The sequence below is a fragment of the Kitasatospora sp. NPDC032150 genome, assembly GCF_055579945.1.
This window is the reverse complement of record NZ_JBVIMH010000009.1, coordinates 120,761-177,036: the sequence shown is the minus strand read 5'-3', so window position 1 is coordinate 177,036 and position 56,276 is coordinate 120,761. Positions and strand designations below refer to the sequence as shown.

General features: G+C 72.3%; 49 protein-coding genes (1 of these 49 cut by a window edge). 16 read left to right on the top strand and 33 right to left on the bottom strand.

Translation table 11 applies throughout. The features are described 5' to 3' along the window. Both ACZ5ON_RS13815 and ACZ5ON_RS13810 read left to right on the top strand, forming a co-directional pair. Positions 1-94 carry the 3' end of a TetR-like C-terminal domain-containing protein gene (locus ACZ5ON_RS13815; RefSeq protein ID WP_465590535.1) on the top strand. The gene continues 545 nt to the left of window position 1, outside the view, so the window shows 94 of its 639 coding nt (coding positions 546-639); its start codon lies off the left edge, out of view; its stop codon occupies positions 92-94. A gap of 96 nt (positions 95-190) precedes the next feature. After that, a complete protein-coding gene (locus tag ACZ5ON_RS13810; RefSeq protein ID WP_465590532.1) occupies positions 191-856 on the top strand; it encodes a peptidylprolyl isomerase in 666 nt (221 codons plus the stop codon). A 114-nt stretch (positions 857-970) separates the two neighbouring features. Here the strand turns inward: ACZ5ON_RS13810 and ACZ5ON_RS13805 are convergent, their stop codons facing one another. The 6 genes from ACZ5ON_RS13805 to ACZ5ON_RS13780 form a co-directional block, all read right to left on the bottom strand. After that, positions 971-2,254, bottom strand: coding sequence for a geranylgeranyl reductase family protein (locus tag ACZ5ON_RS13805; RefSeq protein ID WP_465590694.1), 1,284 nt, complete (start codon positions 2,252-2,254; stop codon positions 971-973). Positions 2,255-2,407: 153 nt separating this feature from the next. Next, complete coding sequence (locus ACZ5ON_RS13800) at positions 2,408-3,100, bottom strand: demethylmenaquinone methyltransferase (RefSeq protein WP_465590529.1); 693 nt, start codon at positions 3,098-3,100, stop codon at positions 2,408-2,410. Between the two features lie 146 nt (positions 3,101-3,246). Further along, entirely contained in the window at positions 3,247-3,864 is a 618-nt protein-coding gene (locus tag ACZ5ON_RS13795) for a hypothetical protein (protein WP_465590525.1), read from the bottom strand. Between the two features lie 233 nt (positions 3,865-4,097). Then, positions 4,098-4,727 (bottom strand): hypothetical protein, encoded by a 630-nt coding sequence (locus ACZ5ON_RS13790; protein ID WP_465590522.1) that lies wholly within the window; start codon positions 4,725-4,727, stop codon positions 4,098-4,100. Then, the gene (gene mqnC / locus ACZ5ON_RS13785; RefSeq protein ID WP_465590691.1) at positions 4,727-5,905 is read right to left on the bottom strand and encodes a cyclic dehypoxanthinyl futalosine synthase; all 1,179 of its coding nucleotides are present in this window, start codon (positions 5,903-5,905) and stop codon (positions 4,727-4,729) included. Before mqnC ends, ACZ5ON_RS13790 begins: the two co-directional genes overlap by 1 nt. Positions 5,906-6,262: 357 nt before the next feature. Then, entirely contained in the window at positions 6,263-7,147 is an 885-nt protein-coding gene (locus ACZ5ON_RS13780; protein WP_465590519.1) for a menaquinone biosynthetic enzyme MqnA/MqnD family protein, read from the bottom strand. Between the two features lie 391 nt (positions 7,148-7,538). Here ACZ5ON_RS13780 and ACZ5ON_RS13775 point away from each other — a divergent pair, with 391 nt between their 5' ends. Next, positions 7,539-7,742, top strand: a complete 204-nt coding sequence (locus ACZ5ON_RS13775) for a cold-shock protein (protein ID WP_344637859.1) — start codon at positions 7,539-7,541, stop codon at positions 7,740-7,742. Positions 7,743-8,114: 372 nt separating this feature from the next. Here the strand turns inward: ACZ5ON_RS13775 and ACZ5ON_RS13770 are convergent, their stop codons facing one another. From ACZ5ON_RS13770 to ACZ5ON_RS13760, 3 genes are all read right to left on the bottom strand, one after another. Next, entirely contained in the window at positions 8,115-8,237 is a 123-nt protein-coding gene (locus ACZ5ON_RS13770; protein ID WP_465590516.1) for a hypothetical protein, read from the bottom strand. Positions 8,238-8,602: 365 nt separating this feature from the next. Next, on the bottom strand, positions 8,603-9,925 hold the full coding sequence (locus ACZ5ON_RS13765; protein ID WP_465590513.1) for a dicarboxylate/amino acid:cation symporter: 1,323 nt from the start codon (positions 9,923-9,925) through the stop codon (positions 8,603-8,605). Positions 9,926-10,244: 319 nt separating this feature from the next. Next, on the bottom strand, positions 10,245-11,696 hold the full coding sequence (locus ACZ5ON_RS13760) for a peptidoglycan D,D-transpeptidase FtsI family protein (protein WP_465590688.1): 1,452 nt from the start codon (positions 11,694-11,696) through the stop codon (positions 10,245-10,247). Between the two features lie 359 nt (positions 11,697-12,055). Here ACZ5ON_RS13760 and ACZ5ON_RS13755 point away from each other — a divergent pair, with 359 nt between their 5' ends. After that, positions 12,056-13,273, top strand: a complete 1,218-nt coding sequence (locus ACZ5ON_RS13755; protein WP_465590510.1) for an MFS transporter — start codon at positions 12,056-12,058, stop codon at positions 13,271-13,273. Positions 13,274-13,338: 65 nt separating this feature from the next. Here ACZ5ON_RS13755 and ACZ5ON_RS13750 read toward each other — a convergent pair whose 3' ends face one another. From ACZ5ON_RS13750 to ACZ5ON_RS13740, 3 genes are all read right to left on the bottom strand, one after another. Continuing rightward, the gene (locus ACZ5ON_RS13750; protein WP_465590507.1) at positions 13,339-14,406 is read right to left on the bottom strand and encodes a LacI family DNA-binding transcriptional regulator; all 1,068 of its coding nucleotides are present in this window, start codon (positions 14,404-14,406) and stop codon (positions 13,339-13,341) included. A 27-nt stretch (positions 14,407-14,433) separates the two neighbouring features. Further along, positions 14,434-14,775 carry a DUF4229 domain-containing protein gene (locus ACZ5ON_RS13745; RefSeq protein ID WP_465590504.1) on the bottom strand — a complete coding sequence of 114 codons (342 nt, stop codon included), beginning with the start codon at positions 14,773-14,775 and terminating at the stop codon, positions 14,434-14,436. A gap of 893 nt (positions 14,776-15,668) precedes the next feature. Continuing rightward, on the bottom strand, positions 15,669-16,208 hold the full coding sequence (locus ACZ5ON_RS13740; RefSeq protein ID WP_465590501.1) for an ATP-binding protein: 540 nt from the start codon (positions 16,206-16,208) through the stop codon (positions 15,669-15,671). A gap of 584 nt (positions 16,209-16,792) precedes the next feature. On the opposite strand from ACZ5ON_RS13740, the gene ACZ5ON_RS13735 reads away from it, so the two are divergent. Together ACZ5ON_RS13735 and ACZ5ON_RS13730 are read left to right on the top strand one after the other, a co-directional pair. Beyond that, on the top strand, positions 16,793-17,647 hold the full coding sequence (locus tag ACZ5ON_RS13735; protein ID WP_465590498.1) for a sigma-70 family RNA polymerase sigma factor: 855 nt from the start codon (positions 16,793-16,795) through the stop codon (positions 17,645-17,647). After that, the gene (locus ACZ5ON_RS13730; protein WP_465590494.1) at positions 17,644-18,807 is read left to right on the top strand and encodes a maleylpyruvate isomerase N-terminal domain-containing protein; all 1,164 of its coding nucleotides are present in this window, start codon (positions 17,644-17,646) and stop codon (positions 18,805-18,807) included. Before ACZ5ON_RS13735 ends, ACZ5ON_RS13730 begins: the two co-directional genes overlap by 4 nt. A gap of 44 nt (positions 18,808-18,851) precedes the next feature. On the opposite strand, the gene purU is transcribed toward ACZ5ON_RS13730, so the two are convergent. Beyond that, on the bottom strand, positions 18,852-19,718 hold the full coding sequence (purU, locus tag ACZ5ON_RS13725; RefSeq protein ID WP_465590490.1) for a formyltetrahydrofolate deformylase: 867 nt from the start codon (positions 19,716-19,718) through the stop codon (positions 18,852-18,854). A 220-nt stretch (positions 19,719-19,938) separates the two neighbouring features. Continuing rightward, positions 19,939-20,457 (bottom strand): SCO4402 family protein, encoded by a 519-nt coding sequence (locus tag ACZ5ON_RS13720; protein WP_465590487.1) that lies wholly within the window; start codon positions 20,455-20,457, stop codon positions 19,939-19,941. A 185-nt stretch (positions 20,458-20,642) separates the two neighbouring features. Between ACZ5ON_RS13720 and ACZ5ON_RS13715 the strand changes: the two genes are divergently transcribed. Beyond that, positions 20,643-21,956 (top strand): ABC transporter substrate-binding protein, encoded by a 1,314-nt coding sequence (locus ACZ5ON_RS13715; protein WP_465590483.1) that lies wholly within the window; start codon positions 20,643-20,645, stop codon positions 21,954-21,956. 125 nt (positions 21,957-22,081) lie between these two features. Here ACZ5ON_RS13715 and ACZ5ON_RS13710 read toward each other — a convergent pair whose 3' ends face one another. Both ACZ5ON_RS13710 and ACZ5ON_RS13705 read right to left on the bottom strand, forming a co-directional pair. Next, the gene (locus ACZ5ON_RS13710) at positions 22,082-23,287 is read right to left on the bottom strand and encodes a hypothetical protein (RefSeq protein WP_465590480.1); all 1,206 of its coding nucleotides are present in this window, start codon (positions 23,285-23,287) and stop codon (positions 22,082-22,084) included. A gap of 247 nt (positions 23,288-23,534) precedes the next feature. After that, positions 23,535-24,911: a transcriptional regulator gene (locus ACZ5ON_RS13705; RefSeq protein WP_465590477.1), complete on the bottom strand. Its 1,377-nt coding sequence runs from the start codon at positions 24,909-24,911 to the stop codon at positions 23,535-23,537. A gap of 328 nt (positions 24,912-25,239) precedes the next feature. Here ACZ5ON_RS13705 and ACZ5ON_RS13700 point away from each other — a divergent pair, with 328 nt between their 5' ends. Next, a complete protein-coding gene (locus ACZ5ON_RS13700; protein WP_465590474.1) occupies positions 25,240-25,938 on the top strand; it encodes a bifunctional DNA primase/polymerase in 699 nt (232 codons plus the stop codon). 679 nt (positions 25,939-26,617) lie between these two features. Here ACZ5ON_RS13700 and ACZ5ON_RS13695 read toward each other — a convergent pair. Beyond that, positions 26,618-27,310 (bottom strand): metal-dependent transcriptional regulator, encoded by a 693-nt coding sequence (locus ACZ5ON_RS13695; protein WP_465590471.1) that lies wholly within the window; start codon positions 27,308-27,310, stop codon positions 26,618-26,620. 211 nt (positions 27,311-27,521) lie between these two features. Between ACZ5ON_RS13695 and ACZ5ON_RS13690 the strand changes: the two genes are divergently transcribed. The 3 genes from ACZ5ON_RS13690 (at position 27,522) to ACZ5ON_RS13680 (ending at position 30,431) form a co-directional block, all read left to right on the top strand. After that, positions 27,522-28,298 (top strand): sugar isomerase domain-containing protein, encoded by a 777-nt coding sequence (locus ACZ5ON_RS13690; protein ID WP_465590468.1) that lies wholly within the window; start codon positions 27,522-27,524, stop codon positions 28,296-28,298. Between the two features lie 107 nt (positions 28,299-28,405). Beyond that, positions 28,406-29,392, top strand: coding sequence for a DUF4231 domain-containing protein (locus ACZ5ON_RS13685; protein ID WP_465590465.1), 987 nt, complete (start codon positions 28,406-28,408; stop codon positions 29,390-29,392). 163 nt (positions 29,393-29,555) lie between these two features. After that, on the top strand, positions 29,556-30,431 hold the full coding sequence (locus ACZ5ON_RS13680; RefSeq protein ID WP_465590462.1) for an alpha/beta fold hydrolase: 876 nt from the start codon (positions 29,556-29,558) through the stop codon (positions 30,429-30,431). 11 nt (positions 30,432-30,442) lie between these two features. Here the strand turns inward: ACZ5ON_RS13680 and ACZ5ON_RS13675 are convergent, their stop codons facing one another. The 7 genes from ACZ5ON_RS13675 to pdxH form a co-directional block, all read right to left on the bottom strand. Then, positions 30,443-31,420 (bottom strand): 2-hydroxyacid dehydrogenase, encoded by a 978-nt coding sequence (locus ACZ5ON_RS13675; protein WP_465590458.1) that lies wholly within the window; start codon positions 31,418-31,420, stop codon positions 30,443-30,445. A gap of 82 nt (positions 31,421-31,502) precedes the next feature. Then, the gene (gene fxsT, locus ACZ5ON_RS13670; protein WP_465590455.1) at positions 31,503-35,525 is read right to left on the bottom strand and encodes an FxSxx-COOH system tetratricopeptide repeat protein; all 4,023 of its coding nucleotides are present in this window, start codon (positions 35,523-35,525) and stop codon (positions 31,503-31,505) included. After that, complete coding sequence (locus ACZ5ON_RS13665; protein WP_465590452.1) at positions 35,522-36,886, bottom strand: TIR-like protein FxsC; 1,365 nt, start codon at positions 36,884-36,886, stop codon at positions 35,522-35,524. The genes fxsT and ACZ5ON_RS13665 overlap by 4 nt, the downstream gene beginning before the upstream one ends. Positions 36,887-37,086: 200 nt before the next feature. Next, positions 37,087-37,875, bottom strand: a complete 789-nt coding sequence (locus ACZ5ON_RS13660) for an AAC(3) family N-acetyltransferase (protein ID WP_465590447.1) — start codon at positions 37,873-37,875, stop codon at positions 37,087-37,089. A 26-nt stretch (positions 37,876-37,901) separates the two neighbouring features. Then, positions 37,902-40,301, bottom strand: a complete 2,400-nt coding sequence (locus tag ACZ5ON_RS13655) for an FxsB family cyclophane-forming radical SAM/SPASM peptide maturase (RefSeq protein ID WP_465590444.1) — start codon at positions 40,299-40,301, stop codon at positions 37,902-37,904. 26 nt (positions 40,302-40,327) lie between these two features. Continuing rightward, positions 40,328-40,510, bottom strand: coding sequence for an FxSxx-COOH cyclophane-containing RiPP peptide (gene fxsA, locus ACZ5ON_RS13650; protein ID WP_344637836.1), 183 nt, complete (start codon positions 40,508-40,510; stop codon positions 40,328-40,330). A 334-nt stretch (positions 40,511-40,844) separates the two neighbouring features. Next, complete coding sequence (gene pdxH, locus ACZ5ON_RS13645; protein WP_465590685.1) at positions 40,845-41,468, bottom strand: pyridoxamine 5'-phosphate oxidase; 624 nt, start codon at positions 41,466-41,468, stop codon at positions 40,845-40,847. Between the two features lie 400 nt (positions 41,469-41,868). On the opposite strand from pdxH, the gene ACZ5ON_RS13640 reads away from it, so the two are divergent. Continuing rightward, complete coding sequence (locus tag ACZ5ON_RS13640) at positions 41,869-42,969, top strand: citrate synthase 2 (protein WP_465590439.1); 1,101 nt, start codon at positions 41,869-41,871, stop codon at positions 42,967-42,969. Positions 42,970-43,111: 142 nt separating this feature from the next. Continuing rightward, the gene (gene serC / locus ACZ5ON_RS13635; protein WP_465590436.1) at positions 43,112-44,230 is read left to right on the top strand and encodes a phosphoserine transaminase; all 1,119 of its coding nucleotides are present in this window, start codon (positions 43,112-43,114) and stop codon (positions 44,228-44,230) included. Positions 44,231-44,297: 67 nt separating this feature from the next. On the opposite strand, the gene ACZ5ON_RS13630 is transcribed toward serC, so the two are convergent. Beyond that, positions 44,298-44,462 (bottom strand): hypothetical protein, encoded by a 165-nt coding sequence (locus ACZ5ON_RS13630; RefSeq protein ID WP_465590433.1) that lies wholly within the window; start codon positions 44,460-44,462, stop codon positions 44,298-44,300. A 53-nt stretch (positions 44,463-44,515) separates the two neighbouring features. Between ACZ5ON_RS13630 and ACZ5ON_RS13625 the strand changes: the two genes are divergently transcribed. Next, positions 44,516-46,288 carry a glycoside hydrolase family 35 protein gene (locus ACZ5ON_RS13625; RefSeq protein ID WP_465590430.1) on the top strand — a complete coding sequence of 591 codons (1,773 nt, stop codon included), beginning with the start codon at positions 44,516-44,518 and terminating at the stop codon, positions 46,286-46,288. A gap of 184 nt (positions 46,289-46,472) precedes the next feature. Here ACZ5ON_RS13625 and thpR read toward each other — a convergent pair whose 3' ends face one another. Then, positions 46,473-47,069, bottom strand: a complete 597-nt coding sequence (gene thpR, locus ACZ5ON_RS13620) for an RNA 2',3'-cyclic phosphodiesterase (RefSeq protein WP_465590427.1) — start codon at positions 47,067-47,069, stop codon at positions 46,473-46,475. 110 nt (positions 47,070-47,179) lie between these two features. Here thpR and ACZ5ON_RS13615 point away from each other — a divergent pair, with 110 nt between their 5' ends. Further along, positions 47,180-47,704 (top strand): GNAT family N-acetyltransferase, encoded by a 525-nt coding sequence (locus ACZ5ON_RS13615; protein ID WP_465590423.1) that lies wholly within the window; start codon positions 47,180-47,182, stop codon positions 47,702-47,704. A gap of 33 nt (positions 47,705-47,737) precedes the next feature. Here ACZ5ON_RS13615 and ACZ5ON_RS13610 read toward each other — a convergent pair whose 3' ends face one another. From ACZ5ON_RS13610 to ACZ5ON_RS13580, 7 genes are all read right to left on the bottom strand, one after another. Continuing rightward, positions 47,738-49,075, bottom strand: coding sequence for an MFS transporter (locus ACZ5ON_RS13610; RefSeq protein WP_465590682.1), 1,338 nt, complete (start codon positions 49,073-49,075; stop codon positions 47,738-47,740). 311 nt (positions 49,076-49,386) lie between these two features. Continuing rightward, positions 49,387-49,821, bottom strand: a complete 435-nt coding sequence (locus ACZ5ON_RS13605) for a MarR family winged helix-turn-helix transcriptional regulator (RefSeq protein WP_465590420.1) — start codon at positions 49,819-49,821, stop codon at positions 49,387-49,389. A 101-nt stretch (positions 49,822-49,922) separates the two neighbouring features. After that, positions 49,923-51,743 (bottom strand): serine/threonine-protein kinase, encoded by a 1,821-nt coding sequence (locus ACZ5ON_RS13600; protein WP_465590417.1) that lies wholly within the window; start codon positions 51,741-51,743, stop codon positions 49,923-49,925. Between the two features lie 33 nt (positions 51,744-51,776). Further along, entirely contained in the window at positions 51,777-52,613 is an 837-nt protein-coding gene (locus tag ACZ5ON_RS13595; RefSeq protein WP_465590415.1) for a nucleic acid/nucleotide deaminase domain-containing protein, read from the bottom strand. A gap of 131 nt (positions 52,614-52,744) precedes the next feature. Further along, positions 52,745-53,305, bottom strand: coding sequence for an SUKH-4 family immunity protein (locus ACZ5ON_RS13590; RefSeq protein ID WP_465590412.1), 561 nt, complete (start codon positions 53,303-53,305; stop codon positions 52,745-52,747). Positions 53,306-53,336: 31 nt separating this feature from the next. Next, positions 53,337-54,338, bottom strand: coding sequence for a nucleic acid/nucleotide deaminase domain-containing protein (locus ACZ5ON_RS13585; RefSeq protein WP_465590409.1), 1,002 nt, complete (start codon positions 54,336-54,338; stop codon positions 53,337-53,339). Beyond that, entirely contained in the window at positions 54,335-55,060 is a 726-nt protein-coding gene (locus ACZ5ON_RS13580; RefSeq protein WP_465590406.1) for a WXG100-like domain-containing protein, read from the bottom strand. The genes ACZ5ON_RS13585 and ACZ5ON_RS13580 overlap by 4 nt, the downstream gene beginning before the upstream one ends. A gap of 308 nt (positions 55,061-55,368) precedes the next feature. On the opposite strand from ACZ5ON_RS13580, the gene ACZ5ON_RS13575 reads away from it, so the two are divergent. Next, positions 55,369-56,142 carry an MHYT domain-containing protein gene (locus tag ACZ5ON_RS13575; RefSeq protein ID WP_465590403.1) on the top strand — a complete coding sequence of 258 codons (774 nt, stop codon included), beginning with the start codon at positions 55,369-55,371 and terminating at the stop codon, positions 56,140-56,142. Positions 56,143-56,276: the final 134 nt, after the last annotated feature.

Here is a 56,276-nt window from a genome sequence, read left to right as displayed (position 1 = left end):
CACCCGCGCCGCGGCCGCCGCCCTGCTCGCCGCCCGCGCGGGCCTCTTCTCCCCCGAGCCGCAGGACAACTCCCCTTCTCCGCAGCCCCGCTAACACCAAACCGCCCCACGCATAGCAGGTTCACCCCGGGGGCATCAGTGAGTACGCCATGCCAACTGCCGTGGCACACACCCCGGGAGGGAACCCCGCATGAAGCGCAAGCACTGGGCACTGCCACTCGCCGCCGCCGCCCTGCCCCTCGGCCTCGCCACCACCGAAGCCGAGGCGGCGACCCCGGCCCCCACCCCCGCGCCCGCCGCCTGCACCTACACGCCGGCCGTACCGGCCGACAACTTCAAGGGCATACCGGTCTTCGACCCGGTCAAGGCCGCCAAGCCCTACCACGCCACACTGCGGACCAGCCAGGGCGCCATCACCTTCCAGGCCCTGACCGACAAGGCGCCCTGCACCACCTTCTCGTTCCGCTTCCTGGCCGAGCACTCCTACTTCAACCGCACCCACTGCCACCGCCTCACCACCAAGGGGATCTACGTCCTCCAGTGCGGCGACCCCACCGGCACCGGCAGCGGTGGCCCCGGCTACTCCTTCCCCGACGAGAACCTCACCGGCGCCACCTACCCCGCCGGCACCGTGGCCATGGCCAACGCCGGCCCCAACACCAACGGCAGCCAGTTCTTCTTCGTCTGGAAGGACACCAAGCTCTCCCCCGCCTACACCCCCTTCGGCCGCGTCACCGCCGGCCTCGACGTCCTCCAGAAGATCGCCGCCGCCGGCGAGGACGACCAGAACAACCCCGGCGACGGCTACCCCAACCTCCCGGTCAACATCCACCAGGTCCGCATCACCAACCGCTGACGCCCGACTCCCGTACGGCGCGGGCGCGCCGGCGCCGGGGTCTGGCGCCCCGCGCCCGGGGCAGGGCTCCCGGCGCCGAGGCTCGAGCGCCCGGCGCCGGACACCGGCCCAACGTCAGGCGTTGGGCGCGACCTTGGCGAGGCCGTTGATGATGCGGTCCATGGCGTCGCCGCCCTGAGGGTCGGTCAGGTTGGCGAGCATCTTGAGGACGAACTTCATCAGGACGGGGTGGGTCAGACCGCGCTGGGTGGCGAGCTGCATGACCTTCGGGTTGCCGATCAGCTTCACGAAGCCGCGGCCGAGGGTGTAGTAGCCGCCGTAGACGTCCTTGAGGACGCGGGGGTAGGCCTGCAGGGCGCGCTCGCGGCCGGCGGGGGTGACCCGGGCGTGGGCCTGGACGATGACACCGGCGGCGAGCTGGCCGGATTCCATCGCGTAGGCGATTCCCTCGCCGTTGAAGGGATTGACCATGCCGCCGGCGTCGCCGACCAGCAGCAGGCCGCGGGTGTAGTGCGGCTGGCGGTTGAAGGCCATCGGCAGGGCGGCGCCGCGGATCGGGTCGGTCATGTTCTCGGGGGTGTAGCCCCATTCCTCGGGCATGCCGGCGCACCAGGCCTTGAGCACCTCACGCCAGTCCAACTCCCCGAAGGAAGAGGAGGAGTTGAGGATGCCGAGGCCGACGTTGGAGGTGCCGTCACCCATGCCGAAGATCCAGCCGTAGCCGGGCATCAGCTCGCGCCGCCCGCCGCGGGTGTCCCAGAGCTCCAGCCAGGACTCCAGGTAATCGTCCTCGTGGCGCGGGGACTTGAAGTACGTCCGGTAGGCCACGCCCATCGGGCGGTCCTCGCGGCGGTGCAGCCCCATCGCCAGGGACAGCCGGGTGGAGTTGCCGTCGGCGGCGACCACCAGCGGGGCGCGGAAGGTCACCGGGCGCCGCTCCTCGCCCAGCTTGGCGGTGACGCCGACGATCCGACCGGTGCGGTCGTCCAGCACCGGGCCGCTGACGTTGCACCGCTCGTACAGCCGGGCCCCGGCCTTCTGGGCCTGCCGGGCGAGCAGTTCGTCGAAGTCGGCGCGCTTGCGGACCAGGCCGTAGTCGGGGAACGCGGAGAGCTCGGGCCAGTCCAGTTCCAGCCGGACGCCGCCGCCGATGATCCGCAGGCCCCGGTTGTGCAGCCAGCCGTTCGCGGTGGAGACGTCGATGCCCATGTCCACCAACTGCTTGGTGGCGCGCGGGGTCAGACCGTCTCCGCAGACCTTCTCGCGCGGGAACACGGTCTTCTCCAGCAGCAGGACGTCGAGTCCGGCCTGCGCCAGGTAGTACGCGGTGGTCGAACCCGCCGGGCCGGCACCGACCACGATGACGTCGGCGCTGCTCTCGACGGTGTCGGCGCTCAGGTCGGCTGCGGTCTCGGACACGGGGGCACACTCCTGCGGGCAGCGGGTCGGTCTGGGCGGCGAGGGACCGCCCCGTCCCGCGAGGGGGCCGGGGCGGGCTCGGACGAGTCTAACGAGGGCCTGTCAGGGCGGAGATCGGCTGCCCGGTGGGGCTCAGAGGTTGAAACCCCGGTGCAGGGCGACGATCCCGCCGGTGAGGTTGCGCCAGGCGACCTTGGACCAGCCGGCCTGCTGCAGCTTGGTGGCCAGCGCAGGCTGGTCGGGCCAGGCCCGGATCGACTCGGCGAGGTAGACGTACGCGTCCGGGTTGCTGCTGACGGCCGTCGCCACCGGCGGCAGGGCGCGCATCAGGTACTCGGTGTAGACGCTCCGGAAGGGCGTCCAGGTCGGGGTGGAGAACTCGCAGATCACCAGCTTGCCGCCGGGCTTGGTGACCCGGCGCATCTCGCGCAGCGCGGCGTCGGTCTCCTGGACGTTGCGCAGGGCGAAGGAGATGGTGACCGCGTCGAAGACGCCGTCCGCGAACGGCAGCCTGGTGGCGTCCCCGGCGGTCAGGGCCAGCTCGGGGTGGCGGTGCTTGCCCTCGGTGAGCATGCCGACCGAGAAGTCGCACGGCACGACCTTCGCACCGGTCTCCTCGAAGGGCAGCGAGGAGGTGCCGGTACCGGCGCCGAGGTCGAGCACCAGCTCACCGGGCCTGGCGTCCACCGTGTCGGCCACCGCACGCCGCCAGGCACGGGCCTGGCCGAGCGAGAGCACGTCGTTGGTGCGGTCGTACTTGGCCGCGACATCGTCGAACATCGCGGCGACTTCGTGCGGCTGCTTGTCCAGAGAGGCTCGGGTCACGAACCCCATTCTTCACCCTGTCACCCGCCGCCCCGGCAACGGGTGTGCGTACACCTCCCGAGAGCCCCTTCGGCGCGGCTCCCGGCTTCCCCTCGCCGCACCTCGTCGGCCCCTCCGGCGCACCTCCCGGCAGCCTCGCCACACCTTCAGCGCAGCGCGCGCCGCCCGCCCCTGCGCCGCCGCCGGGAGCGCTTGCCGTGGGTGATCGAGGGCATCCCCTCGCCCAGCGCCTCGGTGGCGAAGGCCACCGTGGTGCTGATCCGGGCGCCCCGGCCGCGTACCCGGGTGCGCGGCCGTACGGACTGCTGGACGGATTGGGTGGCCCGCCGGTGCCGCCAGATCCGGACCACGCAGCCGACGCACAGCAGCAGCGCCGTCGGCACGCTGACCCGGGCCAGACCGATCCCGGCCGGCTGCGGGTAGTGCTCGCCGCAGACCCGGACGGCGCTCAGGTCGTCGGCGGCGTGCTCCAGGCAGATCCGGTCGCCGACCTTGGCGTCCGCAGGCAGCCACAGGTCGGCCGCCGTGCGCTGCTGTCCGTCGGCCCGGTAGCTGACCGCGCTGTAGGTGGCGCTGCCGGACGGGAGCTGGGTGACGGTGCCCTCGGTGCGGACGGGGTGGGCGGTGATCCGCTCCGCCTGGTCGGCCTGACGCCAGCCGAGCAGGCACATCCCGACCGCGAGCACGGCGCTGAGCACTGCGGCGAGGTACCAGCCTCGGCCGAGGCGCGCGCTGCGAAAGCGGGGGACGGTCGCGGATCGCATGGTTCCTGTCCTGGCTGCCGGACAAGGCCCCCGGGGGAAGGGGCCGATGGTGAGGTGACCCGCTCAACCGCTGGGGAAGGCGATCTGAGGGGCTGTCCGGGATGGTAGCCGCTGGCAGGCCCTCAGGTCACGACAACGATCAATCAGTTCATCGGACTAACCAGCTTGCACGCTGGTTTCCGGCCTGATTCCGTCTGTGTACCAGCCATCCTTCCGTGGCAACGGGCCCTTCCTCAGCGCCGTCGGTACAGCAGCCTTCCGCCGAGCACCGTGGCCAGACAGCAGCCCGCGCCCGCCGCCTCCAGCTCGGCGACCGAACTCACATCGAAGACCGCGAAGTCGGCCCGCCCGCCGACGGCCAGTGGCCGGTGCACGGCCTGCGCCAGTCCGGTGACGGCCAGCGGGTCCAGACCGCCCTCGGCGCCGTCCCCGGGCAGCGCCACCAGCCCGGACCTGGCCACGGCGGTGCGCACCACCGGCAGCTCGAAGGGCCCCGCGACCGCCGTGGTCCCGTACGCCAGCATCCGCTGCAGACCGCGCCGGGCGCTGCCGCCCCGCCGCTCCTGGTCCAGCTCACCGGGCTCCCCGCCGAACGCCTCGGCGTACGCCGCGCCGGACAGCGGCTCACTGCCCAGCTCCTCCCGGGGGTCCGGGTGGTACGCCCGCTCCAGAAGCCACTGCCCGTACGGATTGCGCAGGCCGGGCACCAACAGCCCGTCCCACGTCCGCTCCCTGGCGCCGGCCACCGGCCGGTACGGACCGATGGCGGCCACCACGCCGCCGTCGACCAGCACCGCCCCGTCGTGGACCGGCGGGGCGGCGGGGTCGGCCACCAGTACGGCGGCGCGGTGCAGCGTCAGCATCAGTTCGCGGAGAGGATCTTCAGCTCGGGGTGCGCGGTGCCGCCCTCGATCGCGGTGGAGGCGATGTGCGAGGCGACCCGGGGATCGACCGGGTCGTTGGCCGGGTCGTCCAGCACCCGCAGGTGCTCGTAGGTGGTGGAGCGCTGCGCGGGGACGCGGTCGGCGGCCCGGATCAGGTGGATCAGCTCGGTCAGGTTGGAGCGGTGCTTGGCACCGGCCATCGAGACCACGTTCTCCTCCAGCATCACCGAGCCGAGGTCGTCGGCCCCGTAGTGCAGCGAGAGCTGGCCCGCCTCCTTGCCGGTGGTCAGCCAGGAGCCCTGGATGTGCGCCACGTTGTCGAGGAAGAGCCGCGCGATGGCGATCATCCGCAGGTACTCGAAGACGGTCGCCTGGGTGGAGCCCTTGAGGTGGTTGTTCTGCGGCTGGTAGGTGTACGGGATGAAGGCGCGGAAGCCGCCCGTACGGTCCTGCACGTCGCGGATCATGCGCAGGTGCTCGATCCGCTCGGCGTTGGTCTCGCCGGTGCCCATCAGCATGGTGGAGGTGGACTCCACGCCCAGGCCGTGCGCGGCCTCCATGATCTCCAGCCAGCGCTCGCCCGACTCCTTCAGCGGGGCGATCGCCTTGCGCGGGCGCTCGGGCAGCAGCTCGGCGCCGGCACCGGCGAAGGAGTCCAGACCCGCCTCGTGGATCCGGGTGATGGCCTCCTCGATGGAGACGCCGGAGATCCGGGACATGTGCTCGACCTCGGAGGCGCCCAGCGAGTGGATCACCAGCTGCGGGAACTCCGCCTTGATCGCGGAGAAGGCGCGCTCGTAGTACTCGACGCCGTAGTCCGGGTGGTGCCCGCCCTGGAACATGATCTGGGTACCGCCCAGCTCGACCGTCTCCGCGCAGCGGCGCAGGATCTCGTCGAGGTCCCGGGACCAGCCCTTGTCACTCTTCGGCGGCACGTAGAAGGCGCAGAACTTGCACGCCGTCACACAGACGTTGGTGTAGTTGATGTTCCGCTCGATGATGTACGTCGCGATGTGCTCGACCCCGGCGTACCGGCGGCGGCGGACGGCGTCGGCGGCGGAGCCCAGCGCGTGCAGCGGTGCCCAGCGGTAGAGGTCCAGCGCCTCCTCGGGGGTGATCCGGCCCCCGGCGGCCGCACGGTCGAGAACGGCCTGCAGGTCAGTGGCGGTGAGGGTCCCCCCGGCCGGAGGCTGGGGGAGGGTCCCCCCGGCCGGAGGCTGGGGGAGGGTCTGCTCGGACACCTGTCGGGCCTTCTTTCTCTCCGGCATCGGGGCGCCTCGGCCAAGCGGGACACAGGGGACGGATCGCTCGGCCGACATGGCCGAACCAGCCTACGCCAGCACCTTTGCGCCCCCTTTTCGCCCCCGCCCCAGCACTGCCCGGCCGGCTCGGGCCGGGGACGCTCGCCCCTACGGCGGGCCGCTCACGCCTCGCGCGCGCCGCCGGGGTGGTGCGCGGAGGTCAGGACGGACGCCTGCCCTCCGCCTCACCCGCCCTCCGCAGCGCCGGCGGCCTCACCCGACCGGTTGGGCCGACTGGAGCAGCCGCACCGTCACATCGGGTGCGAAACCGCTGTCGCGGCCGGTGCGCCGGGCGAACTCGGCGATGCCCGCCAGCTGCCGCTCGCCGAGCGAGAAGTCCAGCGCCTCGCTGAAGTACCGTTCCAGCGCGGCCGCGTCGAACGACTCCCAGCGGGCGGCCTGCTCGGCGACCTTCCCGGCCTCGGCCAGCGAGAGGTCCCGGGACTCCAGGAAGGCCCGGTGCACGGCGTCGACCAGTTCGGGGTAGCGCTCCACGTACGGCCGGCGGGCGGCCCAGACCGCGAAGACGAACGGCAGCCCGGTCCACTCCTTCCACATCTCGCCCAGGTCGTGGACGTCCAGCCCCCGCTCGGGCGCCTGTTCCAGCGTGGCGCGCAGCGCGGGATCGCCGATCAGTACCGCGGCGTCGGCCTCGGCGAGCATCGCGTCCAGGTCGGGCGGGCAGCTGAAGTACTCCGGGCGCACGCCCTCCCGCTCCTCCAGCAGCAGGCGCGCCAGGCGCACGGAGGTGCGGCTGGTGGAGCCGAGCGCGACCCTGCGCCCGTCCAGTTCACCGAGCGGCCGCCTGCTGACGATCACGCAGGACATCACCGGCCCGTCACTGCCGACCGCGATGTCGGGCAGGACCACCAACTCGTCCGCGTGCCGCAGGTACTCGACGCAGGTGATCGGACCGATGTCGAGCGTGCCGTTCACCAGCTGGTCGCTGAGCTTCTCGGGAGTGTCCTTGGTGAGGTCCAGGTTGAGCAGATTGCCCGTCCGGGCCAGCCCCCAGTAGAGGGGCAGACAGTTGAGGAACTGAATATGTCCCACCCGGGGCCTTACCGCCACCGAGCCACTCGCATCCTGTGCGGTCACCACACACTCCTCCGGCTGCTCTGTTCGTACTCTCCCGCAGGGTATGCCTGCCCCCTCACGGCCCCGACACCAGCCTTCCGGCACGCCGACGACCGGCTGTCAATGGCTTCAAACCAGGCTGCCGGCACATGGCTGAATCACTGCGACACACCTGACGATGTGCCTTCGGTCACCCCTGGTCGGGGCCGCCCTCGCGTGCTACCGTTCCACTCAGTTGCAGTTTGATTCCCCTTGCAGTACTTGAAGCCTGCGGAGCATGTAACCGCGGGCTTTTTGTAGTTTTTCAGCATTATCGAAAAACTCCGGAACATTCCGGAGGCAGGGCGATCAGCGCAGCGGACCGGATGCCACACGGTGTGGCCTCCAACACGTCCCTCGCAAGGAGAACGGCATGGCTCAGGGAACCGTCAAGTGGTTCAACGCTGAGAAGGGCTTCGGCTTCATCGCCCAGGAGGGCGGCGGCCCCGACGTCTTCGTCCACTACTCCGCCATCAACGCGAGCGGCTTCCGCTCGCTGGAGGAGAACCAGAACGTCTCGTTCGACGTCACCCAGGGCCCGAAGGGCCCGCAGGCGGAGAACGTCACCGTCATCTGACATCTTCTCTGATGATCTGATCGCTCTGGGCCTTCACCGGCCCGAAAGGCGGCTGTCAGGGCCGCCCCCAAGAGCATGACAAGCAGTACCAAGGGGGCCCGCCACGTCCCGTACGCGGCGGGCCCCCTGCCTGTGTCCACGCCCGGTGCAGGCACGATCGAAACCATGCGCCGCCCGCGGACCGCGCTCACCGCGGCGAACCGCGCCCTGCGGCGGATCGGCGTCGACGCCTTCATCCCGCTGCTGCTCGGCATGTCGCCCTGGCCACCCGGCTCCCCTCCTGTACAGCGCGGCTGTCCCCCGCCAGGCGCTGGCCGGCGCCCGGAACCTGCACCTGCACCTGCACCTGCACCTGCTGACCATCGGCTCCGCCTACCCGCTGTTCCCGCTGCTCGGCGAGGCCGCCCGGCTGCTGCCGGACAGCGTGCTGCCACCCCCGCCGGCCACCGGCGTGCTGCACCTCACCCTGCTGTCCTCGACCGTCCAGTCGTCCATCTCCCCACCTCGACGGCGCACGGCAACGTCGCGGCGGCGATCTGCGCCGCCACCTCCTCCAGCCTGCTGGGCATCGCGCTCACCCCGCTGCCGCCGGCCTGGCTGCCGGCCGGCGGAGCGGGAGTCCGGGTGAGCGAGGGACAGATTCCGGACATTGTGCTGCCACTGGCCGCAATCCTGTTCCCGGCGGCCCCGGTCGGCCTGACGGTCCTTCCACTGATGTTCTTCCACCGGATCCAGCTGATGGTCTGCCCCGTCCGCGCCCAGCGTGGGGCCGCACCGGGGACCGGGACTGAGGGCCCGCCGGGACGGCAAGGAGCCCGTACCCGGGAACCGGGTACGGGCTCCTTGTGGCCACTGGCGCGTCAGGCCGCGACGACAGCCGCCTCGGCGGCGGGGGCGTCGTCGATCAGATCGCCCGTGGGGTTGTCGTAGGCGGCGAGGTCGAGGGTCTTCTCCCGGGCCGCGACCAGGATCGGGATCACGGACTGGCCCGCCACGTTGGTGGCGGTGCGGACCATGTCCAGGATCGGATCGATGGCCAGCAGCAGGCCCACGCCCTCCAGCGGGAGGCCCAGGGTGGAGAGGGTCAGCGTCAGCATCACGATCGCACCGGTCAGACCGGCGGTGGCGGCGGAGCCGATCACCGAGACGAACCCGATCAGCAGGTAGTCGCCGATGCCGAGGTGGATGCCGTAGACCTGGGCGACGAAGATCGAGGCCAGCGAGGGGTAGATCGCGGCGCAGCCGTCCATCTTGGTGGTCGCACCGAACGGCACCGCGAAGGAGGCGTACTCGCTCGGGACGCCCAGGCGCTCGGTGACCCGGCGGGTGACCGGGAGGGTGCCGACCGAGGAGCGGGAGACGAAGCCCAGCTGGATGGCCGGCCAGGCGCCCCGGTAGAAGTTCAGCGGGTTGAGGCCGCCCGCGAAGCGGAGCAGCAGCGAATAGACCACGAACAGCACCAGCGCGCAGCCCACGTAGACGTCGGCGGTCAGCGTGGCGAAGGGCTTGAGCAGGTCCCAGCCGTACTTGGCGACGGACTTGCCGATCAGGCCGAGGGTGCCGATCGGGGCGAGCCGGATGACCCACCAGAGCGCGGTCTGAGTGAGGTCGAGCACGGACTCGCTGAGCTTGCGGACCGGTTCGGCCTTCTCGCCGATCTTGAGGATCGCGGCGCCGGTGACGACTCCCAGGAAGACGATCTGGAGGACGTTCACCTCGACGAAGCTGGTCGCGATGTTGGTCGGGATGATCCCGGTGAGGAAGTCGACCCAGGAACCCGCGTGGTCGGGCGCCTTGAGCCCGGCGGTGGAGAGGTTCGCGCCCTGGCCGGGGTCGGTGAGCAGGCCGAGGCCGAGGCCGATGCTCACCGCGATCAGCGAGGTGATCAGGAACCAGAGCAGGGTACGGACCGCCAGCCGGGCGGCGTTGGTGACGTTCCGCAGGTTGGCGACGCTCACCACGATCGCGGTGAAGACCAGCGGCGGGACGGCCAGCTTGAGCAGCTGGACGAAGGTCTTGCCGATGGTGTCGAGGGTGCTGGTCAGCCAGGAGACGTCCCAAGCCCGGGCGAGGTAGCCCAGGATCAGGCCGAGGACGAGACCGGCGACGATCTGGACCCAGAAGGGAGTCTTGCGGACCTTCCCGAGCGGGGAGGGCGCTGGTGCGGCAGGCGCTGCGGACATGGTGGTGCGGCTCCGGAGGACGGGGCGGAAGAGGGCGGGCGGGACACGGCGGCACGACGACGAGCAGCAGGCGGGAAGGGCCCGGACGTCAGGAAAGGCGTGCCGCCGGCATACAGCTGGGCGCGCGGCGGGGGCGCGGACTGTCCACAGCACCGGACAGGCACGAGCACGGCATGAGCGGAGTGCTCATCCCGTGCCGGTGAGGCGCGCCTGTGGTGGTCATGGCCCACACAGTAGCAATAAACCTTTGAGATGTTCAAAGTACTTGTTTGAGGTGCGGCTGCGAACCATCGCCGGCGCACCCCGGTGGCGCTCCGGACTACTTCCCGAAGGCGGCCTTGATCACGGCCTTGGCGACCGGCGCGGCCAGCCCGCCGCCGGTGACGTCCGCCCGGTCGGCGGAGCCGTCCACGACCACCGCCGCGACGGCGATCCGGTGCCCGTTGCCGTCGTCCGCGTACGAGGTGAACCAGGCGTACGGGGTGCCGCTGTTGCCCACACCGTTCTGCGCGGTGCCGGTCTTGCCGCCGACCGTCACCCCGTCCACCGCCGCCGACGCCCCGGTGCCGCCGGTCACCACCGTGACCATGGCGGACCGGAGTTGATCGGCCGTCCGCTCGCCCATCACCCGGGACAGCCGCTGCGGCTTGAAGTCCTCGACGGTCCGCCCCTGGTGGTCGGTGAGCCGGTCCACCATGGACGGCCGCATCAGCACACCGCCGTCGGCGATCGCGGACGAGACCATGGCCATCTGCAGCGGCGTCGCGGTGACCGAGAACTGGCCGATGCCGGTCATCGCCAGCTGCGAGGGATCCAGCTTGTCCGGGTAGACGCTGGTGGCGGCCCGCACCGGGGTGTCCAGCTTGCTCAGGTTGAATCCGAATTTGGCTGCCTGCGCGGCGAGTTCGGCCTCGCCCAGGTCGACAGCCAGCTTGCCGAAGACGTTGTTGCAGGAGTACTCCAGCGCCACCCGCAGGCTGGCGTTGGTACACGGCGCGGCGGGGTTCTCGTTGGTGAGCTGCCGCTTGGTGCCCGGCAGGGTGTACGGATCGGGGCTGACCGTGCGTGTGTCCACATCCGGGTAGAGCCCGTTCTCCAGCGCGGCGGCGGCCGTCACCAGCTTGAACGTCGAGCCCGGCGCATAAGTCGAGCGCAGCGCGTGGTTGAGCATCGTCGAACCGCTGTCGGCGCTGAGCAGCTTCCACGCCTCGGCATCGGCGTTCGAACGCCCGGCGATCGTCGAGGGGTCGTACGACGGGGTGCTGACCATTCCCAGGATCGCGCCGGTCGCGGGGTCGATGGCCACCGCCGCGCCCTGCTTGTCACCGAGCGCGTCCCAGGCGGCCTGCTGCACCTTCGGGTCGATGGTGGTGACCACGTCACCACCGGGCGGGGTGGTCCGGGTGATGGCGTCGGCGGGCCCGGCCAGCCGGGGGTCGGTGCCGCTGAGCAGCCCCGAGTACAGGCCCTCCAACTGCGTCGAGCCGTACGCCTGCGAGCTGTAGCCGGTCACCGGCGCGTACAGCGGGCCGTTGGTGTAGCTGCGCTTGTAGGCGAGTTCACCGCCGGTCGGGACGGAGCCGGTCACCGGCTTCCCGCCGACCAGGATGTTCCCCAGCGGCTTGGCGTAACGCTGGATCGCGGTCCGGGCGTTGTTGGGGTTGTTGTCGTACGAGTCGGCCTCGGCCACCGTCAGCCAGGTGGCGCGCACCATCAGGGCCAGCACCAGCAGCAGGCAGAACACGGCGGCGCGGCGCATCGGCCGGGTCATGGAGTCACGACGGGTCGGGGTCTTCATCCGGATCCTGTACGGCCGCCGAGCCGGGCTTCCCGTCCGCGCCCGCGGCCTGGTCGCGGCCGTCGGTCCCAGGCGGCCTGGCGTAACTGCTGTCCTCTCGGGGGTTTGGACGCGCCGCGCCCGCCGCCCAGTTCCGGGTGCGACCAGCGCCACACCCCCGGGGCCGGGGGCGCGGGCGCCAGGCGCGACCCTCCCCGGCAGCCGCGCGCCTCGGTCGGCTCCCCGCGAAGCCGCGCGCCCGGCGCCCGTCCGCCGATTGACCCTGATTAGTTATACGTATAACTTGCTTACGATCCCACGTCCCCTGTGCTCGAACGGGAGAACCGACCGCCATGGGCTACCTCGCCCTGCTCCGCGCCCCCCACGTCACCCGCCTCCTGTTCGGCACCCTGCTCGGCCGCCTGCCCGCAGGCATGACCGGCCTGGTCATCGCGCTCGCCCTGCGCGAGGCCCACACCTCGTACGCCCGGATCGGCCTGGCCACCTCCGCCTACGCGCTCTCCGCCGCGATCGGCGGCCCCGTCCTCGGCCGGATCGTCGACCGCACCGGCCAGCCCCGGGTGCTGCTCGGCTCCGCCCTGGTCGCCGGCCTCGGTTACGCCATGCTCGCCCTCGCCCCCGGCTCGGCCATCGCCGCACCCCTCGGCGCCGCGATAGCCGGACTCGCCATGCCGCCGCTCGAACCCTGCCTGCGCGCGCTGTGGCCCGCCGTGGTCGAGGAGGAGCAGCTCGACACCGCGTACGCCTTCGACTCCGCCTCCCAGCAGATCCTCTACGTCGCGGGACCGCTCGCGGTGGCCGGCATCTCCGGCCTGTTCAGTCCGTCCACAGCCCTGTGGACAGCCGCCGCGCTCGGCCTGCTCGGCGTCCTGGTGGTCGCCACCGCCGCACCCGCCCGCGCCTGGCGGGCCCCCGCCCGCGAGGCCTCCGCCGGACTGCTCGGGCCGCTGCGCTCGCCGGGTCTCGTCGTCCTGCTGATCGGGCTGGCCGGGGCCGGCTGGGCGGTCGGCGCGCAGAACGTCCTGTTCATCGCCTACGCCGAGGAGCACCCGCACGGCCTGCCCGGCGGCGCCGGCACCCTGCTCGCCCTGGCCGCCCTCGGCGGACTGCTCGGTGCGCTGGCCTACGGTGCGGTCCGGTGGCGCAGCAGCACCGCCACCCGCACCTGGGTGATCGCGCTCGCCATGGGCGTCTCCTACCTGCCGCTGCTCCCGCTCCCGGCCCCCGTCCCGATGGCCGCCCTCGCCTTCGTCTCCGGCGTCGGGCTGGCCCCGCTGCTCGCCGCCGCCTTCGTCCTGGTCGCCGAGCTCGCCCCCACCGGCACCGTCACCGAGGCCTTCGCCTGGCTGGTCACCCTGTTCGCCACCGGCAACGCGGCCGGTTACGCCGTCTCCGGCGCCCTGGTCGCCGACTCGCTGCGCGCGGTCGCCCTCTGCGCCACCGCGGGCATCTGCCTCGGCGGCCTGCTGCTGTTCGCCACCCGACGGCTGTTCCGCCCGGTCGCCTCGGCATCTCCCGATCCGGTCACGGAGCAGGTGCTGACCGTCTGAAACCGGATCGGCCCTGGCGCGGAGCCACCCGAATCCGGCCCGACCGAACACCGGCTGACGGCCCCTCAGCCACCGTCCGCAGGCACGGCGCAGGTGGAGTTGCGGACCACAAGGCCGGTCTCCAGCGGGGCGACCGAGACCACCGGCTCACCGCGCAGCAGGGCAGCGAGGGCGGCGACACCGACCCGGCCGAGGGCTTCGCCGGGGAGGTCGACGGTGGTCAGGGGCGGTGCGAGGAGGTCGGCCACCGGGAGGTTGTCCATCCCGACCACCGAGACGTCGGCCGGGATGCGCAGGCCGAGGTCCGCGGCGGCCTGGTAGAGACCGGAGGCCACCACGTCGTCGTCGCAGACCACCGCGTGCGGCCGGTCCGGCGCGCTGAGCAGCTGGTGGGCGGCCGAACGGGCGGCCCGCTGCCCCTCGTTGAGGGTGACGCCGAGCTCGACCACCTCAAGCCCCTTGGCGGCGGCCTCGAACGCGGCCTGCCGGACCCGGAAGGTGTACGCGGAGTGGGTCGAGCGCAGGTGGCCGATCCGCCGGTGGCCGAGGCCTACGAGGTGTTCGACGGCGGCCCGCATGCCGCCCGCGACGTCGAGTTCGACGGTGGGCCTGGCCCGGCCGCCGGACGGGACCGAGGGATCGGCGTCGAGGAACACGGCGGGGACGTCGGACGGCAGTTCGCCCAGCTGGCTGTCGTCCGGCGAGCAGATCAGCAGGCCGTCGAAGCGGCTCGTGGTGGCCGCCTCGGCGAGCGTCGCGCTGCCCCAGCCGGAGCTGACCACCACGGCCAGGCCGTGCTTCCCGGCCTCCTCGTGGACGCCGACCAGGACCCGGCCGAAGAACGGCCCGAGGATGTTCGGCACGGCGAGCAGGATCATCCCGCTACGGCCGAGCCGCAGTTGGCGCCCGGCCGCCTGCGGCCGGTACCCGAGGGCGCGGGCGGCCTCGCGGACCCGGTGCCGGGTGGCCTCGGAGACCCGGTGCCCGGACTCGGTGCCGGAGAAGACCAGCGAGACGGTCGCCTGCGAGACCCCGGCCAGCCGCGCCACGTCCCTCCCGGTGGGCCTGCGCCCGGACACGGGGAGCTCGGAACCGGGCTCGGTGGGTTCCTGGGTCGGGTCGGCGGTGGTCATGGCACGGATGCGGCTCGGCGCTGCCCGTCAGCCCTTCGCGGAGGCGGCACGGGCGGCCTCGTCCACCGCGTCCTCCTCGGCGTTCTGGGCGGCGATCCGATCGGCGGTGCGGCTGCGCATGCCGGTGATCTTCTGGGAGATCTGGGCCGACATCTCGTCCCGCTGCTTGCTGAGCAGGACGTAGCTCAGCGGGGCGGACACCAGCGCGGCGAGCAGCACCAGGAAGACGATCCCGGTGGTGCCGACCACCGGGATGATGCCGAAGTGGCCCAGCAGCAGGGCGACGAGCAGGCAGCCGAGGAAGATGCTGGCCCGCAGGGAGGTGTAGCGGAGCGTGGCGTGCTTCGCGCTGCTCACGTTGCTGCTCACGATGGACTTCCTTACTGCAGGGTGCGGCCGGCCGGACGAGTCGACGCGCTGCGCGCCGGTCTTCCAGTGAAGCATGCCTCACATCGCGCCCGCCCGGGCCTCCCCGGGCGGGCGCCGGGCCAGGGCCGGTCCGGCGAACTGCTTCTCCGCCGTGATCCACACCTGGTCCTCGGTGACCGGCGGCACGAAGCCACGGCACCGCCCGCATCGCTCGCCTCCGTCCACAGGCCGACGACGCCGTCCTGCAGCCCGGGGGTCAGGCCGGGGTCCGGGGTGAAGATCAATGCCATGGGCCGGAGCCCGTCCACCCATTACGGGTGGCTCTCCGCGAGCCGTCTCACCGACGGGAGACGGAGCGGATGGCGGCGCGTCGTGCGCACCCCGGCACGGTACGGGCCGCCATCCCTCCGGGACGCGGGCCCTGAACCCGCGCACGGGCACTCCGCACTCGCCAAGGGGCACACCCGGCTGACCGGCAGCCACAGAACTCCCCCTGCTGACCCGGTTCGAGTGCTCCCTCGACGTCCCCTCGCAACGGAGAGCTGCACCCAAGAGTGATCAGTCGGATACTTCACGTCAATGGTTTGTCTGAAATTCGGAATGGTTGCGGCGCATTTCTTGGTTCAAGGGGGCGCGACCCGCGGGCCAGGGGCGCGGAGCGCACGCGCCCCGGCGCGCAGGCCGGGCGCGGAGCACCGGAGTCCACGCCATGCCGAGGGCTCGCGCCGAGAGGTGCCCGGTGCGCCGGACGGCCGGTCAGCAGCCGGGCACAGGCTGCTGGGCCGGGTGCCCGGGGGCATATGCACAGGGCGGGTGAGACCGTACGTCAGCGGGCGTACGCACCAGGCCGCGTGTGAGCGGGCGTACGCGCCGGCCGAGTGAGGCCGCCGGCGTCAGCGGGCGTACGCGCCGGCCGCGGGAGCCTGCTCGACCGGGTGGTCGACCGCCAGGTCCGGCCCGATCTCACACCAGACCCGCTTGCCCGACCCGTCCGGGTACCAGCCCCAGCGGTCGCAGAGCATCTCGACCAGTTCGAGTCCCCGGCCGTTGGTCGCGTCCCCGGCCGCGTGCCGGGGCGCCGGAGCGGCCCGGCTCGCGTCCGCCACCTCGACCCGCACCACCGGAACGCCGTTGCGGCCGTTTGGCGCCGCCGCACCGCCGCCGACCCCGGCCGCGCCGCCCGCAGCCCCCGGGCCGCCCGGGCCGCCCGCGCCCGGACAGCAGACCGGCATGGAGAGCCTCAGAACCGCCGGACAGCCGGTGTGCACCACCGCGTTGGTCACCAGTTCCGACACCACCAGGACGAGGGTCTCGGCGAGCTGCGCGTCCGGCTCGACCCCCTGGCCCTGGAGTCGCGAGCGCACCCAGCGGCGCGCCCTGCCCACCTCGGCCGGATCCGCCTGGACCGCCAGCTGCACCTGAAGTACCTGCACCGCTCCACCACCCGCACTCGCAGTTCGGCCACTCTCCCGACCGCCCGACCCGGGCAGCGGGGCACTTGATCACGCCGGTCCGGTGGGCCACGAGCATTCCGAGGCCCGATCGGACTGCCCATGGCTCGAACCGCCCATGGCTTCGTCACGAATACGCCTCAGGATGATCCGGCAGACCGGACGCAGCAAGCGCTTCGGGCATATTCCAGCGATCGAGGGACAGTGCAGTGCATACTGTCCCGCTCACCCTGACGAGCCTCGCACCGGCGCTCGTCCGGTGGCTCGACGAGGCCCGGTGGACACCCTGTGCACGAGCGTAACGAAACGTACCGCCACCAGCCCCGGATCCGGCGATCGCCACGAGCGAACCACCCTTCCTGCATCCGTCCACGACCCTTCGAACATCCGCAGCAGAGCCATTGTCACTATCTGACGATCAGAAACATTTCCTCCGCTTCTTCCGACGATTCCGCCACGGCCGGGAAAGGCAGCGGGATAACGTGGGGCCGAAGGCACGGAGAAACACCCAGCCGCGGGCTGCCGGCCCAGCAGACCGGCTCTGATCCACGGACGAGGGAGGGGCCATGGCCGCTGCCGCGGCGTCCGGCCCGCGACGGGCCGTCCCGAGTGCGGCCCCGAGCGGCACCCGTAGCGGCGGCCCGAGTTGGGACGAGCTGATCCAGTGGCGGCTCGCCCGGGGCGAGGAGACCGCCCTCGGCGAGCTGTACGACCGTTTCGCCCCGCTGGTGCACGGGCTGGCGGGTTGCATCCTGGACGACCGGACGGCCGCCCAGCAGCTCACCCGCGAGGTCTTCGCCCACTTGTGGGAGCACCCCGACTCCTTCGACCCGACCCAGGGCTCACTTCGGTCCTGGCTGGGCGCGCTGACCCGCCACCGGGCACTCGCCCGGCTGCGCACGCTGCACACGGACGACCGCGAGCTACGGGCGCGCACCGGCGCGGCCCGGGCGCAGTCCGCCGTCGCGGCCCTGCCCGATCCGCTGCGCGAGACCCTCGCGGTGACGTACTTCGACGGCCGGACCTACCAGGAGACCGCCCTCCGACTGGGCATCAGCGAGCAGGACACCAAACAGCGCATCCGGCTCGGGCTGCAACTGCTGGCCGACCAGCTCGGCGACGGCGGGCAGGACGAGGAGGAGGACGGCGGCGGAGGAGCGCTCCGGGGCGAGGACGAGCAGCCGGACGCGAACCCGGCAGCCGGCCGGCGTCCTGAGGCAGGGAGTTCGGAAGCACACGTGTGCGCCGAGCGCACGAGCCCGACGCACACGGGTCCAGGACGCAGAGAGACCGGGCTTGCGCGCCCGGCGCGCCCACATCGGGAGCCTGCGCACACGGAGTTCAGGCACCCCGGACTCGGGCCCACAGGATCCGGGCCAACGGAATCCGGGCGCACGGACGCAGCGGGGGCGGGCACATGAGCGACGACGGCGCGCGGCACGAGTCCCTGCGATCCCTGCTCGGTGTCTGGGCACTGGACGCCTGTCCGCGCCGGGAGGCCGCCGAGGTGGCCGAGCACCTGGCGCTCTGCCCGGAGTGCGCCCGGGAGGCCACCCGGCTCCGGGACGCCGCCGCCCGGCTCTCCGCCGACGATCCGCTCGACCCTCCCGGGTCGCTGCGCCAACAGGTACTCGACTGGTGCCTGGCGCGGCGGCCCGCCGAACTGCCCGTCCCGTCCTGGGCCGCGCCGTACGCGACCGAGACCGCCAAGCTGGACGCGCTGCTGCGCGACCTGGGCCCCGAGGAGTGGCAGGAGGTCGCCGAACTCCCTTGGCACGGCGGGGTGCAGCGCTGGCGTCCGGCTCAGGTGCTCTGCCATCTCGCGGCGGTGGACGGTCTGCTGGCGCCCGCGCTGGGGCTGCCCGACCTCGTCCCTGGAGCGCCCGGGCCCCTCACCGCCCCGTCCCGGGTGCCGTCGCGGAGCGAACCGGGCCCGATGGCACGGCCCCCACGGAGCGGCGGGCCGTTCGGAGTTCTGGAACGCAGCGAGCGACTGATGGCCGATCGGGCCGGGTCCGAGCCGGCGGCCGTCCGTTCGATGTGGCGGCGGCAGAGCCACGCCCTGGTGCGGGGCGCCGCGCTGCGGGCCGACGGCGGTGCTCCGGTCGACTTCGGCTTCGCCACCGTGCCGCTGCGCGACGCCTTCCTCGACCGGGCCTTCGAGTGCTGGATCCACGGGGACGACATCGCCCGCGCGGTGGACTACCCGTACGCTCCGCCGAAGCCCAAGCACCTGCGGTCGATGATCGACCTGGCCGCCCGGACGCTCCCGCTCGCTCTGGCTGCGCTGCGCCAACCCCAGCCGGAGCCGGTCGGGTTCGGCGGACCGCCGCTGCGTGGGCGGGTGGTCCGGATGGTCGCCGACGGCCCGGGCGGCGGCGAGTGGCTCATCCCGCTGGACGGCCCCGGGTCACCGTCGGACGACACCGATCCGGTCGCCTCGATGGTCCTGGACGGCCTGGACTTCTGCCGGCTGGCCGCCGCCCACGAGCACCCCGAGCACGTGCTGGTCGGGGAGTTCGGCGACCGCGCCGCGATCCGCGAGGTACTGCGGGCGGCCCCGCTGCTCTCCCGCCCGTAGCGGCGCCGCCGGCCCGGGCGGCGTCCACCGGGGGCGCGAACTGCCTAGCCGAAGACGACGGTACGAGTGCCGTTCAGCAGCACCCGCCGCTCGCTGTGCCACTTCACCGCACGGGCCAGCGCCTGGCACTCGACGTCCCGGCCGAGCGCCACCAGCTGGTCCGGCGTCACGTCGTGGGTGACCCGGGCCACCTCCTGCTCGATGATCGGGCCCTCGTCCAGGTCCGCGGTGACGTAGTGCGCGGTGGCACCGATCAGCTTCACACCCCGGGTGTGCGCCTGGTGGTACGGCTTGGCGCCCTTGAAGCTCGGCAGGAAGGAGTGGTGGATGTTGATCACGCGGCCGGACAGCGCCTTGCACAGGTCGTCCGAGAGCACCTGCATGTAACGGGCCAGCACGACCAGGTCCACCTTCTCCGCCGCGACCAGGTCGAGCAGCTGCTGCTCGGCCTCGGGCTTGGTCTCCTTGGTGACCGGGACGTGGTGGAACGGGATGCCGTACGACTCGGTGAGTTCGCGGAAGTCGGTGTGGTTGGAGACCACCGCCGCGATCTCGATCGGCAGCGCGCCGATCCGGGTCCGGAACAGCAGGTCGTTCAGGCAGTGGCCGAACTTGCTGACCATCAGGATGACGCGCATCCGCTCGTCGGTCGGGTGGATCTGCCAGTCCATCCGGAACGAGGCGCCGATCGCGGCGAAACTGGCCCGCAGCTTCTCCGTGTTGACCGGCTGCTCGGCGGAGAAGTGCACCCGCATGAAGAACAGTCCGCTGTCGCCGTCGCCGAACTGCTGGCTGTCGATGATGTTGCAGCCGGTCATGAAGAGGTAGCTGGAGACCGCGTGCACGATCCCCTGCTTGTCGGGGCAGGACAGCGTGAGGACGTACTGGGTGCTGGCCGGCGGCTGTTCCACGGTGGGGATTCCCGTCCTGAGGTCGATGGGTGCGCAGGCGGTCCAGGGTGTCACATACCGGACACCGCTCGCCGCACTGCCCGGCATCCGGAACGCGCCGTCGCCGGACGAGCCCGGGGGGGATTCCGGGCCAGGAGTGGCGCGGGGAACCGCCCAGACCGGAGCGCGGCCGCAGCGGGCTGGTCCGGGCCGGGCGAGCGGGACCCGCGCCACCGGGACTTCACCCGATCTTCGTCAGGATCCGGAGCACCTCCAACGAGCGCGGCGCCGCGTCCGGGTCCTCCCCGTCGCTCGTCGCGAGCACCACGTGCGCCTCCCGCGCCGCCCGCACCGCCTCCGGCCAGTCCGGGTGGCTCAGGTAACTCGCGGCGGGGGCGTCCGCGCCGACGGCGTGCAGGATGCGCAGCACCCGGAGCACCGCGTGGTCCACCAGTGCCGCCTCGGTGCCGTCCCGGAATATCGTGCCGACGTACTTCTCTGCCGACCAGCGGTCCAGCCAGGTGTCCTCGACCAGGCGGTACACGGCGTCGGTCACATCGCCGTAGCCACTGTGCCCGGCCAGCCAGGTCTGCTGCTGGAAGGCGGGGTCGGAGAGCATGTGCAGCGCGGAGCGGAGGCGGGCGCGCCAGCGCCACCAGGGCAGGTCGTTGAGCGGCATGCCGCCCATCGTGCTTGAACGGTGCCCGCCACGAGAAGTGGTTCGGGCAGACCGGTACGAGGAATCTGAACTGGCGGACATGGGCAACGATCGTACGTTCCCCCACCGTTAGCCATCCACATGAGCTCTACACGCGTCATCCCAGGATCGCCCCCGGAGTTCCCACTCCATTGGTCTGCCGTTCTCCCGACGGACCTTTTCCTGCACCCGGCCGGGTCGAGGCTTGAGCGGCCGTACGCCCAGGAAACCCCGGGAGGGGCACCATCATGGCACCGAGTGGAAAGCCCGGTCAGCGGCACTCGACCGACGTCGGACAACCCGTACGCACCCGCCAGCGCACCATGGGGGCGCTCGCCGCGACCGTCGCGCTGTTGCCCGCGCTGCTCGCCACCTCGGCCTGCGGCGATCACGCCGATGCCGCCGCGACCGCCGACCGCCAGGTGACCCTGATGACCTGGGCACCGGCCGACACCGGCGCCGCCGACCGGCCCGGCATGACCGCGCTGGCCCAGGCGATCGGCCGCGAACTCAACGCCAAGGGCGGCCTGGCCGGGCACCAGGTCACCATCCTGACCTGCAACGAGCACAACACCGCCGACGGCGCCACCGCCTGCGCCCGGCAGGCCGTCAGTGCCCACGCCACCGCCGTGGTGGGCTCGTACAGCCAGTTCGGCGGCAGCTTCGTCCCCGTACTGGAGGCCGCCGGCATCCCGTACATCGGCGGATACGGGCTCTCCACCCCGGAGTTCAGCAGCCCGCTCTCCTATCCCGTGGACGGCGGCACCCCGGCGCTGATCGCGGGCAGCGGGCTCCAGCTGGTCGAGGTCGGCTGCAGGACCGTCACCCTGATCCGGCCCGACACCCGGGCCGGCGACACCCTGCTGGGCTACCTCGCCGGAGCCCTGGCACCCGCCAAGGTCAAGCTGATCGACCTCCGCGCGCCCGAGCAGTCCAGCGACTACGCGGCCATCGCCGCCAAGGCCATCGGCGCGGACCGGCCGGGCGACTGCATCACCAGCGCGCTCGGTGTGGAGGCCACCTCCAACCTGCTCGATCCGTACCGGCGGCTCGGGCCCAAGAACACCGTGCTGGCCTCGGTGATCGGCAGCTTCCAGCAGTCGGTGGTCGACTCCACCGGCGGTGACGGCGGACCGCTCGGCGGCGCCTACGCCACCGGCTGGTACCCGCCCGAGAGTTCGCACGTCTGGGACGCGCTGCGGACCACCGTGCACGACTACGGCAGCAGCGACACCCCCATCGACGTGTCCGATCCCGGGGTGCAGACCACCTGGGTCGCGTACGAGGTCGTCCGGCAGGCCGCCGAGCGGGTCGGCGGCGGGAAGCCGCTCACCCCGAAGGCGCTCCGCAACGTCCTGGACAGCGGCGAGCCGATCGATACCGCCGGCGCCACCCCGCCCCTCGACTGGGGCATGACCAGCATGCTGCCCAGCGCGGACTCGCCCCGCCTGGTGAACACCTCGGTCACCTACCAGCAGGTCAAGGACGGCCGCCTGACCGAGCCGCGCCCGGGCTTCGTCGACGTCCGCTGGGTCCTCGTCGGCGGCAAGCCGCCGGCCTGAGCCGGCGGACCGCACCGGCCGGGCGGCAGCCCCCGGACACGGGGAAGCCGCTCCCGCCCTCACCGTCCCAGGGCTCGGGAGGGCTCATCACGCCCGGGCGACCGCTCTGGAACGGCCTGCCGGCCTCAGAGTTCGCTGGTGCTCTTGGTGGGCAGGCTGGTCTGGGTGGCGATGGCGTTCCAGAGGGTCGAGGCCTGGCCCTTGGCTGTGCTGGCCGTACCGCTGGCGTCGTTGGCCGCCTTGAGGTGCGGGTCGTCCTGCTTGGACGGGTCGCAGCTGGCGATCGAGTCACCGGCCCAGCCCGCGTACTCGCGGTCCGCGGTGGCCGACGCCTGCCAGGCCTTCTGCAACTGCTCGATCAGCTGGGCGCCGCTCGGGAGCTTGTCGACCTTCAGGCCGCTCAGCCCGGCGATCAGCTGGTCCCGCTGGGCGGCGGCCTGGGTGAGCGCCTGCTGCGACTCCGGCAGCTGCTGGCACTTGTTGACGGCGGCCACCGCGGCGATCACGGCCTGACGGCTGGCACTGGCCTTGCCCAGCAGGTCGGAGACCGCCTGCGCCTGGGCCTGCAGCTGCGGGTCGGCCGCCGAACCGCCGGAGGCGGCCGGGCTCGGTGCGTTGCTCACGGTGGTCTTGGTGACCGACGTCGTCTTGGCGGCACCGGCGTTGTTCGTCTTGCCGCCGCCACCGCTCATCATCAGGCCGGCCACGATGCCCACCACCGCCAGACCGCCGACGGCCGCACCGCCGATCAGCAGCTTGTTGGAAGGGCGGCGACCCCCGTCCTCCGCGCCCGGAGCGTACGCCGGGGGCGCACTCGGAAAGCTCTGTGCGGGCGCACTGCCGTACGGCTGCTGCGGCGCCCCGAACTGCTGCTGGCCCCCGAAGGACTGCTGCTGGCCGCCGAAGGACTGCTGCCCGCCGTACGAGGGCATGCCCGCGGCCATGGTCTGCTGCCCGGCGAGCTGCTCGGCGCCGAACTGCTGCTGGCCCCCGAAGGACTGCTGCCCGCCGTACGAGGGCTGGCCCGGCATCGCCGCCTGGCCCGGCAGCGGCTGCTGGGGCAGGCCGGCACCGGCCGCCGGCTCGCCGGCCGGGTACGGCGGCAGGTACTGCGTGGCCGCGGCCGCGTCGGCCGGCGGCTGCGGGACGGCCTGGTGCGGGGCGGCCTGGTGCGGGGCCCCGCCGAGGTACTCGGGACCACCCTGGAACTGCTCTGTCGGCACGTCCTGCTGCTGCGGCGGCATGGCGCCCTGGGCACCGGCAGGCTCGGGCCGGAACAGATCGTCCAGGTTGAAGTCGTTGGAGCTGGAGTACGAGCGGCGCTGGCTCAACGCGATTCCTCACCTGTGTGCGGCACCCGGCACGCGCGGGCAGGCGACAGCCGGGCGGCGTCCTGCCGCCCGAACCGTCGAAACCGCGTCTGCACCCGGGCCTTCCTCGGTTCTTCCGCGCGCTCGCTGACGGCGGACCACGACTACTCGGCGCGTCGCGCGACGTCTGCGACGGCGCTCCAACGCCGAATATCGGGCCCACGCTACCTGTTCGCCGGCACGGGTGACTACGCGGGCCGGTCTTCTCTCACGCTGCCTCCACGTCGACCCTGGCCTGGAACTCCCGGACCACCCGGTTGTCCCGGTACGGTTCCAGCCTGCGGCGGAAGTCGTCCAGGTACTCCACGCCCCGGTTCGACCGCAGCCCGCTGAGCAGCCGCACCGCCTGCGCGCCGGTCTCGCAGGCCCGCTCGACCTCGCGCTGCTGGAGCTGGGCGGTCGCCAGCAGCACCAAGTCCACCGCGCGGCGCCGGACCCGGGTCGGCGGGTGGAGTTCGAGCGCGGTACGGGCGTAGCGCTCGGCCTGCGCGGCCTGCTCCAAGTCCCGGTGACAGTGCGCCAGCTCGTCGGCCAGGTAGGCCTCGTCGAAGTGGACGATCCAGTCGGGGTCGTCCTCCGGGTTGCGCTGCTCCATCGCGGCCAGTGCCTTGGCGGCCACCGCCTCGCAGGAGCGGGCGTCGCCGAGCAGTGCGTGCCCCCTGGCCTCCGCCGCGTAGAACATCGCCATCGCAGTCGGGGTGGCCACCGTACGGGCGCCCTCCTGTGCCGCGCGGGCGAGTTGGGCGATCTCACGCGGATTGCCGAGCGTCGCCGCCAGGTGACTCATCGAGGCGGCGAGCACATAGCCGCCGTACCCTCGGTCGTCCGCAGCCTGGGCCAGCCGCAGCGCCTGGATGTAGTACCGCTGGGCGAGGCCGGGTTGGCCGGTGTCCACCGCCATGTAGCCCGCCAGTTCGGTGAGTCGGGCGACCGCGGCGAACAGCTGGCGGCCCGTCTCCTCCCGGTACGCACCGCCGATCAGGCCGGAGACCACGGAGTTGAGGTAGTGCACCACCACCGGGCGGACATGGCCGCTGCCGAAACGGTGGTCCAGCTCGACCAGCATCTGGGTGGTCGCCCGGATCGCCGCCACATCGGCCGGGCCGACCCGGGGACCGCCGGTGCGGGCCACCACCGGATCCGGCGGGGTGATCAGCCAGTCCCGGCTGGGCTCGACCAGCGCGGAGGCGGCCACCGTCGCCCCGGCCAGGAACTCGCGGCGGCCGACGTCGCTGCGCCAGAGCTCGCAGACCTGCTCCAGGGCGGCGCTCAGGGTGGGCGCGAACTGCAACCCCACACCGGAGCTGAGGTTCTTGCCGTCGGCCATGCCGATCTCGTCCACCGTGACGCTCCGGCCGAGCTTGCGGCCCAGCGCCTCGGCGATCACGGCGGGCGCCTGGCCGCGCGGCTGCTGGCCGCGCAGCCAACGGGCGACCGAGGTCTTGTCGTAGCGCAGGTCGAGGCCGTGCTCGGCGCCGCAGAGGTTCACCCGGCGGGCAAGCCCGGCGTTCGAGCAGCTCGCCTCCTGGATCAGCTGCTGCAAGCGCTCGTTGGGCTGTCGTGCGACAAGTGGTCTCGCGGCCATGGGTTTCGCCTCCCCACGCCCCCCGGCGCTGACCGGCGGGCGACGATTCTGCATGCTCTGGTGCCGAAGTGCCGACCGGTTAAGGCTTCTGACCCCAGATTAGCGATCAGCAACACCTGCGGGATACCCACGGTGACGAACCCACTCCCCGCGCGCCCTGCCAAATGCCCCTGTGCGCCCCCTGCTGCGCCCGGCGCGACCCCCGTTCGACTGCACTGCGCCCTAACGGGGTTGGCGCACCTCACCGATACGGGTGACATCGCATCCGGCTCGCTGACCACCTGGGCCCCAGCCGTAACCCCATTCACGGACCGTAGTTGAGCACCGCGTGGAAGACACCCCAGGAACCCAGGAGCAGGAGCCGCCCCAACTGCTCGTCGAAGCCGTGCGATACGCCGAGGAGCGGCACTGGGAAGTCGCCTCCGGCACCTGGCTGATCGAGGGGGACGGCCCGGCGCGCTGCTCGTGCGGCGACCTCGACTGCGCGTTCCCCGGCGCACATCCCACCGACGCCGACTGGCGCCGCAAGGCCAGCGCCGGCCCGGGGGTGGTCAGACGCTGGTGGACGGAGACCCCGTCGGCCTCGATCCTGCTGCCCACCGGGAGCGCCTTCGACGTGCTGGACGTCCCCGAGGTGGCCGGCTGCCTGGCACTGGCCCGGATGGAGCGGATGGGTCTGCAGCTGGGCCCGGTGGTGGCCGTACCGGCGGCGGCCGGGCAGCTCGGGCGGCGGCTGCACTTCCTGGTGCTGCCCGGGGTGCAGAGCAAGCTGCCGGAGCTGCTGCGCAAGCTCGGCTGGACGCCGGGCCGGCTCGACCTGACGGCGCGCGGCGAGGGCGACTTCATCGTCGCCCCGCCCTCCCGGGTCGGCCCGTACCGGTTCGCCCAGTGGGCCCGGCCGCCGTCCGCGCTGAACCGCTGGCTGCCGGACGCCACCGAGCTGATCAGCCCGCTCGCGTACGCCTGCGGGCGGGGTGGTACCGCGCTCGCGGGCGCGACGCTGACCCAGCCGGTGGCGGCCCGCTGAGCCCGCCCCGGACGGCCGACCGGCCGTACCCCGACCACCGCCCTGGTCCTATCGGGTGAAGGGCGGCGCTGCGCGACACCACGCGCGCACCTGGCGGGCCTTGTCTCCCACCGGAGACGGGGCCCGTCAGACGCATGTGCGGATAAAAGACCGGTGTACCCGATCGTCAGAGGTGAAAGCCCCTCGTACGAGTGACACCGCTCAAGGATTGCGGTGATCTGCCGAGGGGAGGAATTGCGTCGAGAGGGGCGGTCGGCGAGACAGTCAGGAGGGTGGCGAGCAACAGGAAACCCGAGCCACGCACAGGGGCCGTCGCGGGGCTACGGGGATCGGGGCAGCAGGGACCGGGGGACACCGGGGAGGGCGCTCGGACGGGGAAGCCGAGCGCGGTGAACGGGGAGGAAGCCGGGGGGTCGTGGCACCGATCGCGCTCGGGGTGGTCGGATGGCACGGGCCGGGGGGCCGGGGAGGGAAGCGGGGAGGGCTGGGAGGGGCCGACGGGCCCGGTGCACGGGGATGCACCGGGCCCGTCGGCGTTGTGCGGAGCACCCTCGCGCGGGCCTGCCCACGGGCCGCGGCCGGCAGGTCCTTCCGGCCGGACGCGCATCACCGGCCGGGCACACCTCTCCGGTCGAGCAGGTCATTTCGGCCGGGCAGGCCTCACGGGCGGCCCGGCGGCTCAGGACTGGGTGACGAAGACGTGCGCCGTGATGTCCTTGCCCAGTTCGGCCGGGCTCTCGCCGGTGCCGACCAGCAGACCGCCGACCCCGGCCGCGACCTGGACGGTGGCACCCGGACGGACCCCGGCGCGGCGCAGCGTACGCATCAGGCCCTCGTCGGTCTGGATCGGCTCGCCGATCCGGCGGACGACCACGGTCGTCCCGCTCTCGCCCGGCTGCACCGCGTCCAGGGTGACCAGGGCGGCGTCGAAGCCCTCGCCCTCGGCCTTGGCGTCACCGAGCTCGTCCAGGCCGGGGATCGGGTTGCCGTACGGGGACTGGGTGGGGTGGCCGAGCATCGCGAGCACCTTGCGCTCCACCGTCTCGCTCATCACGTGCTCCCAGCGGCAGGCCTCCTCGTGCACCTGCTCCCACTCCAGGCCGATCACGTCCACCAGCAGGCACTCGGCGATGCGGTGCTTGCGCATGACCCGGACGGCGAGCCGGCGGCCCTCCTCGGTCAGTTCGAGATGCCGGTCGCCGGCGACCCGGAGCAGGCCGTCGCGCTCCATCCGGCCCACGGTCTGGCTCACGGTGGGACCGCTCTGCTCCAGCCGCTCCGCGATCCTGGCGCGCATCGGGGTGATGCCTTCCTCCTCCAGCTCCAGGATGGTCCGAAGGTACATCTCAGTGGTGTCGATCAGCCCAGACATCGCAGCCGGCTCCGTTCATCGGTGTCCTCACCGCCAATTCTGACGTACCGCGCCGACTACCAGAGCCGCTCGGCCCCTGCGCCCCGGGCATTTCGTCCCTGTTGACAGCGGGCCGCCGCAGGCCGCACGGTGCTCGCCGTAGCTTTCGCCATTGCCTTTCCCGAACTGCGGTCCGGACCGTCCCGGCCGCACAGCACGGTACGGAGATCTGATGAGCGACCTGGTCGGGCAGTACTTCGATGCCGCGGTGGCCCACCTGCAGCGAGTCCGCACCGAGGAGTCCGGGAACATCGAGCGGGCCGCGTCGCTGCTGGCCGACGCGGTGGCCGGGGGACGGCGGATCCTCACCTTCGGCGCCGGGCACTCCTCGCTGCCGGCCCAGGACGTGGTCTACCGGGCCGGCGGACTCGCGGTGGTCAACCTGCTGAACGTACCCGGCGTGATCGGGGTCAGCGTGATGCCCGCGCCGCTCGGCAGCGCGCTGGAGCGGGTCTCCGGCCTGGCTCCGGCCACCCTCGACCTCACCCCCGCCCGCGAAGGCGACCTCGTCTTCGTCATCTCGCTCTCCGGGCGCCAGGTGATGCCGGTCGAGCTGGCGCAGCACGCCAGGGCGCGCGGACTGCGGGTGATCGGGGTCACCTCGTTGGCCTACCCGGGCGAGGTCTCCTCGCAGCACCCGTCCGGGACGTACCTCAAGGACCACTGCGACGTGGTGCTGGACAGCAAGGTCGCGGTCGGCGACGGGGAGCTGTCGCATCCCGGGGTCGGGACCGCCTTCGGGTCCGTCTCCACCGTCGTGACCAGTGCGCTGCTGCAGGCCGTGGTGGCCTCGGCGATCGGCAAGCTCGCCGACCGGGGCATCGCCCCGCCGCTGTTCCGCTCCGGCAACGTGGACGGCGGCACCGAGTGGAACGCCCGGATGATGGCCGAGAACGCCGACCGGATCTACTACGCCTACCCGCCCGGCAAGCCCGGCCCGGCGGCCTGAACTGGTGTGCTGTGTCCGGAGATTGGCCGGACGTGACGCGTACCCGACTCGCCACCGGGGCAGTAGGTACCTGCTGATGACACGGCGAAGTGGCAGTGGGGGCCGACATGGCAGCGAGGTCAGGGCGGTCGAACCGGCGTTACGAGGAGCGCGACCTGCTGCCCGGACTGTTCTGGACGGCCGACTCCTCCTCGCTGCAGGGGCAGCGCCGTGCCGTCGCGCTCTCCCGGTGGGAGTTGCTGCTGCTGGTCGCGGCGGCCGCCGCGGGCTCGGCGGACGGCACGCTCTGGGCCTGGCTCGCGGCCTTCGCCTACCTGTGCACCGTCGCCCTGGCCGCGGTGATCGGCCGCCAGAACCCGCAGGGCCTCTGGTACGAGGGCCGGGCAGCCGCCGAGTCGGTCAAGACGCTCTCCTGGAAGTACGCCGTCCGCGCCGACGCCTACCAGCCGCCGCCGCGTGCCCTGCCGGATGCCGAGCTGCTGTACGACGCGCAACTCGGCGGCATCATCGGCCAGTTCGGTGCCGGCCGGGCGATCCCGCAGTTCGACCGGGTGCAGGCCGAACTGTCTGCCTGGCGCGGACCGGCGGACGGGCGGCCGGCCCGCCACCCGCAGATCACCGAGACCATGGTGGCGCTGCGCGAGCAGCCGCTGGTGATCCGCCGCGAGGTCTACCTGCGCGAGCGGGTGCAGACCCAGCGCGACTGGTACAACACCAAGGCCAGGCAGTGCGCCGCCGCCAGCCGCTGGACCAGCCTGTTCGGCATCGCACTGCCGCTGCTGGGCCTCGGACTGGCGGTACTGCGTGCGCTGGGGTACTTCAGCTACGACGCGCTCGGCACGGTCTCCGCCGTCGCCGCCTCGATCGCCGCGTGGGCCCAGCTTCGCCAGTACCGGCCGCAGGCGGCCGCGTACTCCCTGGCGGCCTCCGAACTCGCGGTTATCGAGGCCCAGTTGGGCAGGCTCAACCTCAACTCCGGCGAGGCCGAGGAGATCTGGGCGCGGCTCGCCAGGGACGCCGAGGACGCGATCTCGCGGGAGCACACCACCTGGCAGGCCCGCCGGGAGGTCCGGAACCTGGATGTGGCGGGGTGACCGACCCCCGCAGCGGGCATGTACCGGACATGGACGTTCCCGACGACACGGTACGACGCGGTCCAGCGGCGCCGGTCGCCGTGGACGGGAGATCCTCCGCGCCGAACTCCCTCACCCTTCAGGCGCGTCAAGGATCACTACCCCCTGACGAAGGAGAGACCGAGTGGCGGAACTCCTGGTCCAGGCCCCCGACGGCCGCAGACTGGCGGTGGACACCCACGGAGACATGCAGGGCCGTCCGGTCTTCCTGCTGCACGGCACACCCGGCAGCCGGGTCGGCCCGCTGCCACGCGCCTCCGTGCTGTACCGGCTGGGCGTACGGCTGATCTCCTTCGACCGCCCCGGGTACGGCGACTCCACCCGGCTGCCCGGCCGCCGGGTGGGCTCGGCGGCCGCCGACGTGGCGGTCATCGCCGACGCGCTGGGCATCGACGAGTTCGCCGTGCTCGGCCGCTCCGGCGGCGGCCCGCACGCGCTGGCCTGCGCGGCGCTGCTGCCGGACCGGGTGACCAGGGTCTCGGTGCTGGTCTGCCTGGCCCCCCGGCACGCCGAGGGGCTCGACTGGTACGCCGCGATGACCGAGGCCAACCGGCGCGCGTACAGCGAGGTCGAGCGCGGCCCGCACCGCTTCGTGGACGCCTTCCAGGTCAGGTCCCGGAAGATCAAGGACGACCCGGTCGCCCTGATCAGGGGTCTGGTCCCCGAGCTCTCCCCCGCGGACCGGACGCTGGTCTCCGATGCCGGCATCCGCCGGATGCTGCTGAGCACTTACCGGGAGGCGTTCAGGTACGGCGCGTACGGCTGGATCGACGACGTGCTGGCCTTCACCACCGACTGGGGCTTCAAGGTGGAGGACATCACCGTCCCGGCCAGGCTCTGGCACGGCGCCGACGACCAGTTCTCCCCGGTCGAGCACTCCCAGTGGCTCGCCGACCACATCCCGGGCGCCGAGCTCTACCTGGAGCCCGGCGCCGCCCACTTCGGGGCCCTGCGGGTGATGGCGGAGGAGATGAAATGGGCGGCCGGGCCCGCCAGTTGACGGCGCCCGCGCTAACTCCGAACGGCCTGCACCGGTGTGAGCGGTGCGGCCCCCGAGAGGACGGCGAGGACGTTGTCGACGGCGAGGCCGCCCATGGCCTGCCGGGTGCGCACGGTGGAGCTGCCCAGGTGCGGAGCGAGCACCGCGCGCTCCTGGGCGAGCAGGGCGGCCGGGACCTCGGGCTCGTGCTCGAAGTTGTCCACGGCGGCCGCGAACAGCGCGCCGGAGTCCAGGGCGGCCGCCAGCGCCTCCTCGTCCACCACGCCCGCGGTCATGCTCACCACCACCGCCCCGGCGGGCAGTCGCGCGAGGCGGTCGGCGTCGAGCAGGTGCCGGGTGGCGGCGTTGAGCGGGCAGGTGACCACCAGTACCTGTGAGCTCTCCAGCAGTTCGTCCAGCGGCAGCCACCGGGGACCGTCCTCGGCGGCCTCGGCCGGCCGGGTGCGGTTGTGGTAGCTCACCGGCATGCCGAAGGCGGCGGCGCGGCGGGCCACGGCCCGGCCGATCCGGCCCATGCCGAGGATGCCCAGCGGGGTCCCGGACAGCTCCATGCCGAGCAGGAAGTTGGGCGCCCAGGCCCAGGGCCGTCCGGAGCGCAGCCAGCGCTCGCCCTCGCCGAGCCGGCGGGTGGCGGCCAGCAGCAGGGCCCAGGCCATGTCGGCGGTGGCCTCGGTGAGCACGCCCGGGGTGTTGCTGACCCTGACCCCGCGCTCGGCGCAGGCGGCGAGGTCCACGTTGTGGGTGCCCACCGCGTGGTTGGCGACCAGCCGCAGGCCGGGGCCGGCCGCGTCCAGGAACTCGGCGTCCACCACGTCGTCCAGGGTGGTGACGACGGCCGCCCTGCCCGCCACCGCCCGGAGCAGCTCGGGCCTGGGCATGGGCAGATCGTCGTCGTGCAGGGTGACGTCGCAGGACGGCGTGAGCCGTTCCAGCACCCCCGGGGCTAGCCGGCGGGTGACGAGTACGGACGGCAGCGAGGTCTCGGTCACAGCTCGGCAGCGTACACGCCGCGCCCCGGGGCGGCCGGGTGCGCGCCTCGAAGGCCGCACCCGACCACCCGGGGAGAGGGCGTCACACCGGCTGGGGCTCCAGGTCACGGTTGATCCGCTTCCAGCCGCGGGCGGAGACCGTGTTGGGGTGCTCCTCACCGAAGAGCCGGATCAGTTCGGCCACCGCGTGGTCCCGCAGCTCGGTGGCCTGGGCCAGCCGCCCCGCCTTGCGCAGGGTGACCCCGAGGTTGGCCTCGCAGGCGATGGCGTCCGGATGCGCGGGGCTGTACCGGTTGCACAGGCCGGCGTAGGCCGTCCGTTCCAGCTCCTCCGCCCTCGCCAGCTGCCCGTCCTCGCCGTACGCGTTGGCCAGGTTGATCATCGCGTTGAGCGTGAAGGGATGATCGGGCCCGAGCACCCGCCGGAGGCCCTCGACGGTGTGCCGTCCCCGCCGGATCGCCTCCTCGACCTCGCCGCTGCCGCGCAGGTAGATGCCGAGGTTGTTCTCGCAGGCCAGGGTGAACGGGTGTTCGTCGCCGAACAGCCGCCGGTGGCCCTCGTAGACCGTGGTGGCGAGGTCGCGGGCGGCCTCCTTGTCGCCGGAGGCGGAGTGGTCCGCCGCCAGGTTGAGCGCGCAGGCCAGGGTGTCGGCCGCCTCCGCGCCGTACCGGTCCAGGTAGCGCTCGTAGGTCTGCATGGTGAGCTGCCTGGCCTCCCTCAGGTGGCCCTCCCTGCGCAGCGACACCGCAAGGGACTTGGCGTTGCGCAGGTTCTCCGGCAGGTCGGGCTGGAGGACGTCGGCGAGCTCCTCGGTGACCTCGCGCAGGAGCTCGATCGAACCCTTGTAGTCCCCGACCTCGCGCAGGTCGCGGGCCAGGTTGGACTTGCTGGAGAGGGTGTACGGGTGCCTGGGGCCGAGCACGGCGAGCCGCCGGTCGAAGGTCTCCTGGTCGAGGTCACGAGCGGCCTCGCTGTCGCCGACCAGGCGGTAGTCGATCGCCAGGTTGTTGGCGATCGAGAGGGTGCGGGCGTTCTCGTCGCCGAACAACTCCCGGAACTGGCTGTAGGTTTCGAGGTCGAGGTCGAGCGCGTCCTGGAACCGGCCCAGTGCCCGCAGGTCGGCGCCGAGCGAACCCGCGGTCATCAGGGTGTACGGGTTGTGCTCGCCCAGCAGCTCCTTCTGCCCGGCCAGGGTGACCTCGTCGAGCTCCAGCGCGTCGGCGTAGTTGCCCTGCGAGCGGACCACGTTGGCGAGCTGGAAGTTGAGGCTGAGGATCTGCCGGCGCAGGTTGCGGCGCTCGATGTCGTCCCGCTCGCCGCCCAGTCGCTCGACCCAGGTGGCGTCCAGCTGCTCGGCCAGTGCCCGGGCCCGGTCGAGGTCGGTGCGCTTCCAGAGGTAGCGGACGCGGTCGATCAGCAGTTCGCGGGTCTCGCGCTCGTCGCAGTCCTGGGCCCGGGAGGGCGCGAGGTGCGGCCAGATCCTCTCGAAGCGCGGCCAGTTGGCCGGGTTGTCGGTGTCGCCGAGCACCGGACGGGCGCCGACCAGGATGCGGTGCACCTCGTGCATCGCGTTCACCCGGTCGTCCTCGTTCATCTCGGCGCGGACCACGGCCTGCACCAGGCGGTGCACCTGGAAGCTGTTGCTGGCCGCGTCCACCTTGGCCAGCGCGTACCGGCCGACCGCCTGGATCACCTTGCCGAGCATGAAGGTGTCGCTGAGGTCCTCGTCGTAGCGGACCAGGGCACGGATCATCTGGTCGCTGTAGAACAGGTCCATCGAGATCGGCTCCGGCGCGAAGAACGCACAGAGCTGCAACAGCCTCACGGCGGCCGGGGACTGCTCGCGCAGCCGGGCGATGGAGACGTTCCAGGTGGCGCCGACCTGGCTGGGGTAGTCGGCGGGCCTGCCGACCGCGAGCGCCTTGGTCGCCTCCGCGTGCAGCTGGGCGACATAGGTGTCCACCGGGGTGCGGGTGGTGTCCAGCCAGGCGGCCGCCACCTCGACGGCCAGCGGCAGGTCGCCGACCGCGTCGGCCACCCGGTCGGCGTCCTGCCGGGAGAGCCCGCGGGTGCGGCGGGTCAGGTGCTCGATGCTCTCGCCGCGGGTGAAGACGTCGACCCCGAGCACCCCGGCCTGCCCGGACCAGGCCTGGTTCCGCGAAGTCACCAGGATGTGCCCGGAGCCGCCCGGGAAGTACCTGCGGATCTCCGAGGGCTCGTCGGCGTTGTCGAAGATCAGCAGCCAGCGGGAGGTCGGGGTGCCCCGGCGCAGCGCTTCCCGGGCAGCCTCGGCGGCCTCGTTGACGCTGTCGCCCACCCGCAGGCCCAGCCGGTTGGCGAGGTCGGCGAGGGTGGCGGGGACCAGTTCGGTCTGCTCGGCGTCGATCCACCAGACCAGGTCGTAGTGCGACATGTACCGATGGGCGTACTCCAGCGCCAGCTGGGTCTTGCCGACGCCGCCGAGCCCGTACAGCGTCTGCGGGGTGGGCAGCACCGCCGTGGGCCCGCCGACCAGCTGGTCGCGCAGCTCGTCCAGGACCTTGGCGCGCCCGGTGAAGGAGGGGTTGCGCTGCGGCACCGACCAGTACGAGGGCTTGGTGCCGGGGAAGCGCGGCACGGCCCCGCCGTTGCCCTCGCCGCCGCCCGCGTTCTCCCGGCCCAGCGCGCGCAGCAGGATCGCGGCGGCCTGGTCCTCGTCGCGGCCGACCAGGTCGACCGGGTTACGGCTGTTGAACGGCGCGGCGAGGCGGACGTCGCTGACCCGGACCGGGACCAGCTGGCGGCGGGTGCCCGCCGGGTCGAAGCCGGCCATCGAGTCCCACAGCGCCCGGGCCTGCGGCGAGCGCAGATAGGCGGCCGAGAACACCGCGACCGTCCGGAACGCGGCGTCGATGCCCCGCTCGGTCTCCGCGCGCGAGTCCGCGCCGGCGCCCAGGTCCCTCGGCACCACCCGGAATCCGGCGTTCTCCAGGACGGCGGCGATCCAGTCCGCCCACATCCGGTCCTCGGGCACGTAGCTGAGGTACAGGTCGGCCGGGACGGTCGGCCGGCGCCGGGTGTAGGCGTCCACGAATCGCAGCCGGACCTCCTCGTCCACCGGAGGCAGCCCGGTGACCCGGCCCCTGGTGATCACCGAGGTGATCCGCTCGCAGGCGGCCAGCATCGAGGTGGGCGTCCCCACCTGGTCCCCGAAGGTGGCCAGGATCTCCTCGTAGGCGTAGAACGGCCGGTACGGCACCTCCACCGAGCCCCAGTACTGGGCGAGTTCCTCGTCCGCCAGGCCCTCGGGCAGGCCGGCGAAGCGCAGCCTGGCCAGCGCCCGCCCGGCGTCGGCCTTCTCCTTCTCGCCCTCGTCGATGCGCATCGGCACCGGCAGGATCCGGATGCCGCGCTCCCGGTACCGGTCGTTGATGTGCTGGGCGATCTTGGAAGCGCCGTCGATCGACTGGTCGCTGAGGGTGAAGCAGACCACCAGGTCGTCGGGCATCTGCACGGTGCAGATCTCGGCGATGTCGGAGAGGCCGGTACGGCTGTCGATCAGCACGTAGTCGTAGCGGCGGCTCATGTCCCGGCGCAGCGCGTCGAAGAACAGCCCGCCGTCGAACCGCTCGTAGAACAGGTCCCAGTCGAGCCGGCCCACCGACTCGGAGTAGTCCCGGTTCTGCTGGCCGGCCGAGAGGAAGTCCAGGCTGCCGCCGGGCGGGAAGCCCGGCCAGGAGAGCGAGAGGGCGTGCGGGTGGACCCGGGCGAAGTCCTCGTGCCAGCCGGGGACGTGGTCGACCTCGCGCAGCGCCTCCTCCCGGTACTCGGTGATCAGGTCCATCATCCCGGTCGTCCCGGCCAGCGCGACCGGGTCGAGGAACGGGTGGAAGAACCGGGCCAGGCCGGGCGCCTCCAGGTCCCAGTCGACGGTGAGCACCCGGAAACCGTTGGCGGCCAGGATCCAGGCCGTGTTGGCCAGCGCCATGGTGCGCCCGGTGCCGCCCTTGTACGAGTAGAAGGTGACGATCCGGCCCTGCCGGTCCTCGTTCGCCTGTGACTCGGGTGCGGGTGCCAAGGCCCCCGGGGCGTGCCGCTTGAGGTTCCTGGTCGGGTTCTCGGTCATTCCTCTCCTCCCCCTGGACCGGCCCCCGACTGTGGACCGTCCTCGTAACGGGCCGCCTCCTGACCGCCCGGCTCGCTGCGCCCCGTCCCGGGCCGCCACGGCCTGGGCTCCCCGCCGAAGGCCTCCCGCAGGCTGGGCTTGGGTGCGCCCGACCTCGCCTGGCCGCTTCTGGAACGGTCCTCGAAGGCGTACTTGGCCCGCATCGCGGCCCGGGGCAGCGCGTCCTCGAAGTCCTCCAGCGTGGCCAGTCCCGCGGCGTCCTCCTGGAAACTCGGTTTGGCTTCGCGTCGTTTCAACTTCAGTGTCTTCGCACTCAGTTCGGACAGCGGCTGATCGTGCTCGACGCAGTCCGCGTCAGAGGTGTTCCACGGTTCGAGCACGCTCACCCACGGCGGATTGCTGCGGTCGAAGCGGGCGACCATTTCCCGCCGCTCCTCGTCCCGCAGCGCCCAGCGGTCCAGCAGCACGAGTCCGGGTGCGGCGGGCTCCCGGTTGGAGAGGATCTCCTCGACCTCCTGGTCGAACTCGTGGATGCTGGGGTGGAAGCCCAGCTGCTTGGCCAGCCGCATCGCGTGCTCGGCCAACGGCCGTGCGGACTGCGGCTGGTAGGGGTGCCAGTCGATCCGGCGCGGCCCGTAGTAGTCGGGGTTCCGCCCCTGGGGCAGCTCCGACTGGCGGTAGGAGAACACCGAGATCCGCAGCTGCTTGGTGGGCGCGAGCGCCTTGAAGGCACTGGGCTGCGACTGGAAGTCCAGCGGCCGCCCGACCGGGATGACCGTCTCCTCGGCGACGTCCACGATCCGCTTGGCCAGCCGGTGCACGGCCAGCTCGTACGAGGCGCGGAAGTAGCTCAGCTTCATCAGCGCGTACAGCCCCTCGGCGGCGTAGTCCGGGCCGAAACTGCTGTGGTTGAACTGGAGCTGGCTGGCCACCTCGGGCAGCTGGTAGTTCCCCATGGCGACCCAGAGCACCGGAACGATTCCGCTGGTCCGCTCCGAGGTGGAGCGCTCCGGGTAGACCGGGCGCTGGGTGAAGGAGTACCACTCCTGGCCGCAGGCCAGGCTGTTGAAGTAGCGCGGGGAGTAGAGCGGGACGAAGACCCGGCAGGTGGCCAGCTCCTGGGAGAGCCGTTTCGCCCACAGCGTCCCCTGGTGCATGGACTGGTCCATGAATCCGACCGGTGCGCCCTCCGGCAGATCGGTGAGCTGGAGCACGGCCTCGCAGAGGTCCTCGTACAGCTTGCTCACCCAGTGGTTGGGGTCTCCCGCTCCCCTGGTACCCGCACGCGGAGTGTGCGCGTAGCTGAGGAAGAAGTACGGCCGTGCCGTGTCCTCGTCCCAACCCCCAGGGTCGTCGTACACACGCGCCTCCCCCGAGACCGTCCGGTGTGTGATGGTGGTGTACCGCACCGGACGTAGTCGGTACTACGTCCGGTTCCCAGTTACGTCGTTCCCCCACAGAGGGGTTGTCAGTCTAGGAACCTGGGCTTCCCGTAGGGAATAGGGCGACACCCGTCGACTGCCCGTGCCCCCGTCAATCAGGGCGACTGGACTGCGGAGATTCAACTGCGGTTGTCTCGGAGGAACTTGTCCGCCACGTCCACTCCCTCGGCGATCCGGAGCAGGTGGCAGTTCGCATCACCGAGAGTACCCGAGAGCAGGCTCGGCATACCCGTCTCCAGGGCGGAGGCCATCGGTTCGAAGTGCTCGTCCCGCAGGTGGACGGCCTCGAAGTGCACCCAGCGCCGCCGCCCCCCGGGGTCGGTGATCACGCAGCCGTAGCGCTGCATCGGCGGGTCGTCCTGCAGGTACTCGGCGAGATGGAAGGCGGTGCAGCACCAGACGGGGACGCCGATCAGCAGGGCGCGGGCCCCCCGGTCGTACAGCTTCTGCACCGGCGAGTGCTGCCCCAGGTGGCCGGCCCAGCGGTGACGTCTCGTCAACTCCAGTGCCTGGCGGCCGAGCGCGGCGAAGGAGGTCTGCGGATGGCTGCTGCGCACCGCATCCGGATGGCGTCTGACCAGCTCGGAAAAGTGGCCGAGAATCTTCGATGTCGGCGTCCTGGCGCGGTCGAACGGGGGTTTGGCATCCCAGTACGCCCGGCGCTGCTCGGGGGTCATCCCGTCGGTGGGGGCCAGCGCCAGCCGGGAGGTGTTGGAGTTCTCCGGGGTCGCCGTGTAGACCACCAGGGTGCCCTCGGGGCCCAGCACCCGCCGCAGCGCCTCCAGCAGGGTGCCGGGGCCGTCCGCCATCGGGCCGATCGAGCGGAGCGAGGACTGCACCAGCAGCGTCTCGCCCCGCTCCACGCCCAGCCTGGTCAGGTCCTCCGCCAGCCGGTCCACGCCGTACATCGCCGCCCCTCCCTGGCGTCCCTGGCTCAGGAGCCGGTCAGCGCGGCGCGGGCCCGCCACTCGGCGAGGTTGCGCTCGGCCGCCCGGCGCGCGGCGCTCTCGGACTCCGCCGGGAGCGGCAGTCGCAGCCAGGGTTCGAGCCCGGCGCGCATTCCCTCGACGAAGCGCGCCCCGAGCGCCGTCAGCGCGCCGGAGCCGGCCAGCGTGTCCAGGGCCTGCGCGGTGTGCGCCCGCCAGGTCGCCAGCTCCACCCGCGCGTGGTCGGCCAGTTCGCCCGGCAGCCCGTCGTAGGCCCGGACCCTGCTCGCCCAGTACTCGGAGACGGCCAGGTGCGCGTACGTGCCCTGCAGCAGCCCCTCCAGCGGGCGCGGGTCCGGCCGCCAGGGCGCGTAGTAGCGGCTTTGGTCCTCCGGGTCGTACAGGTCGTGGAAGTCCAGTACCGCACCCAGCTTGACGTGCTGGAACTCATGCGTGATCAGCAGTGCCAGGGTGGGCGCGGTGGCGGGCCTGGCGATGCCGACGGTGCCGAACGCCTGCCGGGCCGCCGCACTGACGTCCCGCCCGGCCGGCCCCGGACGGAGCGGGGTGACGGTGCCGAGCCCGACCCGGACTCCGGCCGCGTGGCCGGGCAGGTCTCGCAGGATCAGCTCCCAGGCCTCGCGCAACGCGCCTGCCCAGTTCTGCAGTTCGTCCTCGCCCAGGCGGTCCTCGACCGGCCACTGGTGACAGTCGCGCTGCGGGTCGGTGTCCTCCAGTGCGACCGTCCAGCCGCCCGCCAGTGCGAGCCGCCGGACCGGCTGCCACTGCTCGCCGCTCGCCGTGTCCCAGCCGACCCTGACCCCGCGCACGGTGAACCCGTCGGCGTTGCCGTGCAGTTCGGCCTGGCCCGCGCCGACGGTGAGCACCCGGCCCAGCGTCGGCAGGTGGACAGCGCCGCCCCGCACCGGCACCGGCAACTCGAAGTCCAGACCGGCCCGCAGCGCGGCCGCCGCGGCGACCTCGGCCAGCGTGCCGAGATCGGCGCCCGGCCCGCCGCTCAGGCAGCGCACCGCCCAAGCCCGGACATAGGGGTGGGCGAGCACCGCGTCCAGCGCCTCGGGCGCGCTGGCGTCCAGCTCGGTGAGCAGCGACCAGGGTTCGGCCGGCTCGCCGGCCAGTGCCGCCAGCAGCCGCCGGGTGACGCCGAGCTGGGCCGCGGCCAGCGCCGCCACGGTCGGCGCGCTGCCGTGCCCCCGGGCGAGTTCGTCCAACTGGCGCTCGGTGAGCGCGGGTTCGACCGGTGCGACCTGGGCGGGGACGGCGGCGCGGGTGACCACCCGGTCCCGGATGGTGGTGATCAGTCTCATCAGGTCCCCGCAGAAGACGGAGGGATTGTCGAAGTCCCGTCCACCGCGGTAGCGGTGGGCGTACAGGCCACCGCCGCAGGAGCGGACGACGGGACAGGAGCGGCACTCCTCGCACAACCCGGCCAGCCCCGACTGCCGTTCCACCATCCGCGGGTGGGCGGCCACCTCGTCCAGGCTGTGCTCGAAGAGGTCGAATCCGGTGGCCGGGGCGCCGTCGTAGGCGGTCTTCAGGCTGTCCGCCTGCTCCAGGGTGCCGTCGGTCTCGATCACCACCAGGTCGGCCGGGTCGAGCCCGAGCGACTCGGTGAGGCTGGACTGCCCGCGCAGGGTACGGTGCACGGAGTCGAAGGTGCGGACGGGCACCGGACGGCCCTGACTCGTCCAGCGGTCGTAGACGGCCATCAGCCAATCCGCGTAGGGCGTCTGGCCCGCGCCGTCCGGCCGCTTCGGCGGCTGGTCCCAGGTGGCGTGCGGGAGCAGGAAGTCGATCCGGGGCGGTTCGAGGGCGACCAGCGCGTCGTAGACGGCGACCGGATCGTTCTCCACGTCGATGGTGCAGAGCAGCCCGGCGTACAGGTGCCGGTACTCGGGGAGCCGCAGCAGCCCGATCGCGGCCAGCACCTTGGCGTGGCTGCTGCGCCCGTCGGCGAAGCGGCGGTGCCGGTCGTTGGCCTCGCGGTCGCCGTCGAGCGAGATCCCGATCTTGATCTCCAACTCGGCGAAGAGGTCACAGAAGGCCCGGCTGAGCAGCACGCCGTTGGTGTGGATCCGCAGGTCCAGGGCGCATCCGGCCGGGAGGGCCCGGCGGAGTTCCTCGGCGGCCCGGCGCAGCAGTACGGGGCCCGCCAGCAGGGGCTCACCGCCGTGGAGCACCACGTGGACAGCCGGCAGACGGTGCGCCCTGGCGTGTTCGGCGATCCGCTCGGCCGCCGCGACCAGCACTCGCTCGGAGACCGCGCGGGGCTTGCCGCGCCAGCTGGTGTCGGCGTGCTCGTACACGTAGCAGTGGTCACAGGCGAGATCGCACCTGCTGTGCACTTTGAGGACGAACTGCGAGAACGGGACCGTCAAGGGGGACATCAGCGTCTGCCGGCCGTATCAGCCCGTCAGATAGAGGAGTTGAAGGCCGCCACGGCGAGCCGGCCGGAATCCGCGCCCGGCAGCACCCGGTGCAGGTCGGCGGTGAGGGTATCGGTGCCCAGAGCGGCGAGTGAGGCGAGCGAGGCCCGTGGGGCTGGCTCCTCGACGGCTTCGCGATCAGCTGGTCCGGTGACGAGTGCGGCGACCATGAGATGTCTCGTTTCTGCGAGTGGAACGGTGAGGGATTGGGTCAAACACAAGACCTCCCCTCGCCCTGGTCCACCCAACGGCGAGTATCCCGAGAGGTGACTGCGGTTTCCCCGTTATTAACCCGTCCGAGTGAGTTGGTTCAGCATGTTGAGCGAATCGCGTTACTGCGACTGATGGCATCAGCTACAGCCGCAGTCCGGGCCGCCGAACCAGGAGCCTATGGGGGGAACCGGGAGAAACACCCGTTCGTGCGACTGAATCCGTCGCTTCGGCGGAGCGCCGACTACTGCAACCAGCGTAGACCGGCCGCGCGATCCGGCGCCCCGCGATCCGCTACGGGCAGAGCCGCTCGACCCGCCAGCCACCGCCCTCGGCGACATAGCGCAGCCGGTCGTGCAACCGGTTCTCCCGGCCCTGCCAGAACTCCACCCGCTCGGGGACCACCCGGTACCCGCCCCAGAACGGCGGCACCGGCACACCCTCGCCCTCCGGGTAGCGGCGCTCGAGCTCGGCGTAGCGCTGCTCCAGCACCTCCCGGCTGCTCACCGGGCTGGACTGCTCGCTCGCCCAGGCCCCGAGCTGCGAACCGTGCGGCCTGGTACGGAAGTAGGCCGCCGTCTCGTCCCGGCCGACCTTCTCCACCCGGCCGGTGATCAGCACCTGGCGGGCGATCGCGATCCACGGGAAAAGCAGTGCCGCATGGGGATTGACGGACAGTTCACTCCCCTTCTGCGAGCCGTAGTTGGTGTAGAAGACGAAACCGCGCCGGTCGTAGCCCTTCAGCAGGACGGTGCGCGAGCTCGGCCGGCCCTCGGCGTCGGCGGTGGAGAGCACCATGGCGTTCGGCTCGACCACGCCGGCCTCGTCGGCCTCGTGGAACCAGCGGGTGAACTGGGCGACCGGGTCGGCCGCGAGCTGCTCCTCGACCAGGCCCTCGTGCTGGTAATGCTTGCGCATCACGGTCAGGTCCGGACCCGGCCGGTCCTCGGTCGGCGTGGTCAGGGGTGTCGGGTGGCGTTCCGCGGTAGGCACGCCAACATCATCCCGTACGACAAGCGTCGGGTACCGCTACGTCCCGGGAAACCTGAGCGGGAGATGCCGTGACTCGCCGACGCGCCACCGCCCGCCAGCCAAGGATTATGTCCGGAATTGTCGGGTTTTATCAGGGATATCCACCCCCAACCCGGGCCTCGGCACCGGATTGGATGTGACGCAAGGGGAAACATCACCATGGTGGTGTATGGCGCAATGCACTCCGTGCCTGCCACGCTGGCACCGAGTGCCAACCACCATCGGTCACCCGACGGGGCCGCCCCACCATGGCGCCCGCCGGACCGGATCACTGAAGGAGCCGCTGATGTCCGATTTCGTACCCGGGCTTGAGGGAGTAGTCGCCTTCGAGAGCGAGATCGCCGAGCCCGACCGTGAAGGCGGCGCGCTGCGCTACCGAGGCGTGGACATCGACGACCTGGTCGGTCATGTCTCCTTCGGTCACGTCTGGGGCCTGCTGGTGGACGGCAAGTTCAACCCGGGCCTGCCCGCGGCCGAGCCGTTCCCGATCCCGGTGCACTCCGGTGACATCCGGGTCGACGTGCAGTCCGCCCTCGCCATGCTCGCGCCGGTGTGGGGCCTCAAGCCGCTGCTGGACATCTCCGCCGAGCAGGCCCGCGACGACCTCGCCCGCGCCGCGGTCATGGCGCTCTCGTACGTCGCGCAGTCCGCGCGCGGCCAGGGCCTGCCGATGGTCCCGCAGCGCGAGATCGACAAGGCCGAGACCGTGGTCGAGCGGTTCATGATCCGCTGGCGGGGCGAGCCGGACCCCAAGCACGTCAAGGCCGTCGACGCGTACTGGACCTCGGCCGCCGAGCACGGCATGAACGCCTCCACCTTCACCGCCCGGGTCATCGCCTCGACCGGCGCGGATGTGGCGGCGGCCCTGTCGGGCGCCGTCGGCGCGATGTCCGGACCGCTGCACGGCGGCGCGCCCTCCCGCGTGCTGCACATGATCGAGGAGATCGAGCGCACCGGCGACGCCGTCGGCTACGTGAAGAAGGCCCTCGACAAGGGCGAGCGCCTGATGGGCTTCGGCCACCGCGTCTACCGCGCCGAGGACCCGCGTGCCCGGGTGCTGCGCCGTACCGCCGAGGAGCTCGGCGCGCCGCGCTTCGAGATCGCCGAGGCCCTGGAGAAGGCCGCGCTGGAGGAGCTGCACAACCGTCGCCCCGACCGCGTGCTGGCCACCAACGTCGAGTTCTGGGCCGCGATCATGCTGGACTTCGCCGAGGTCCCGGCGCACATGTTCACCTCGATGTTCACCTGTGCCCGTACCGCCGGCTGGTCGGCGCACATCCTGGAGCAGAAGCGCACCGGACGCCTCGTACGCCCCTCCGCGCGCTATGTGGGCCCCGGCCCGCGCAGCCCGCAGGAGGTCGAGGGCTGGGACGCGATCTCCCACTGAGAGCGGCCGGCGCCCTGACGCCGTATCACTCTTTCGGGCGGGCCGGGAAGTACCTTCCCGGCCCGCCCGCTTGGGAAAAGATCACATCTCAGCGGGCGGACGAAGCTCCCGCGCGCGCGACCCGGGGCACTAGGCTGCGCCCGTGGCTCAGATCCAGATCCCCACCGACAATCTGCCCGCTGACGGCCGCTTCGGCTGCGGCCCGTCCAAGGTGCGTCCCGAGGCCCTGAGTGCCCTCGCCGCCACCGGGACCTCGCTGCTGGGCACCTCGCACCGCCAGGCCCCGGTCAAGAACCTGGTCAAGCGCGTCCGCGAGGGCGTGAGCAGCCTGTTCTCCCTCCCCGAGGGGTACCAGGTCGTGCTCGGCAACGGCGGCTCCACCGCGTTCTGGGACGTCGCGGCCTTCGGGCTGGTGCGCGAGAAGTCCCAGCACCTCAACTTCGGTGAGTTCTCGTCCAAGTTCGCCGCTTCGGTGAAGGCCGCGCCGTGGCTGGCCGAGCCGTCGGTGATCAAGACCGAGCCGGGCACCCACCCGCTGCCGTCCGCCGAGGCGGGCGTGGACGTCTACGCGCTCACCCACAACGAGACCTCGACCGGTGTCGCCATGCCGATCCGACGCCCGGCGGGCGCGGACGAGGGCTCGCTGGTCCTGGTGGACGCCACCTCGGGCGCCGGTGGCCTGCCGGTCGACATCACCGAGACCGACGTCTACTACTTCGCGCCGCAGAAGTCCTTCGCCTCCGAGGGCGGGCTCTGGCTGGCCACCTTCTCCCCGGCCGCGCTGGAGCGCGCCGCCGAGATCGCCGCCTCCGGCCGGTACGTCCCGCCGTTCTTCGACCTGCCGACCGCGATCGACAACTCCTCGAAGGACCAGACCTACAACACCCCGTCGATCTCCACCCTCTTCCTGCTGGCCGAGCAGCTGGACTGGCTGAACGGCCAGGGCGGACTGGACTGGGCGGTCAAGCGGACCGCCGAGTCCTCCTCGATCCTGTACGGCTGGGCCGAGCGGTCCTCCTTCGCGCAACCCTTCGTGGCCAGGCCCGAGGAGCGCTCGCAGGTGGTCGGCACCATCGACTTCGACGAGTCGATCGACGCCGCGGCGATCGCCAAGGCACTGCGCGCCAACGGCATCGTGGACACCGAGCCGTACCGCAAGCTGGGCCGCAACCAGCTGCGCATCGCGATGTTCCCCGCCATCGACCCCGCCGACGTCCAGGCCCTCACCGCCTGCATCGACTACGTGGTGGACAACCTGTAGCCGGAACCGGGCAGGGGCGGCCCGGGTACCGGGAACGGGCCCGGCCGCCCCGCGGGAACCGCTGTGATCACTTGGCGAGTGAGCTGATCAGCACCACTGCCAGCAGCAGTACGAGCGCGCCGGACACGATCCGCATACGAGTCTTGGGGTCCACGTCCACCGAGGTTACCGGGTGGCCGCGCGGACCTCGGCACTCCCCCGCACCGCGCACCGCGGCCCGGCGGTCCGACACGCCCCGCGGCCGGGCCCGTGGCGTCCGGCCCGCCGCTCCCGCAGGCTGGGCGCATGCTCACCTACGACTCCGAGGGCTTCCGGCTCGGCGGCCGCCCGCTGCGGATCCTCTCCGGCGCCCTGCACTACTTCCGCACCCGCCCCGAGCAGTGGCCCCAGCGGCTGGCGGCACTGCGTGCGATGGGGCTCAACACGGTCGAGACGTACGTCCCGTGGAACCTGCACGAGCCCAGGCCCGGCGAGTTCCGGCGGCTGGCCGAGCTGGCCGGCTTCCTGGACGAGGCTGACCGGCAGGGGCTCTGGGCGATCGTCCGGCCCGGGCCGTACATCTGCGCCGAGTGGGACAACGGCGGCCTGCCCGGCTGGCTCACCTCCCGGGTCGGACGGCGGGCCAGGACCAGCGACCCGGCCTATCTCGCCGCCGTGGACCGCTACTTCGACGCCGTGTTGCCCGCGGTGGCGGCGCGGCAGGTGGACGCGGGCGGCAATGTGCTCATGGTGCAGGTGGAGAACGAGTACGGCTCCTACGGCAGCGACGCCGGCTACCTGCAGCACCTGGCCGACGGGCTGCGGCGGCGGGGGGTCACCGTGCCGCTGTTCACCTCGGACGGCCCCGAGGACCACATGCTCACCGGGGGCACCCTGCCCGGGGTGCTCGCCACCGTGAACTTCGGCTCCGCACCCGAGGCGGCCTTCGAGGTACTGCGCCGGCACCGGCCGCAGGACCCGCCGTTCTGCATGGAGTACTGGAACGGCTGGTTCGACCACTGGGGCAAGCCGCACCACACCAGGGACGCCGCCGACGCCGCAGAAACGCTGCGGCGCATCCTCGCCGCGGGCGCCTCGGTCAACCTCTACATGGCGCACGGCGGCACCAACTTCGGCACCGGCGCCGGGGCCAACCACGCCGACCCGCCGTTCAACTCCACCGACTGGACGCACTCGCCGTACCGACCGGTCACCACCTCGTACGACTACGACGCACCGCTGGACGAACGCGGGGCGCCGACCGCCAAGTACGAGCTGTTCCGCTCGGTGCTGGCCGAGTTCGCGGCGCTCCATCCCGAACAGGCCCGGTTCCGTTCCGGGATCACTCCGCGGCTGCCCGAGCTGCCCGGACTGCTGGGCCCCGCGGCGGTCGAACTGACCGAGCGGGCGCCGGTCCCGTTCGGAGCGCCGGTGGAGTCCGCCGTCCCGCCGTCCTTCGAGGAACTGGGGATCGAGCACGGGCTGGTCAGGTACACCTTCCGGGTGCCCGAGCGGCGGCCCTGCCTCCCACTGACGGTCGAGGGGCTGCACGACCGGGCGGTGCTGCTGGTGGACGGGGAGCGGGTCGCCGAGCTGGCCCGCTCAGTGGCCGGAGAGCCGGTGGAGGTGGCGGGCGGGGCGCTGGTCGAACTGCTGGTGGACTCGCTCGGCCGGGTCAACTACGGCCCGCACGGCGGGGAGCCCAAGGGCATCACCGGCGGGGTACGGCACGAACGGCAGTACCTGCACGGCTGCCGGGCCGAGGTCTTCGACCTGGACGCACCGCTACCCGAACTCGTCACCGGGGACGGGGGTCTCCAACTCGCCCGGGGCGTACTGGCCCTGGACGCGACCGGTGACACCTATCTGGCCGTGACCGGTGGACGGCGCGGCTACCTCTGGGTCAACGGCTTCCTGCTCGGCCGCTACGACGCCACCGGGCCGCAGCAGACCCTGTTCTGCCCCCAGCCGCTGCTGCGGACCGGCCGCAACGAACTCGTCCTGCTCGAACTCGGCGACGCCGAGCCGCAGTTCGTCGAGCTGCGCACCGGGCCGTCGATCGGGGCGGGGGCGTCATAGGCACCCGGCAGCATCAAGTCCCTCGAGCCACGGACCAAGACCGCGGATCCACGAGGTCCGGTCGGTCTCCGGCGGCGCCGACGGGCGGACGTTCCACCACGGCCGAGACCGTGCGGCTTGTCCTTCGGGAACCTCCTCCGGGGGGCGCCGTGACGGGCAAGGCCCGGGGCCGGCCCGGAGGGACCTACGAGGAGGCCTCCCAGCGTGCGAGCGGCCAGGCCCGCAGCTGCTCGTACCTGGCCGGCCCGTAGCCGATGGTACTGCGCATCAGTCGCAGCTCGGCGGCCTCCCACTCGCTCCCCCGGAACCCCTCCAGCGCTGCCGCCATGCCCTGCAGCTCCCCGGGCGCGGACCGCCGGACCGCCCGGCTGTGCCCGTGGCCGGAGCCGGCCCGGGCCAGCGTCAGATGCGGGTGGAAGCCCCGCTCGTCGGCCTCGAATCCGAGCTCCTTGATCCCCTCCCGGACGGAGTCCGCGAGCCGCCGCAGCGCCCAGGTCTCGCCGTCCACCCCGACCCACAGCACCCGGTCGCCGAAGTGTCCGCCACCGGCGAGCCGCAGCCGGTGCGCGCCGTTCACGGCCGCCGCGCCCGCGAGCACCTCCTCCAGCCGCTCGACCTCCGTCACCGGAACCTCGCCGAGGAAGGCCAGGGTGAGGTGCCAGCCCTCCACGCCCGTCCAGCGCAACCGCTCGGCGCCCGGCATCTCCCGCAACGGCGCCACGGCGTCAACAAGTTCCTGCATCGCCGTCGCAGGCGGATCCACCGCCACAAAGAGCCTCATGGCCCCATCCTCCCCGCTGGACCCGCGCTCCCCGCGCCGACACCCCCGCTCCGCGGCGCCGGTCGCAAAACCCTTCCGCTGAACGGCCTTGAACCGGTAGAACCGTGTCCATGAGGATTCGTACCGGCGGCCCCGACGACCTGATCGGCGTCCTCGGGCTGCTCGACGGCGCGGTGGCCTGGCTGGCCTCGCTCGGCCGGACCGGGCAGTGGGGCGACCAGCCGTGGTCCAGCCGTCCCGCCGCGGTCGAGCGCGTGCGCTCCTACGCGGGCGACGCCGACACCTTCCTGCTCCGGATCGCCGAGGCCGAGGACGGCACCATGGTCGGCGCCTGCGTGCTCTCCGAACAGGCCACCGACTACGCCACCGTGGTCGAGGAGCGCGAGCTGTACATCCGCAACCTGGTCACCGACCGCGGCCGCAAGGGCTCGGGGATCGGTGCTGCGCTGGTGGCGGACGCGCTGGAGGAGGCCCGCCGCCGGGGCATCGCCCTGGTGCGGGTGGACTGCTACGCCGGCGGGGACCGCCGACTGGTCGGTCAGTACCTGAAGTTGGGCTTCACGCCCACCGACGCCTTCGAGGTGGAACAGCCGAACGGCCCCTGGCGCGGCCAGATCCTGGAGATCAGGCTCTGACCGGCGGCAGGGGCCACCGACTCCGACGGTGCGTCAGCAGGCGGCCACCAGCCGCCGCTCGGGGATGGCGCGCGGCACCACGGCGACGACCCGTCCACCGCGGCCCGGGTGCAGGTCGACCCGCACCCGCAGGTCGGCGACCCGGGCCAGCACCAGGCCGACCGCGGCAGCGGCCAGGGCCGACACCACACCGCAGGCCAGCAGGCCCAGCCGGGGCCCGTACGCATCGGTGACCCAGCCCACCAGCGGAGCGCCGATCGGCGTGCCGCCGGTGAACACCAGCACCAGCAGGCCCATCACCCGGCCCCGCATCTCGGGGTCGGTGGAGAGCTGGAGCATCGAGTTCACCGAGGTGTTGAAGGTGAGGCCGAAGACGCCGATCAGCGGCAGCAGCGCCGCGAAGGTCCAGTACCCGGGCGCGAAGGCGGCCAGTACCTCCAGCGCGCCGAAGGCCAGCGCGGCCGCGACCAGCCGCCGCAGCCGGGGCGCACCGCGCCGCGCGGCAAGCAGCGCGCCGACCAGCGAACCGGCCGCCATCCCGGTGTTCAGCAGACCGTACTCACCCGCGCCGACCCTGAAGACGTCGTACGCGAAACCCGACAGCACGGTCGCGAAGTTGAACCCGAAGGTGCCGATGAACCCGGCCAGCACCATCGGCCAGAGCAGTTCCGGACGCTCCTTCACATACCGGAGCCCATCCCGGAGTTGGCCCTTCTCACGAGCGATCGGGTCGACCGGACGCAGCTCGCTGCTGCGCATCGCCAGCAGACCGCCGATCACGGCGGCGAAGGACAGCGCGTTGACCGCGAAGGCCCAGCCGCTGCCCACGGCGGCGATCAGCAGACCGGCCACCGCCGGGCCGACCAGCCGCGCGGTCTGGAAGTTGGCGGCGTTCAGGCTGACCGCGTTGGCCAGGTCCTTGGGGCCGACCATCTCGCTCACGAAGGCCTGCCTGGTCGGGTTGTCCACCACGGTCACCAGGCCGAGCAGCAGCGCGAAGGCGTAGACGTAGTACTCCGTGACGGCACCGGTGACGGTCATCACGGCGAGGCCGGCGGCCAGCAGGCCCATCATGCCCTGGGTCACGACCAGCAGGCGCCGCTTGGGCATCCGGTCGGCGAGCACGCCGCCGTAGATGCCGAACAGCAGCATCGGCAGGAACTGCATCGCGGTGGTCACCCCGACCGCGAACGGGCTGTTGGTCAGGCTCAGCACCAGCCAGTCCTGGGCGATGCGCTGCATCCAGGTGCCGGTGTTGGAGACCACCTGGCCGGCGAAGTAGTAGCGGTAGTTGCGGATCCGCAGGGAGGAGAACATCCCTCCGGGCCGGGTGAAACTCGCCCCGGTGGGGCTCGGCGCGGCGGTGGGCACCGCCGCGGTGCGTTCCTCGGGGTCGTCGTCGCCGCTGCCGGGCAGGCCCACGGGCACGGGCGCCGGGCTCTCGGCGGTGGCAGCAGCGGCTGCCTGGTCGGTGGTGGAGTCGTCGGTTCGGATGGCGGCGGCGCTGGCGGCGGCCGGCGGTGTCACGGTGGTCTCCCCTCGGTGCGCGGCGATCTGCAGGGCGGTCGCTGCGCGGCTGGTGTCAGGTTCTGGTCCTGCGGTGATGCGGTGCTCCTTCTTCCGGACCCGATGTGTCGATGCGGCTGTCGTGGGCTGACTTGCCTAGTAGTGGACCTACTTGCTCAGAGGTGGGCCAGCTTGTAGAGCACCGGCGCGGCCTCCTTGAGTACCGCCCACTCCTCCTCGCTGAGCCCCTGGGCCAGTTCGGCCAGCCAGGTGTTGCGGCGGCGGCGGCTCTCGGCGAGGATCTCGTCGGCCTGCTCGGTGCTGCTGACGACCACCTGCCTGCGGTCCTCGGGGTGCGGCTCGCGCCGGACCAGCCCCTTCTCCTCCAGCATCGCGATGATCCGGGTCATCGACGGCGGCTGGACGTGCTCCTTGCGGGCCAGCTCACCGGGCGTGGCCTTGCCGCACCGCCCCAGGGTGCCGAGCACCCCCATCTCGGTGGGGCTCAGCGACTCCTCGACACGCTGGTGTCGCAGTCGTCGGGCAAGGCGCATCGCGGAGGACCTCAGCTGGCTGACAGCTGCGAGGTCCTCCTCGGACATCTCGGGCATGTCCTTAGACTACGTCATTACTCTCGCTAACGAAAATTGATAACGGCGCGAACCACCGGCCGCACCGGGCGCCCCGGCCACCCGGGCGCACCGCCGCGCGGTCAGCGGCTCCCCGCGCCAGCAGCGGAGGCCCGGGCGCGCAGGTCGACCGCGGCCACGCCGTCCGGCATCCCCAGCGCCAGCAGGGTGCCGATCAGCGCCATCGACCAGATCTCCGAACCCAGCCGCAGCTCGTGCACCTCGCCGCCCGGGCCCAGGCCGCGCACTCGGACCAGCCCGTCGGCCCAGGCCGCGCCCACCAGCGGGCCCGCCGCCGTCGAGCCGACGGCCACCGCCGTGACCGGGCAGTCGCGCCGGTCACAGGGCTCGGCCAGCGGAGCGGAGTACGGGCCCCAGAGCCGTACGGCTCCATCCAGACCGCCGCTCACCAGCAGCGGGATCTCCGGCTCCGCCAGCCCCCGGTCGCCCACCGCGGTGGCCGCCAGCGCCGTGACCGCACCGTGGTGGAGCCGCTCGCTGACGACCTCGCCGTCCTGGTACCAGTGCACCTCGCCGGCCGCGTCCCCGAAGGCCGGTGCGGCCTTCGGGAGCAGGCCGATCGCCGCCACCGCGGTCAACTCGTCGGCGATCGAGGAGATCTGATCGACCGCCTCGGTCAGCGCGTGCGGTTCCAGGCCCGGCCGCGGTTCGGTCGGCACCACCAGCTCCGTGCCGCCCCACGGGTCGAGCAGCACGACGGTGCCGCCGGCCGTCACCGCCAGCGCGCGCAGCGGCCTCGGATCGGGCACCACCACCGAGCCGGACCGCCGTCCGGTGGCGGCGTCGTAACCGCGCACCGAACCGCCCGCATCGGCGACCAGCAACTGCGAGACGTAACTCGCCGCGCCCGGCGCCATGGCGACCGCGGGGCCCGGCCAGCCCTCGGTGCGGCGCCACCGGGCCCACCGCCCGGCCCAGGCGCCGGACAGCGGCGCCAGCGCGGCCGCGGCGGCGGCGTCCACGCCCAGCAGCCGGGTGCGCAGGACGGCGGCCCTGGTCCCGGGGTCGCCTTCGTCGATCACGGCGGGGCCGGCGGCGTCCCAGGCCAGGGCGATCTCGTCCCCCCGCCCCTCGGTCGCGGCCGTCACCGCCGTCGGCCGGGCCAGCGCGTACAGCAGCGGATCCGCCGTCAGCGGCCCGAGGTCACCCGCGCGGGCGGCGGCCGTCCAGACGTCCGAGAGCAGGTCGGGGTCGGCCGCCCGCAGGTCGAGCGCGCCGTCGGCGTCCCGGGGCACCCGGGCGATCAGCTCCTTCGCGCCGGCCGGGGCCGGCGGCCGCGCGAGCCCGAGCGCAGGCCCCGGCAGGGGGTAGCCGCCGGCGTCCGCGCCAGCCTCGGCGCACCAGGCGTCGAACCGCGCCCGGTCCGTCCACCGCGGATCGTCCAGTTCCAGTACCGCCGACTCCGCCACCGTCGCGAAGGCGCCGGCCGCCTCACCGCCGGTGGCCGCCTCCACCACCAGCCGCACGTGCGCCAACTCCAGCACCGGATCGAGCAGTTCGGTCACCAGCCGCCCCGGCTCGGCCGCCGAGTCCAGCTCGGGTACGCAGATGACGGTGTGCCGGTCGTCGGCGGCCAGTACCTCCAGCAGGGGCCGGACGCCGTGCGCGACCACGCCGAGCTGCTGCCCGAGCGTCCAGACCGCGCTGCGTACGGTCGCCCCGGCGGCGGGCAGTACCGCGTGGATCCGCTGTCCGCCCGGCGTCCCGGCCGTGGTGCAGCCGGCCACCAGCCAGGCCAGCAGATGCGACTTCCCCGCGCCGGGCGGCCCGGAGACGCGGCACAGGCGCGGTGCCCGCGGGTCCTCAAGCCAGCCGAGCAGCGCCAGGCCGGCCGCCCGGCGCCCCGCCGCCAGCGGGGGCACCCACCGTCCGTTCTCCGCCATGTCCTCGCTTCCCCTCCCGGCCGGACGGCCGTGCTAGCCGTGCCGCTCCGCCAGACTGATCATCAGCGCCTTGATCCCTTCCTCCCGGGACTCCGCCGTCTGCCCGTAGTCGAAGCTGTGTGTGAACCGCGCGTCCGGGAAGGTCTCCGCCAGCCACAGCGCGCAGTAGTGCCCCGGCATCAGGCACGGCTCCAGCTCGCAGTAGACCTGGGTGACCTGCTCCGGCTCGACCCCCGCCGCTCGCAGTCGGTGCCACACGAGCTCCTCCGGGTGGGCCGTCCCGATGCCGCTGCCGCCGGTGACGATCTTCTTCTCGCCGTGCTCGTCGACGTACTCGAAGGCCGCCGAGGAGTCGATGTTCAACGGGCGGCGCAGGTCGTCCAGCACCCGCGGCCACCAGCCCTCCCGGTCCTCGAAGGCCGCCGGGTCGAGATCGAGCAACCCCTGCCGCAGCTGTCGGTACGCGGCCAGCGCCGCCTCCTCGTCCTGGGTGTCGCTCACCGCGGGCAGCTGCCCGTCCAGCAGCAGCAGGCCGGCCGCGAAGGCCTCCACGCCGCTGTTGACGGCCAGTTCCGGCAGATCGGTGCCGAGCACCACGGCCCTGACGGAGCGGTCCGGGGCGAAGTAGAACTGCGCACCGCGGTCGGTCCCGATCCGCAACTGACCCGCCATCGGGCCGGCGTCCAGCCCCCGCTCGGCCGCGTACTCACCCAGCGAGAGCGGCTCCGAAGGCTCGGCCGAGCGGAAGTACGGGCCCACCTGGAGCGGCAGCCCGGGACTGCGCAGCGGCCCGGCCGGGGCGACCGGCAGGCTGTGCAGCCCCCGCTCGCCGAAGTGCGCCAGCAGCGCGGCCGACAGGTCATCACTCATCTGCCAATACCCCATCTCTCGGTCACCCGGTGGTTCCGGCACGTCCCGGCCTCCGGCGCCGGGCGCGGGACCTCGTGCGAAGGGCCGGGCTCGGCCGCGGGCACCGGCGCGGGCCCTTCCCGGGGCGGGCGTCAGAGCATCGGGTAGTCCTCCAGGTACATCTCCCAGAAGTGTGCTCCGCTCTCGAACGGCAGGCGGTCCCAGGCGGTCGTGTCCTCACGGATGATCTCCTCGACGTCCGCCCAGTCGTAGGGATCCGGGTCCTCCTCGGGGCCCGGCCGCTCCACGGCGACCTTGTACACCAGGTAGCTCAGCGAGGACAGGTCCTGGTGGATCAGCTCGTACTCGGTCTCCGAGTCCGGATCGGACACCCAGATCGTGCCGTCGGAGAGCCGGACGAAGACGTACCCCTTGTACAGCTCGCCCAGTTGCCGGAGCTTCCCGTGCGGGGTGTCGACCGGTCCGGGCGCGAGCGGCTCGACGAGGGCCCAGTCCGGGTACGCCGGGTCGCCTTCGGCCAGGTCTGCGAGGAGCCGGAAGAGCCCGCCCGAGTGCGGAATCCCGAACTCGGTGGCGAAGCGCGCGGCGTCCTCGTCCGGGAAGATCCGCGCGGCGGCGTCCGGCCGCAGCCTGAGCAGACCGCCCGCCGGCGTCTCCTCCGCGATCGCCCGCCAGTCGACCTGTACCAGCACCTGTCACTCCTCCCGATCCACCGCGTCGACTCTACTGTCCCTTGCGGGCCCGCTTCGCGGGCCGCTCGGCCCGCCTGGCGTCGGCGGCTGCCTTGTCCTTCGCGCCCTGGTCGTCGAAGTCGTGCTTGCCCATCGTGCCACCGTAGTTGCCGGCGTCGTGGTCGTCCTTGAGCTGCTTGACGTAGGCCCTGTGGGCCCAGTCCCGGTCCTTCTGGGGAATGCTGTTGTTGTACTCGACGCCGTGGGAGACCGAGAGGTCGGGGTTGTGCGGCTCGAAGTGCCTGGCCAGCCAGCGTTCGCAGTTCGCGTTCTTCTGACAGGGCGCCCGTTCCGTGTAGAGGTCCTTGACGTTCTGCTCCTTGCCGCCGAGCAGGGGCTTTCCGATCGACCGCTCGGAGTGGCTGCGGAGGTCACCACTCCGGCCCACCACGATGAACTCGCCGTCCTTGTCCTTGTACCGGAGCGCCGCGTAGTTCTTGCCCTTGTAGTCGGACTCGGCCCGCCGGGCCTCCTCCACGGCCCGCGAGAGTTCGGTCGGGTCGTCGATCTTGTCGCTGTGCACCTTCTCGTCGGGCTTCTTCGGGTTCTTCTGGGCGTGGTACTTCTTCTCCATGTCCTGCGCGGACGGGTCCTTGACCTTCCCGCTCGAGGAGTCGAGGAGGGTGTGGACACCGGACTTGTCCTTCGGGTCCAGGTCCACCAGCTTGCCGCCCCGGATCTCCTGGACCCTGCCGTCGTCATGGACGAAGTACTTCTTGCGTCCGCCGCCGTCACCGCCTCCACCGCCGCGTGAGCCGCTCGGCCCGGCGGGCTCATGAGGCGCGCGGGGCCGGTTCTTCGGCTCGCCGTCCAGCATCCGCTTCAGGTCGCCGGCGTGCTTGGCGTCGGCCTCGCGGGTGTTGTGGGCGACCTTCTTCAGGTTGTCCCCGGTCGAGCGGTAGAAGTCCTTGACCGCCTTGCCGGCGTCGTCGGCCAGCGTCTTGCCGAGCTTCTCCGCCCCGTGCTCCAGGGCCTTGGTCACCTGGTTGGTCACTCGAAGCTCACTCCCGCGATCCGCGACTGGAACGTCTGCGCGTGCCCCGCCACCGTCTCCGCGTGGTCGTGCATCATCCGCGCGTGCTCCTCCAGCGCCGCCGGGTCGATCCGGAAGCCCGAACCGCCCGCGCCGCCGCCGGAGACCCCCAGGGCCGACTCGGCGGCCTGGAACACCAGCCCGCTGACCGCCCGCCCCACCACCTCGACCAGCGGATCGATGGCGGCCTCGATCACCTGGCCGATGATGTACTGCTCCAGCTGCTGCTCCAGGTAGTTGACCAGCTTCCGGGCGGCCGCCTCGATCGCGACCACCGCCGCCTCGGCCAGCCCGAAGGTCGCCACCGCAGCCGCCTGGTCCGCCACGAACGCCGCGGCCATCACCACCAGTTCGGCGATCGTCTCGACCTTCATCGCCACGATCACCTCGGCCGCCGCGTCCAGCGCCGTGGCCACCACGTGACAGGCCTGCACCAGCTCGTCCATGTGACTGCCGGACAACTGCCCCCATTTGGCCAGCAGCGCCTCGTACGACGCCCCCTGGTACGCCTCGCCCAGCCGCTGGATCGTCGCCGTCGAATCCCGGTGCGCCGAGTCGATGTTGTCCGCGAACTCCCGCACGTGCGAGGCGAACTCACGGACCTTGTCCTCGTTCACCGTCGGCCAGTTGATGCCGATGAACGACAGTAAGGAGACCACCTCGCCAGGCAGTTCGATGGCCATGACTCACCCCTCGCCCCGACAGCTCTCCTACAGTCGGATCGTAGCCCCAACTCCCGTGTCATCAAGAAGGCCGCGGCGAACGGCAGCCGTCGCGACACGTCTCCTCCCCGGTGCCTCCATCTCACGGAGCAAGCCTGGGAATCCGGTGGAACTTCCTGCGCCGCTCGTGCGCTGATCGTGAAGTACCCGTGCTGACCTGGGAGTTCACCGAAACCGCGGGTCTTGCCCACATCTCGCGGCATGGCTACTGTGCCTCGCTGTCAGAAACAACGGCACCGGCATGAACCCCCCCTATCCAGGGAGTCCTCTTGGGTCACATCAACCATGCGGTCTACGGCTGGCTGACACCGGCAGTCTCGTACGCCGTCGCCTGTATCGGCTCCCTGCTGGCGCTGCGCAGCACCCGCTGGGCCCTGATCACCACGGGCCGGACCAAGCGCAACTGGCTGACGTTCGCCTCGTTCTCACTGGGCCTCGGCATCTGGAGCATGCACTTCATCGCCATGCTCGGCTTCACCGTCTCGGGCGTCGAGATCCACTACGACGTACCGCTGACGGCGCTCAGCCTGCTCGTGGCGGTCGCGGTGGTCGGTGCGGGCATCTTCACCATCGGCTACAGCAGGCGGCCGTTCGGCGCCGTGCTCGCGGGCGGCGTGTTCACCGGGCTCGGGGTCGCGGCGATGCACTACCTGGGCATGGCCGCGATGCGGCTGCCGGGCTCGCTCTCGTACAACCCCGTCACGGTCGGGGCCTCGGTCGCCATCGCGGTCCTCGCGGCCACCGCCGCGCTCTGGGCCGCGCTGAACATCCAGGGCACGCTCGCCGTGGCCGGCGCCGCCCCGGTGATGGGCGTGGCGGTCTGCGCGATGCACTACACCGGCATGGCGGCGGTCTCGGTGCACCTCGAGCCGGGCGAGGGCTCCGCAGCCAGCGGCATGGTCGCCCTGGAGTTCATCTTCCCGCTCGCCGTCGGCCTCGGCACGTACGTCTTCGCCAGCGCCCTCGCCTTCGCCGTCGCCCCCAGCAAGGCCGCGCGGCGCCCACCCGTCCTCACCGGCCGGGCCGCTCCGCTCCACCGGTAGCGCGGTACGGCTTCCGCGCCGGTGAACGGCGGCACGGGAGGACGACGCCGGGGTGGGGGGGGGGGGGGGGGGGGGGGGGGGGGGGGAAGGGGGGGGGGGGGGGGCGCCCGCATTACCCCGTTGCCTCGTTGTGC

What these genes read in the sequence shown, in the direction of transcription:
- fxsA (WP_344637836.1), bottom strand. Translation starts at nt 40,510, where the DNA reads ATGGTCGCCGCACTCGTCACCGGACCAGCTGATCGCGAAGCCGTCGAG.
- ACZ5ON_RS13695 (WP_465590471.1), bottom strand. Translation starts at nt 27,310, where the DNA reads ATGTCTGGGCTGATCGACACCACTGAGATGTACCTTCGGACCATCCTG.
- ACZ5ON_RS13735 (WP_465590498.1), top strand. Translation starts at nt 16,793, where the DNA reads ATGGCCGCTGCCGCGGCGTCCGGCCCGCGACGGGCCGTCCCGAGTGCG.
- ACZ5ON_RS13715 (WP_465590483.1), top strand. Translation starts at nt 20,643, where the DNA reads ATGGCACCGAGTGGAAAGCCCGGTCAGCGGCACTCGACCGACGTCGGA.
- ACZ5ON_RS13705 (WP_465590477.1), bottom strand. Translation starts at nt 24,911, where the DNA reads ATGGCCGCGAGACCACTTGTCGCACGACAGCCCAACGAGCGCTTGCAG.
- ACZ5ON_RS13790 (WP_465590522.1), bottom strand. Translation starts at nt 4,727, where the DNA reads ATGCTGACGCTGCACCGCGCCGCCGTACTGGTGGCCGACCCCGCCGCC.
- ACZ5ON_RS13690 (WP_465590468.1), top strand. Translation starts at nt 27,522, where the DNA reads ATGAGCGACCTGGTCGGGCAGTACTTCGATGCCGCGGTGGCCCACCTG.
- ACZ5ON_RS13685 (WP_465590465.1), top strand. Translation starts at nt 28,406, where the DNA reads ATGGCAGCGAGGTCAGGGCGGTCGAACCGGCGTTACGAGGAGCGCGAC.
- ACZ5ON_RS13655 (WP_465590444.1), bottom strand. Translation starts at nt 40,301, where the DNA reads ATGTCCCCCTTGACGGTCCCGTTCTCGCAGTTCGTCCTCAAAGTGCAC.
- ACZ5ON_RS13600 (WP_465590417.1), bottom strand. Translation starts at nt 51,743, where the DNA reads ATGGCGGAGAACGGACGGTGGGTGCCCCCGCTGGCGGCGGGGCGCCGG.
- ACZ5ON_RS13595 (WP_465590415.1), bottom strand. Translation starts at nt 52,613, where the DNA reads ATGAGTGATGACCTGTCGGCCGCGCTGCTGGCGCACTTCGGCGAGCGG.
- thpR (WP_465590427.1), bottom strand. Translation starts at nt 47,069, where the DNA reads ATGAGGCTCTTTGTGGCGGTGGATCCGCCTGCGACGGCGATGCAGGAA.
- ACZ5ON_RS13770 (WP_465590516.1), bottom strand. Translation starts at nt 8,237, where the DNA reads ATGGACGACTGGACGGTCGAGGACAGCAGGGTGAGGTGCAGCACGCCG.
- ACZ5ON_RS13810 (WP_465590532.1), top strand. Translation starts at nt 191, where the DNA reads ATGAAGCGCAAGCACTGGGCACTGCCACTCGCCGCCGCCGCCCTGCCC.
- ACZ5ON_RS13755 (WP_465590510.1), top strand. Translation starts at nt 12,056, where the DNA reads ATGGGCTACCTCGCCCTGCTCCGCGCCCCCCACGTCACCCGCCTCCTG.
- fxsT (WP_465590455.1), bottom strand. Translation starts at nt 35,525, where the DNA reads ATGACCGAGAACCCGACCAGGAACCTCAAGCGGCACGCCCCGGGGGCC.
- ACZ5ON_RS13730 (WP_465590494.1), top strand. Translation starts at nt 17,644, where the DNA reads ATGAGCGACGACGGCGCGCGGCACGAGTCCCTGCGATCCCTGCTCGGT.
- pdxH (WP_465590685.1), bottom strand. Translation starts at nt 41,468, where the DNA reads ATGCGCAAGCATTACCAGCACGAGGGCCTGGTCGAGGAGCAGCTCGCG.
- ACZ5ON_RS13615 (WP_465590423.1), top strand. Translation starts at nt 47,180, where the DNA reads ATGAGGATTCGTACCGGCGGCCCCGACGACCTGATCGGCGTCCTCGGG.
- ACZ5ON_RS13720 (WP_465590487.1), bottom strand. Translation starts at nt 20,457, where the DNA reads ATGTCCGCCAGTTCAGATTCCTCGTACCGGTCTGCCCGAACCACTTCT.
- ACZ5ON_RS13640 (WP_465590439.1), top strand. Translation starts at nt 41,869, where the DNA reads ATGTCCGATTTCGTACCCGGGCTTGAGGGAGTAGTCGCCTTCGAGAGC.
- ACZ5ON_RS13765 (WP_465590513.1), bottom strand. Translation starts at nt 9,925, where the DNA reads ATGTCCGCAGCGCCTGCCGCACCAGCGCCCTCCCCGCTCGGGAAGGTC.
- ACZ5ON_RS13625 (WP_465590430.1), top strand. Translation starts at nt 44,516, where the DNA reads ATGCTCACCTACGACTCCGAGGGCTTCCGGCTCGGCGGCCGCCCGCTG.
- ACZ5ON_RS13760 (WP_465590688.1), bottom strand. Translation starts at nt 11,696, where the DNA reads ATGACCCGGCCGATGCGCCGCGCCGCCGTGTTCTGCCTGCTGCTGGTG.
- ACZ5ON_RS13775 (WP_344637859.1), top strand. Translation starts at nt 7,539, where the DNA reads ATGGCTCAGGGAACCGTCAAGTGGTTCAACGCTGAGAAGGGCTTCGGC.
- ACZ5ON_RS13795 (WP_465590525.1), bottom strand. Translation starts at nt 3,864, where the DNA reads ATGCGATCCGCGACCGTCCCCCGCTTTCGCAGCGCGCGCCTCGGCCGA.
- ACZ5ON_RS13605 (WP_465590420.1), bottom strand. Translation starts at nt 49,821, where the DNA reads ATGCCCGAGATGTCCGAGGAGGACCTCGCAGCTGTCAGCCAGCTGAGG.
- ACZ5ON_RS13750 (WP_465590507.1), bottom strand. Translation starts at nt 14,406, where the DNA reads ATGACCACCGCCGACCCGACCCAGGAACCCACCGAGCCCGGTTCCGAG.
- ACZ5ON_RS13660 (WP_465590447.1), bottom strand. Translation starts at nt 37,875, where the DNA reads ATGTACGGCGTGGACCGGCTGGCGGAGGACCTGACCAGGCTGGGCGTG.
- ACZ5ON_RS13580 (WP_465590406.1), bottom strand. Translation starts at nt 55,060, where the DNA reads ATGGCCATCGAACTGCCTGGCGAGGTGGTCTCCTTACTGTCGTTCATC.